The sequence below is a fragment of the Alteromonas sp. ALT199 genome, assembly GCF_018619335.1.
In the GTDB taxonomy this organism is placed as follows: domain Bacteria; phylum Pseudomonadota; class Gammaproteobacteria; order Enterobacterales; family Alteromonadaceae; genus Alteromonas.
On sequence record NZ_JAHHDX010000084.1, the window covers coordinates 1 to 57671 of the forward strand.

Annotated in this window: 52 protein-coding genes (1 of these 52 running past the window's edge); 28 read left to right on the plus strand and 24 right to left on the minus strand. The window is 45.1% G+C overall.

Annotation, left to right across the window (positions count from 1 at the left end):
* Positions 1–531: 531 nt before the first annotated feature.
* Positions 532–1395 carry an alpha/beta hydrolase gene (locus KL866_RS08225; RefSeq protein ID WP_214994551.1) on the minus strand — a complete coding sequence of 288 codons (864 nt, stop codon included), beginning with the start codon at positions 1393–1395 and terminating at the stop codon, positions 532–534.
* Positions 1396–1626: 231 nt separating this feature from the next.
* Here KL866_RS08225 and KL866_RS08230 point away from each other — a divergent pair, with 231 nt between their 5' ends.
* Positions 1627–2235: a hypothetical protein gene (locus KL866_RS08230; RefSeq protein ID WP_251139919.1), complete on the plus strand. Its 609-nt coding sequence runs from the start codon at positions 1627–1629 to the stop codon at positions 2233–2235.
* 86 nt (positions 2236–2321) lie between these two features.
* Here KL866_RS08230 and KL866_RS08235 read toward each other — a convergent pair whose 3' ends face one another.
* Both KL866_RS08235 and KL866_RS08240 read right to left on the minus strand, forming a co-directional pair.
* Positions 2322–2906 carry an HAD family phosphatase gene (locus KL866_RS08235; RefSeq protein ID WP_025256949.1) on the minus strand — a complete coding sequence of 195 codons (585 nt, stop codon included), beginning with the start codon at positions 2904–2906 and terminating at the stop codon, positions 2322–2324.
* A gap of 65 nt (positions 2907–2971) precedes the next feature.
* Complete coding sequence (locus KL866_RS08240; protein ID WP_025256950.1) at positions 2972–4309, minus strand: MFS transporter; 1338 nt, start codon at positions 4307–4309, stop codon at positions 2972–2974.
* A gap of 440 nt (positions 4310–4749) precedes the next feature.
* Here KL866_RS08240 and uvrA point away from each other — a divergent pair, with 440 nt between their 5' ends.
* Positions 4750–7581 (plus strand): excinuclease ABC subunit UvrA, encoded by a 2832-nt coding sequence (uvrA, locus tag KL866_RS08245; RefSeq protein ID WP_025256951.1) that lies wholly within the window; start codon positions 4750–4752, stop codon positions 7579–7581.
* Positions 7582–7784: 203 nt separating this feature from the next.
* Entirely contained in the window at positions 7785–7952 is a 168-nt protein-coding gene (locus tag KL866_RS08250; protein ID WP_025256952.1) for a hypothetical protein, read from the plus strand.
* A gap of 77 nt (positions 7953–8029) precedes the next feature.
* On the opposite strand, the gene KL866_RS08255 is transcribed toward KL866_RS08250, so the two are convergent.
* A complete protein-coding gene (locus KL866_RS08255) occupies positions 8030–9532 on the minus strand; it encodes an Hsp70 family protein (protein WP_214994559.1) in 1503 nt (500 codons plus the stop codon).
* A 186-nt stretch (positions 9533–9718) separates the two neighbouring features.
* Here KL866_RS08255 and KL866_RS08260 point away from each other — a divergent pair, with 186 nt between their 5' ends.
* Positions 9719–10138, plus strand: coding sequence for a thioesterase family protein (locus KL866_RS08260; protein WP_025256954.1), 420 nt, complete (start codon positions 9719–9721; stop codon positions 10136–10138).
* Positions 10139–10160: 22 nt separating this feature from the next.
* The gene (locus tag KL866_RS08265; protein ID WP_025256955.1) at positions 10161–10859 is read left to right on the plus strand and encodes a 2OG-Fe(II) oxygenase; all 699 of its coding nucleotides are present in this window, start codon (positions 10161–10163) and stop codon (positions 10857–10859) included.
* A gap of 6 nt (positions 10860–10865) precedes the next feature.
* Here KL866_RS08265 and KL866_RS08270 read toward each other — a convergent pair whose 3' ends face one another.
* From KL866_RS08270 to KL866_RS08285, 4 genes are all read right to left on the minus strand, one after another.
* Entirely contained in the window at positions 10866–11780 is a 915-nt protein-coding gene (locus tag KL866_RS08270; protein ID WP_214994561.1) for a dihydrodipicolinate synthase family protein, read from the minus strand.
* Positions 11781–11919: 139 nt separating this feature from the next.
* Positions 11920–12429, minus strand: coding sequence for a DUF3299 domain-containing protein (locus KL866_RS08275; RefSeq protein ID WP_214994563.1), 510 nt, complete (start codon positions 12427–12429; stop codon positions 11920–11922).
* 143 nt (positions 12430–12572) lie between these two features.
* On the minus strand, positions 12573–13103 hold the full coding sequence (ppa, locus tag KL866_RS08280) for an inorganic diphosphatase (protein ID WP_025256958.1): 531 nt from the start codon (positions 13101–13103) through the stop codon (positions 12573–12575).
* A gap of 162 nt (positions 13104–13265) precedes the next feature.
* Positions 13266–14243 (minus strand): class 1 fructose-bisphosphatase, encoded by a 978-nt coding sequence (locus KL866_RS08285; RefSeq protein WP_025256959.1) that lies wholly within the window; start codon positions 14241–14243, stop codon positions 13266–13268.
* A 307-nt stretch (positions 14244–14550) separates the two neighbouring features.
* On the opposite strand from KL866_RS08285, the gene mpl reads away from it, so the two are divergent.
* The 3 genes from mpl to KL866_RS08300 all read left to right on the plus strand — a co-directional run bounded on the left by mpl (position 14551) and on the right by KL866_RS08300 (position 17427).
* Positions 14551–15909, plus strand: a complete 1359-nt coding sequence (gene mpl, locus KL866_RS08290; RefSeq protein WP_214994565.1) for a UDP-N-acetylmuramate:L-alanyl-gamma-D-glutamyl-meso-diaminopimelate ligase — start codon at positions 14551–14553, stop codon at positions 15907–15909.
* Positions 15910–15982: 73 nt separating this feature from the next.
* Entirely contained in the window at positions 15983–16615 is a 633-nt protein-coding gene (locus KL866_RS08295; RefSeq protein ID WP_025256961.1) for a flavin prenyltransferase UbiX, read from the plus strand.
* A 2-nt stretch (positions 16616–16617) separates the two neighbouring features.
* Positions 16618–17427 carry a S1/P1 nuclease gene (locus KL866_RS08300; protein ID WP_214994567.1) on the plus strand — a complete coding sequence of 270 codons (810 nt, stop codon included), beginning with the start codon at positions 16618–16620 and terminating at the stop codon, positions 17425–17427.
* Positions 17428–17595: 168 nt separating this feature from the next.
* On the opposite strand, the gene rraA is transcribed toward KL866_RS08300, so the two are convergent.
* Entirely contained in the window at positions 17596–18081 is a 486-nt protein-coding gene (rraA, locus tag KL866_RS08305) for a ribonuclease E activity regulator RraA (RefSeq protein WP_025256963.1), read from the minus strand.
* Between the two features lie 359 nt (positions 18082–18440).
* On the opposite strand from rraA, the gene KL866_RS08310 reads away from it, so the two are divergent.
* From KL866_RS08310 to KL866_RS08345, 8 genes are read left to right on the plus strand one after another with little or no spacing between them, the layout of a single operon-like run.
* Positions 18441–18953, plus strand: a complete 513-nt coding sequence (locus KL866_RS08310; protein WP_025256964.1) for a phosphatase PAP2 family protein — start codon at positions 18441–18443, stop codon at positions 18951–18953.
* A 1-nt stretch (position 18954) separates the two neighbouring features.
* Positions 18955–20022: an MJ1255/VC2487 family glycosyltransferase gene (locus KL866_RS08315; protein ID WP_025256965.1), complete on the plus strand. Its 1068-nt coding sequence runs from the start codon at positions 18955–18957 to the stop codon at positions 20020–20022.
* A gap of 51 nt (positions 20023–20073) precedes the next feature.
* Entirely contained in the window at positions 20074–20271 is a 198-nt protein-coding gene (gene lptM / locus KL866_RS08320; protein ID WP_311236134.1) for an LPS translocon maturation chaperone LptM, read from the plus strand.
* A complete protein-coding gene (gene lysA, locus KL866_RS08325; protein ID WP_025256967.1) occupies positions 20271–21521 on the plus strand; it encodes a diaminopimelate decarboxylase in 1251 nt (416 codons plus the stop codon). The genes lptM and lysA overlap by 1 nt, the downstream gene beginning before the upstream one ends.
* Before the next feature lie 35 nt (positions 21522–21556).
* Entirely contained in the window at positions 21557–22387 is an 831-nt protein-coding gene (gene dapF, locus KL866_RS08330) for a diaminopimelate epimerase (RefSeq protein ID WP_179982008.1), read from the plus strand.
* Positions 22384–23079, plus strand: a complete 696-nt coding sequence (locus tag KL866_RS08335) for a DUF484 family protein (RefSeq protein WP_025256969.1) — start codon at positions 22384–22386, stop codon at positions 23077–23079. The genes dapF and KL866_RS08335 overlap by 4 nt, the downstream gene beginning before the upstream one ends.
* Before the next feature lie 5 nt (positions 23080–23084).
* Positions 23085–24005, plus strand: coding sequence for a tyrosine recombinase XerC (xerC, locus tag KL866_RS08340; RefSeq protein ID WP_214994574.1), 921 nt, complete (start codon positions 23085–23087; stop codon positions 24003–24005).
* Positions 24006–24025: 20 nt separating this feature from the next.
* On the plus strand, positions 24026–24766 hold the full coding sequence (locus KL866_RS08345) for an HAD-IA family hydrolase (RefSeq protein WP_214994576.1): 741 nt from the start codon (positions 24026–24028) through the stop codon (positions 24764–24766).
* A 98-nt stretch (positions 24767–24864) separates the two neighbouring features.
* On the opposite strand, the gene cysE is transcribed toward KL866_RS08345, so the two are convergent.
* Positions 24865–25662 carry a serine O-acetyltransferase gene (gene cysE, locus KL866_RS08350; RefSeq protein ID WP_025256972.1) on the minus strand — a complete coding sequence of 266 codons (798 nt, stop codon included), beginning with the start codon at positions 25660–25662 and terminating at the stop codon, positions 24865–24867.
* Positions 25663–26134: 472 nt separating this feature from the next.
* On the opposite strand from cysE, the gene uvrD reads away from it, so the two are divergent.
* Together uvrD and KL866_RS08360 are read left to right on the plus strand one after the other, a co-directional pair.
* The gene (uvrD, locus tag KL866_RS08355; protein WP_025256973.1) at positions 26135–28306 is read left to right on the plus strand and encodes a DNA helicase II; all 2172 of its coding nucleotides are present in this window, start codon (positions 26135–26137) and stop codon (positions 28304–28306) included.
* 42 nt (positions 28307–28348) lie between these two features.
* Positions 28349–29626 (plus strand): diguanylate cyclase, encoded by a 1278-nt coding sequence (locus tag KL866_RS08360; RefSeq protein ID WP_025256974.1) that lies wholly within the window; start codon positions 28349–28351, stop codon positions 29624–29626.
* 177 nt (positions 29627–29803) lie between these two features.
* On the opposite strand, the gene rarD is transcribed toward KL866_RS08360, so the two are convergent.
* From rarD to KL866_RS08375, 3 genes are all read right to left on the minus strand, one after another.
* Positions 29804–30718, minus strand: coding sequence for an EamA family transporter RarD (gene rarD, locus KL866_RS08365; protein WP_025256975.1), 915 nt, complete (start codon positions 30716–30718; stop codon positions 29804–29806).
* 190 nt (positions 30719–30908) lie between these two features.
* Positions 30909–32246, minus strand: a complete 1338-nt coding sequence (locus tag KL866_RS08370) for a magnesium transporter (RefSeq protein WP_025256976.1) — start codon at positions 32244–32246, stop codon at positions 30909–30911.
* A gap of 85 nt (positions 32247–32331) precedes the next feature.
* The gene (locus KL866_RS08375) at positions 32332–32745 is read right to left on the minus strand and encodes a thioesterase family protein (protein WP_251139928.1); all 414 of its coding nucleotides are present in this window, start codon (positions 32743–32745) and stop codon (positions 32332–32334) included.
* A gap of 356 nt (positions 32746–33101) precedes the next feature.
* Here KL866_RS08375 and recQ point away from each other — a divergent pair, with 356 nt between their 5' ends.
* Complete coding sequence (recQ, locus tag KL866_RS08380; protein ID WP_025256978.1) at positions 33102–34943, plus strand: DNA helicase RecQ; 1842 nt, start codon at positions 33102–33104, stop codon at positions 34941–34943.
* Positions 34944–35014: 71 nt separating this feature from the next.
* On the opposite strand, the gene KL866_RS08385 is transcribed toward recQ, so the two are convergent.
* Positions 35015–35683: a glutathione S-transferase gene (locus KL866_RS08385; RefSeq protein ID WP_025256979.1), complete on the minus strand. Its 669-nt coding sequence runs from the start codon at positions 35681–35683 to the stop codon at positions 35015–35017.
* A 105-nt stretch (positions 35684–35788) separates the two neighbouring features.
* Between KL866_RS08385 and KL866_RS08390 the strand changes: the two genes are divergently transcribed.
* From KL866_RS08390 to KL866_RS08405, 4 genes are all read left to right on the plus strand, one after another.
* Positions 35789–36106 carry a DUF3630 family protein gene (locus KL866_RS08390; RefSeq protein WP_025256980.1) on the plus strand — a complete coding sequence of 106 codons (318 nt, stop codon included), beginning with the start codon at positions 35789–35791 and terminating at the stop codon, positions 36104–36106.
* 151 nt (positions 36107–36257) lie between these two features.
* Positions 36258–39098: an EAL domain-containing protein gene (locus tag KL866_RS08395; RefSeq protein WP_214994578.1), complete on the plus strand. Its 2841-nt coding sequence runs from the start codon at positions 36258–36260 to the stop codon at positions 39096–39098.
* A 132-nt stretch (positions 39099–39230) separates the two neighbouring features.
* The gene (gene ribA, locus KL866_RS08400; protein WP_025256982.1) at positions 39231–39845 is read left to right on the plus strand and encodes a GTP cyclohydrolase II; all 615 of its coding nucleotides are present in this window, start codon (positions 39231–39233) and stop codon (positions 39843–39845) included.
* Positions 39846–40026: 181 nt separating this feature from the next.
* A complete protein-coding gene (locus KL866_RS08405) occupies positions 40027–41475 on the plus strand; it encodes a DUF3300 domain-containing protein (RefSeq protein WP_214994580.1) in 1449 nt (482 codons plus the stop codon).
* 79 nt (positions 41476–41554) lie between these two features.
* Here the strand turns inward: KL866_RS08405 and KL866_RS08410 are convergent, their stop codons facing one another.
* A complete protein-coding gene (locus KL866_RS08410) occupies positions 41555–42427 on the minus strand; it encodes a RimK family alpha-L-glutamate ligase (RefSeq protein ID WP_025256984.1) in 873 nt (290 codons plus the stop codon).
* Positions 42428–42589: 162 nt separating this feature from the next.
* On the opposite strand from KL866_RS08410, the gene KL866_RS08415 reads away from it, so the two are divergent.
* The 3 genes from KL866_RS08415 to KL866_RS08425 all read left to right on the plus strand — a co-directional run bounded on the left by KL866_RS08415 (position 42590) and on the right by KL866_RS08425 (position 45490).
* Positions 42590–44071 carry a methyl-accepting chemotaxis protein gene (locus KL866_RS08415; RefSeq protein WP_214994582.1) on the plus strand — a complete coding sequence of 494 codons (1482 nt, stop codon included), beginning with the start codon at positions 42590–42592 and terminating at the stop codon, positions 44069–44071.
* Between the two features lie 38 nt (positions 44072–44109).
* The gene (locus KL866_RS08420; RefSeq protein ID WP_214994584.1) at positions 44110–44628 is read left to right on the plus strand and encodes a DUF6436 domain-containing protein; all 519 of its coding nucleotides are present in this window, start codon (positions 44110–44112) and stop codon (positions 44626–44628) included.
* A gap of 121 nt (positions 44629–44749) precedes the next feature.
* Complete coding sequence (locus KL866_RS08425; RefSeq protein WP_214994586.1) at positions 44750–45490, plus strand: MauE/DoxX family redox-associated membrane protein; 741 nt, start codon at positions 44750–44752, stop codon at positions 45488–45490.
* 94 nt (positions 45491–45584) lie between these two features.
* Here the strand turns inward: KL866_RS08425 and KL866_RS08430 are convergent, their stop codons facing one another.
* The 6 genes from KL866_RS08430 to KL866_RS08455 form a co-directional block, all read right to left on the minus strand.
* Positions 45585–46565 carry a histone deacetylase family protein gene (locus KL866_RS08430; protein ID WP_214994588.1) on the minus strand — a complete coding sequence of 327 codons (981 nt, stop codon included), beginning with the start codon at positions 46563–46565 and terminating at the stop codon, positions 45585–45587.
* Entirely contained in the window at positions 46562–48403 is a 1842-nt protein-coding gene (locus KL866_RS08435) for a bifunctional acetyl-CoA hydrolase/transferase family protein/GNAT family N-acetyltransferase (protein WP_214994590.1), read from the minus strand. The genes KL866_RS08430 and KL866_RS08435 overlap by 4 nt, the downstream gene beginning before the upstream one ends.
* Positions 48404–48619: 216 nt before the next feature.
* Complete coding sequence (locus KL866_RS08440) at positions 48620–49117, minus strand: alpha/beta hydrolase (RefSeq protein WP_025256990.1); 498 nt, start codon at positions 49115–49117, stop codon at positions 48620–48622.
* A gap of 60 nt (positions 49118–49177) precedes the next feature.
* The gene (locus KL866_RS08445) at positions 49178–52276 is read right to left on the minus strand and encodes an efflux RND transporter permease subunit (RefSeq protein ID WP_025256991.1); all 3099 of its coding nucleotides are present in this window, start codon (positions 52274–52276) and stop codon (positions 49178–49180) included.
* A 21-nt stretch (positions 52277–52297) separates the two neighbouring features.
* Complete coding sequence (locus KL866_RS08450) at positions 52298–53443, minus strand: efflux RND transporter periplasmic adaptor subunit (RefSeq protein ID WP_025256992.1); 1146 nt, start codon at positions 53441–53443, stop codon at positions 52298–52300.
* 311 nt (positions 53444–53754) lie between these two features.
* Positions 53755–54426, minus strand: coding sequence for a DNA-J related domain-containing protein (locus KL866_RS08455; RefSeq protein WP_025256993.1), 672 nt, complete (start codon positions 54424–54426; stop codon positions 53755–53757).
* A 160-nt stretch (positions 54427–54586) separates the two neighbouring features.
* On the opposite strand from KL866_RS08455, the gene KL866_RS08460 reads away from it, so the two are divergent.
* A complete protein-coding gene (locus tag KL866_RS08460) occupies positions 54587–55303 on the plus strand; it encodes a DUF1499 domain-containing protein (RefSeq protein ID WP_025256994.1) in 717 nt (238 codons plus the stop codon).
* A 136-nt stretch (positions 55304–55439) separates the two neighbouring features.
* Here KL866_RS08460 and KL866_RS08465 read toward each other — a convergent pair whose 3' ends face one another.
* Complete coding sequence (locus KL866_RS08465) at positions 55440–55757, minus strand: multidrug efflux SMR transporter (protein WP_214994592.1); 318 nt, start codon at positions 55755–55757, stop codon at positions 55440–55442.
* A 109-nt stretch (positions 55758–55866) separates the two neighbouring features.
* A complete protein-coding gene (locus tag KL866_RS08470) occupies positions 55867–56469 on the minus strand; it encodes a LysE/ArgO family amino acid transporter (RefSeq protein ID WP_025256996.1) in 603 nt (200 codons plus the stop codon).
* 223 nt (positions 56470–56692) lie between these two features.
* Here KL866_RS08470 and KL866_RS08475 point away from each other — a divergent pair, with 223 nt between their 5' ends.
* Positions 56693–57577 carry an ArgP/LysG family DNA-binding transcriptional regulator gene (locus KL866_RS08475; protein WP_214994594.1) on the plus strand — a complete coding sequence of 295 codons (885 nt, stop codon included), beginning with the start codon at positions 56693–56695 and terminating at the stop codon, positions 57575–57577.
* Positions 57578–57584: 7 nt separating this feature from the next.
* Here KL866_RS08475 and KL866_RS08480 read toward each other — a convergent pair whose 3' ends face one another.
* A protein-coding gene (locus KL866_RS08480) for a diguanylate cyclase (protein ID WP_251139920.1) crosses the window boundary here: on the minus strand, positions 57585–57671 show its end. 1497 nt of this gene lie beyond the right edge of the window; 87 of the gene's 1584 nt are visible here — the last part of the coding sequence; its start codon lies off the right edge, out of view — the gene reads right to left on this strand; its stop codon occupies positions 57585–57587.

The window sequence follows — 57671 nt, forward strand, 5'->3', positions numbered from 1 at the left end:
TGGCAGCAAAAGCTGCAGAGTTAGCATTAAAGTACGCGTCGGGAAGTAAACCAGAAGAAGGCCTAACTTTTAAGTATACCCCTACCGTAGTGAAACGAGATTCAGTAGTTAGAGTATAGTCTTCCCATATCTGAAATAGTTAGACAGAACACAAAATGAATACCCGCCATCGGCGGGTATTTTATTTAATCAGTTATAAGTCTGTTTGAAGGGAGATTAATCGCCTTTCGATGTTTTACTATGCAACTGTATTCTAAAAATTTTATGACACGAAACTATTGACAAAAATACTCGCTTGATCATTTTCCTCAAGACTTTTATCCCCAATTCGGAAAATTGCTTGATCCTTCGTACCGTTACGATCAAAAAACATAAAGATCGGCGATGATAGCTCTACAGCACTTGAATTAACTGGTATTTCGTGATCCGACCAGAAAGTGGCAGCAAGATCGTGATCTGTTGTCCTATATGGCTATTAACAGACTTACCAACAAGGTTTTCCACTACTTATCCACAGTGAATAAGTTAAGCTTATTGAGTAAATCTCGCTAGAAATTGATTGTACTGCTCAATAGCATAGTCGCTTTTTAGCGTCGCGTTGTGCGTAGCTCCCGGAATGACTGAAATGTATTTCTCGCTACTTGAGGCATCTTCTAGCAACTGTTGACTGATTGGATAAGGGGTTATCTTGTCTTGCTCACCTACCAACAACCACAGCGGGCCCTCATAGTGACGAAGAATAGGCGCAATCTGCATACTGTGGACCTCGTCGTGAAGCTTCATATTGGTAAATGAATTAGAGAACCCTGGTACCATATTAGCAATCAAATCAGATATGTTGTTAAAAGCTCCGTCTAGGACCAGTGCATCAATGTTTCGATTGGCAGCGACATAACTTGCAAAATAACTGCCTATACCGCGCCCATGCACTATGGTGGGAAGCGAGGCATCAAAAGCATTTTCAACATAATCGAACTGAGTTAACGCGTCTTGTTTTATAGCGTTTATACTCAAATTTTTTGCCTTATCACTTGCCCCTACCCCCTGATAATCGAGCCATAAAATATTAGCGGGCAGTTGCCCTAGCCTGTGAATAATACTGTTATTCTCGCTCACCGGCATACGGTTGTCTGCAAAGAAAACAATATTAACGATAGGGTCAGGGTATGAAACGGCAACACCTCTTAGGGTTAATCCATCTTCACTTTTAACTTCAACACGGGTGATGCCGGCTGAGGTTTTATCTTTTTGAATGGCCGCGTGCAGCTTTGTGGTATCAAGGGGCTTTTGTTGAGAGTCTTGATAAAAGAAGGCCGAAGGAGATACGTTAATCGCACACCCTAATAGTGAAACACTTGCTACTACAGTAATTATAGCGTTTTTAACGATCATCATTTAAGAACTGTCCATGTTGAATGGTTATGGCGAAATTTATATTCAGGTTATTTAAGCTTAATGGTCGTGTCGCTGACCAAAAATCCGTACAGCAAAATAAACAGTCCCTTACCTATGCTAAACAAGCTGTAACAGTTTGCAACAGTTGTTCTATTTCTTAGCAATACAAACTTCCTTATACTTGAGTCTACATTACTTCCATAAACCATCTACACGAACCAAGTTAAAATAATGCAAAGTAGAATATTTTCTTTACCTCGCGTAATGCCACCAGCACGATTATTTATTGCCTGCTGCACTCTACCATTGCTTGTCGCCTGTGAGTCTACCCCACCTGAATTGGACACTTCTTTAATACCCGAGTCACAAAAGGCCGATTATCGACTGAATATGTCTAAGGCGAAGGCTTGCCCGGTAAACTTAGCGGAACTTGTCGATACTCGGTCCAGCAAAGACTTGTTGGTAGGAAATAGTAGTGTAGCTGAAGATACCCTTTATGCGCTGCTACAGCAAAGCTTAGAAAATATGAATGTAAGCCCGAACATTGACGCAAGTAATAGCGTGAAAGTTGTGCTTAACCGCGCTTTCGTGAAAAGCCTAGGGAGCAATATGGTTGCTACTGTCGTACTTGAAGTTAGGTTCAAGCCAGCTTATGCAGAAGCGTATTCACCGGTTACTGTTTTTAAAGGTAGAAGCATGAACGTGAATACTGATGAAGAAGAGAGTAATCAAATTGCCATTGATGCTATGAAAACTGCCATTGATGATGCCACCAAACGCATAAAATCTTCACTCTTGCACAACTGCGGAGATGCGCTAAGTGAACTAGAGGCGGTTTAACTTAATAAAGCACTCACGATGAGTGCTTTAATCTTATTACTGGCGACAGAATGGGTTAAGCTCACTGCTTAATTCACGAAATACCTTTAGTAGATAAGCCGCGTGTTATCGATCATAAAGCAGGCCATACCGCCATCAATGGCCGCTTTTTTGCCCATCTCGGTATCCTCGAATACCACACAATGTTGTGGAGCTACGTCCATTAATTCAGCGGCACGCACAAAGGTTTCAGGATGTGGCTTACCATTGGTCACATCATCTGCTGTTACCAGCGCTGATAATTGCTCTAATAACCCATGCTCATTTAGCACCCATTTCGCATGCTGCCTATCTGAACCCGTGCCTACAGCAATAGGCATACTTCCTCTGTAGTGATTGAACACGTCTAGGGTATCTTGAATAAGCGTTGGTACATGGTCTAGCCCTTCAAAAGCCTGTTTTTTATATAAGGCGACTTCTGCTGGTTCATGGCTTTTACCATACTTGGCATTCATAAGATGAACAGTTTCAAAGGTAGGAACCCCACCTAGACTGTATTGATAATCCCGGTCAAAGGGATAGCTAAAGGCATCGCAGGTCAGCTGCCAGGCATCAATATGCGCGCCCATTGAATCAACCAAAGTGCCATCCATGTCAAAAATAATGGCTTTATAACTGCTTAGGTCAATCATGGTGCTCACTTCCTTTTCAAAATTGTATGGTATTAATCTTTGAGAGTTTTAATGCACCGCTCTTGTTATGCTGACAACACATCTCGCGCTTTTACCGCGTCAAAGTCACGGTCTACTTTAAGATATACCGCATTATTTTGACCGTTTAAAGTCACTTCCAGTACACCTGGTACTAACATTAAATTTGATTTAATAGTAGAAGCTTTTGAACTATCAAACTTTGCGTTCATCATTACGCGCTTAACTCGGCTCACTTCTTTCACACCAAAAATAATGAAAAGCCATAGCAGGGTACTAGCCGCACCAATTCCATAAGCAAACTCTTGCGACCATATGTCAGTCACTAATCCTGAAATCACACCGCCTAAAAACGCACCAAAAAACTGAAAACTGGCGTAAAGCCCCATGGCCGTTCCTTTTTGTCCTGCAGGAGCAATACTTGACACTAAAGCAGGGAAATTCGCTTCTAAATAATTGAAGCCAGTAAAGAAGAGTACGACCGCTGCCGTCACCCACCACCAGCTGTGGTCTTCTAAGCTAAGCGCTAAAAATGCGCCGCCCATTAGCACCACACCGGTTACAAGAAGTGATTTTGGGGTACGGCCTCTTGCAGCTCCCATCATAATGATAAGACCAACAATTGACGCGCCTAGCACCGGCAGATAAATAGTCCAGTGGCTATCTAGTGCCATGTCGAAGTTAAGTAAAGTTACGGGCAATTGCACAAACAGCAGCGTTATTAACATATGAAGAAGCATTACGCTGACGTTTAAACGCCATAACTGAGAAGAAAAAATTAAACGCTTTAGCTGGTCTTTTTGCGGAAGAGTATCGCCGCTACTAAGTTGCACACCGTTTGGCACTACCCATTTAACCAACGGAATACATAGAATGGCCAGAATGCCAGTAACGCCAAACACACCTGCTAGACCATAGCTGTTAGCAATAAGCGGCCCTACAATTACGGCTAAATAGAACGAAAAGCCAATGGCTATGCCTATGATAGCTAACACTTTAGCTCGCTGACTTTCTCGGCTTACATCGGTCGCTAGCGCCATAATTGCACCAGCAATCGCGCCTGCACCTTGAAGAATACGCCCAAAAATCATCATGACCATGCTGTCGGCATTGGCCGCCACAAAGCTGCCTAGTGCAAATACAGCAAGACCCATCAAAATAACGGGTTTACGCCCCCATTTGTCAGACATCATGCCCATGGGAATTTGCAGCGCGGCTTGGGTTAAGCCATATCCACCCACAGCAAGCCCTACAAGTAACGGCGAATAATCTGGATAGTCCATGGCGGCTACGGCCAATACCGGCATAACCATGAACAAACCCATCATGCGTAATACGTAAACGGAGGCGAGTGCAAGCGCGGCGCGTAATTCCAAAGCGTTCAAAGCGTCTGTTTCCCTCAATAAATCAAATCATAAAAACGTAAAAGCGCGCAGAGAACACCTGTTTCTGCAGCATTGAGAATAAGGTCGCGAAGTGTAGCATAATACCAGTCCGCATGGATAATTACCCACTCAGCGAGACTTGAAATGTTCGTAATCGCGGCGTGTTACCGCAGGTATAGTGGTTCTACATTAAGGTGACACAACAAAGAGTACGGACATTTTAAAATCGCCCTTCAGAAGTTGATTTAGCCCTTTTGTTTTCATAGGGGTTTAAAAGTGGGGATAAAATCACCATTTTGCAATGTCGTACCGTTAGATCTAATCGTAAGCTTATGCCCGTAAGGTGATCTGCTTACTCCACTCACAGTATAACTTGAATGTCATATCACTTTACTTGACACCTATGGCATACTGATTCTTTTTCTCTCATTTAGGCTTCAATGGATAAAATCGAAATTCGCGGTGCTCGCACCCACAACTTGAAAAACATCGATTTAACACTGCCACGAGACAAACTGGTGGTGATAACCGGCCTTTCTGGTTCGGGTAAATCGTCTCTTGCATTCGACACGCTTTATGCGGAAGGTCAACGTCGTTACGTTGAGTCTTTGTCTGCCTACGCGCGTCAGTTTCTTTCTATGATGGAAAAACCTGATGTTGATCATATTGAGGGCTTGTCACCTGCAATATCCATTGAACAGAAATCAACGTCGCACAACCCCCGCTCCACCGTGGGTACCATCACTGAAATTTACGACTACCTGCGTCTAATGTTCGCCCGCGTTGGCACGCCACGTTGCCCCGAGCACGATGTGCCGCTAGATGCGCAGACGGTTAGTCAAATGGTAGACAGAGTGTTAGCTATGCCAGAAGGCAGTAAGCTGATGCTACTTGCGCCCATCGTTAAAGAGCGTAAAGGTGAGCACGTTAAGACACTGCAGAACCTGTCAGCACAAGGCTTCATTCGCGCGCGTATTGATGGTGAGGTTTGCGACTTATCCGATCCTCCACCGCTGGACTTACACAAGAAACATACCATTGAAGTCGTGGTCGACCGCTTTAAAGTGCGTGAAGACATGGCACTGCGTTTATCAGAATCATTTGAAACAGCACTAAGCCTTGCTGGTGGTAACGCTGTTGTAGCTGATATGGACGACAAAGACGCGGAAGAAATTGTGTTTTCTGCCAACTTTGCTTGCCCTCACTGTGGTTACAGCATTAGCGAACTAGAACCGCGTTTGTTTTCATTTAATAACCCGGCAGGTGCCTGCCCCACCTGTGACGGGCTAGGTACAAGACAGTTCTTTGATCCGGCACGCGTGGTCGGTAATACCGAATTAAGTCTTTCTGGTGGCGCGATTCGAGGATGGGACAAACGTAGCTACTACTATTTCCAAATGCTGCAAGCGGTAGCAGATCATTACAAATTTAGTCTTACTGCGCCGTTTGAGGAACTTGATAAAAAGCACAAAGACATTGTGCTTTACGGGTCTAAAGGCAAGTCGCTGTCGTTTAAGTACATAAACGAGCGCGGCGACGTGATGGAACGCAAACATCCATTTGAGGGCATAATCCCTAATATGGAGCGTCGTTATCGCGAAACCGAGTCGAATTCAGTACGTGAAGAGCTAGCAAAATATTTAAGCCAACAACACTGTAGCAGTTGTAACGGCGCACGTTTGCGGGTTGAAGCGCGCAATGTATTTATACAAGACACCAACCTGCCTGCTATCGCAGAAATGTCGATTGCAGATGCGTTCAGCTTCTTCGAATCATTGAGTCTGGAAGGCCAGCGAGCGCAAATAGCTGAAAAGATTTTAAAAGAAATTATGGACCGCTTAAGTTTCTTGGTGAATGTGGGCCTTAACTATCTTTCTATGTCGCGTAGCGCCGACACGCTATCAGGTGGTGAAGCCCAGCGAATTCGACTAGCAAGTCAAATTGGCGCAGGTCTTGTTGGCGTAATGTACGTCCTCGATGAACCGTCCATTGGTCTTCATCAACGCGATAACGAACGATTACTCGGCACTCTTACGCGCTTGCGCGACCTAGGTAATACGGTATTAGTGGTTGAGCACGATGAAGATGCGATACGTGAAGCCGATTACATTGTGGATATTGGCCCGGGTGCTGGTGTACACGGTGGTGAAATTATTGCCGAAGGTTCGCTGGAAGACATTAAAAACAGTGAAGACTCACTTACCGGAAAATACCTATCTGGTAGAGAGAAAATAGATATACCTGCTAACCGCACGCCAGTTAAAGAGGATAAGTGGTTAGAGCTTTTAGGCGCTACTGGTAACAATTTGCAATCCGTAGATTTACGTATCCCTACGGGTGTGATGACCTGCGTAACAGGTGTGTCTGGCTCGGGTAAATCAACGCTGATTAACGACACCTTCTACAAAATTGCGCAGCGCGAACTAAACAAAGCGACTACTTCTGAACCTGCACCGCATAAGTCGATGACGGGGTTAGATGAACTCGACAAAGTGGTAGATATTGACCAAAGCCCAATTGGTAGAACACCGCGTTCTAACCCTGCGACTTACGCTGGCATTTTCACTCCTATTCGTGAAATGTTTGCAGGCACACAAGAGTCACGTTCACGGGGTTATAAACCTGGCCGCTTTAGCTTTAACGTGAAGGGCGGGCGCTGTGAAGCGTGTCAGGGCGATGGTGTTATCAAAGTAGAAATGCACTTTTTACCAGACGTTTACGTGCCTTGTGATGTATGTCAGGGCAAACGCTATAACCGTGAAACTTTAGAGATAAAATACAAAGATAAGAACATTCACGAAGTATTAGAAATGACCGTGGAAGACGCCCGTCAGTTCTTTGATGCCATTCCGGCTATTTCACGCAAGTTACAAACACTAATGGATGTGGGTTTGTCTTATATCCGACTGGGGCAAGCGGCCACCACGTTATCTGGTGGTGAAGCGCAGCGGGTTAAGTTGGCGAAAGAGTTATCAAAAAGAGACACTGGGCAAACACTTTATATCTTGGATGAGCCGACTACAGGTTTGCACTTCCACGATATTAAGCAGTTATTAGCCGTACTTCACCGACTACGCGATCACGGTAATACCGTTGTGGTTATTGAGCATAACCTGGATGTGATTAAAACCGCAGACTGGATTGTCGACCTTGGACCTGAAGGCGGATCCGGAGGTGGCCAGATTATTGCAGAAGGAACACCAGAGCATGTGGCAGAACAAGAAGTTTCACATACAGGACGATTCCTGAAACCCATGCTCACGCAAGCTTGAGCCTGTTTAGATGTAAATTCGTAGGCGTTAAGCGCACGACTTCTTCTTGTAAGCTGCTGTGTAATTTACACGGCAGCTTGTAAAAAGTGCGCGTTGACGTTTATTTACACGTTTTTTCATGCTGGTCAGAGCTTGTTTTGGCAAATCATACGTTACGATGATTTATGTGAATTTTGCAGTAAGAATTGCTGGAGCGAAACCCAATGACTCAAACGCCACCACTAGCCTTAGTTAAGACTTGGTACCACTTACTTTCATCGTCTGAAGATAACGATGTAAAAGCGCGCGCACAAGAAATGCTGTTAAATGCTTTCGAGTCGCCAGAGGCTATCGCAGTTTATTTGAAAGAACACAATATTCTTAAGCACTAATTAAAAAAGCCTTAGCGTAGTCTATTTTACTGCGCTAAGGCTTAGTGTTTTTCATACCTGAAACAAAATAGAAAAGGTTAAGCGTGCTTAGCTGCTTGAATCGCTAGCCCTTCGCACACTGAATTAAACGCGTCATTCTCTAACCGTGGTAAACCTGTAAGCAGTTTTTCATACAGCGCATCAACCACGATAGGCGATAAACTCATCCCCCCGGTTATCATCACCACTTCTGGTTTTTCACTGCTGTTTTCCAAACATTCCACCACTAACGCTTTCACTTTATCTAGCCAAGGTTTTAACGCCTTTTTAAGTGAGTCTTGTGAAATCTCTACGTCAAAGTCGTCTTCAATATAGTGAAGTGGCAGCGTAATATTCTGCTTGCTTGAAAGTAGTTCTTTGGCCAATCTCGCTGAGTTTACTACTCGAGCAGACAACTTGTTTTCTTGCACAATAAGCAAGCGTTCTAGCTGAGCAGGCTCTTTAATTACCGACATAGTTTGAGAAATATCTAACCCGTAGTCATCAGAGAAAAAGCGCGTAAGCGCTGGAATGTTGTCAACAGCGCACATATCAGAAAAATAAGTAGGCGGAACGGGTAGCCCGTTAATCATTTTAAGGCCCATACCCATTTCTGGGGCAATGCCTTTAAGAACCAAGCTTTTATCACAGTCCATGCCGCCTAAACGTCTGCCTGTTACCGCTAGCACATCGTCTTTGCGGTCAAGTTGATTAGAGCGCTCCGGCGAAAGCTCTATACAGCAAATATCTGTTGTCCCACCACCAATATCAACAATTAGCGTAGTGGTATCTCTTGGCAAGGTCTGTTCAATTTTATACGCCGCTGCAATAGGTTCATCTAAGAAGTTAACCTTAGAAAAACCAGCTTGGTTCGCAGCTTCAGTCATGATTTGAATGGCTTGGACGTTGCCTTCTTCACCGCGGGTACCGTGAAACTTAACAGGTCTGCCGATAACAGCATTGTTTACCACCTTGCCTAGCTGCTGTTCGGCACACTCTTTAAAGTAAGCAAGCTGCTTGGCGATAATGCCGATGAATGCCTGTTTCTGGTCGCCATCTAGCGAAGCACCTAGAAAGTTCTTGGGTGAATAGATAAGTCGGCCTTTGTCGGGCATTTTAAGAAAGCGTCTAAAACCCTCTTCACCAAATGCAAACTTGCCGTGCTCTACCAAACGCAGCAAAGGAATTTCGTCTAGCGACATAGCGTGCATTAACTGCTGAATCGCTTTGCGTTGAAGAGCTGGCTTGTTATGCAGGTCACCACGCAGCGAGTCGATTCGGCTGCTATACATTGCCTGCTCTTTCGGGTCTTTTGCCGAGTAATAGCCGTCTTTGGCTTTGTCTATCTGTTCGCTGATCACTCGCTGTAACTGCGCAACTTTCGCTTCCACCATAGCATCAGGAGGCGGCGGCAGTTCATCTTCAAAGTAGATGAACACCGAAGAACGAATTTTATTGCCCTTCTTATCTAGCGGGTCAAGTTTGATGTGCTGATGGGCCGTTCCATCAAAATACACAACCTCAGAATTTGATGTACCGTAGTCAATCCCAATCGCAGTCATAGTATGTTCGCTCAAAAAGTTAGAAGCGGATTGTAATGCAAAAGAACCTAACGGCACACCCCCTGTAAGCTAATCAAAACACAACGATTTGCCTTAAACACAATCGCTTACACAAGGGCTTACTGAAAACTCCTGCCCATAATGCTAGAGTAGGATTTAAACTTATAACAATGCCTACAAATAATTATGAGTAATACAGCACCACTTATCACTTCTTTTGACGTGCGTTTTTGCGAAACCGATGCCTTACAACATGTTAGTAATACGGCACTAGTTGCGTGGTTTGAAGCAGCCAGAGAGCCCATTTTCAGAATGTTTACGCCTGAGCTAGACTTACAAAACTGGCCGCTAATTTTAGCCAGCTACAAGGTCGACTTTTTAGCGCAAATTTTCTATGGCAAACCTGTGACGGTTAAAACCTACATTAGCCGGCTAGGCAACAGTGCATTCGACGTGTTTCAAGAGTTATGGCAAGACGACAAGCTATGCTCAACTGGCGTTACCACCATGGTGCATTTTGACTACAAAACACAGCGCTCTGCGCCTATTCCAGATAATGTGAAGTCGGAACTACAGTCACATTTTAAAGAGCTACCCACTAAGTAATAAAGCGCAGCACGAGGTATCCATGAGCGATTTAATTGAAGTTATTGATGATGTTTTACCACCTGAGCTGTGCTCGCAGCTTATGGCGCGCTTTGAAAGCAGCCCTAATTTGAGCCAAGGTCGCACCGGTGGTGGCGTTGACCTAGATAAAAAACGCAGCATGGATGTGTCGATAAGCCGAAGCCCGGAATTCAAAGACTTATTCCAGCAAGTAATGCAGTACACTGGAAAACAGCTGGTTGCCTATATCGAAAAATACTATTTTGCGCTTGTTGGGCCTATTGGCTTAACCGTGCGTCACCCCAAAACCGGCGAGCCGGTAAAAGTAACTGGGGAGAATTTTGAAGAAGTGGGTAAGCCAAATTTAGCCAACCTGGTTAACTACCTATTCCGTGTAGGCGATGTTAATGCACAGCGATACACTGCGGGCAACGGTGGCTACCCCTACTGGCACTCAGAAGTGTACCCGCAGCTTCAACATAACGATGCGCTGCACCGCGTATTGCTGTTTATGTACTACTTAAACGATGTGGAAGAAGGCGGCGAGACAGAATTTTACTACCAAAACCGTGCGGTTAAACCCAAAGCAGGCAGAATGGTAATTGCCCCCGCTTATTTTACTCATACACACCGCGGCCAAATTCCAAAAAGTAACGACAAGTACATTTTAACGTCGTGGCTTTTGTTTAACCGCGCTGAACAAATTTATACGCAAGGCTAGTTGCCACTAACTCAACGATAACAGCCCAATAATCTGTTCTAGCTCGCCGTACTCGTTCTTGTCGATAGGTAAGAAGGGTGCAGGCAAGCTAGGCGTTTCACAATAGCCCAAAATTTCTGCCGCGGCTGCAACCACACGTAAGCCGCCGCCATTTCGTGCAAACATATTCCATATTCCGCTTAAGGCTTGTGACTGTGCTTGTGCATCAACAGCATTACCAGACCGAGCGGCGTCGATTATGCGCATTACAGTTCGCGGGAATATTCCCCCAATAACAGAAAGCCAAAGGTCGCAACCTTCAATCATTCCAGCTGCGCCAAAGCTATCTCCGCTAACGCCTATGGCAACGTCTGCAGGCATTATCTCTCGTAATGATGCTAATCGGCGCACACCGTCACTAACACTACCATCATCTGCGCTTTTGCCAAATGGCGTACCGGGTATTTTAATCGCCCCAATATTCGGTAGTTGCCCTATGCGGCGATATAATTCATCGCTAAAGGTAAAATTAGTGACTCGTGGGTTTTCGTATACGCAGATAGGGACAGATACTTCACGGCTAACGGCTTCATAAAGACCATACACTTCTTCTTCGTTAAGCACTTGATAGGAAACTGGCGCTAACAGCACAGCATTAACACCTGCTTGCTGAACAGCTTCAACGTTTTTTAGCACGTCATAGGTACGAAGTGCCCCAACGCCTGCCATAACGGGAATGCCTTGTGCGTGGTTAACGGCGTGCTTTACGACGTTGTACTTTTCTTCTCGCGTTAGGTAAGGATACAGCCCGGTAGAGCCAATAGCGCAAATTGAATCTACGTTAGCTGAGGCTAAATTATCAACAAGCCCTTGAAACGCTTTGTAGTCGATAGCCTCTTGCTTAAATGGGGTAATGGGAAACGCTGATAGCCCTGTAAACACCTGATGTCCTTTTTTTTAAAACGCTAAATGTTCCCTAACGTTAACCCATCACCTATGCGATGTCTCTATTCAGCTCGCCGCGACACTTGAGATAGTAGAGGTAACCTTCTTTAGCGTGATTGTACATTCAAGGCTACCACTAGAACCCCTCGACCGCCTCACCTTTCAAACGGTAACCTACAGATGCGATATCGCCTTTCCAGCCGTCAGTCGACAGTTCGCCGGTTACCCATATCGCGTCGTAGATATTATCTATTCGCACACCTTCCTCAAATTTCACGTACACAATTTGATTAGACGGTGGCGGTGGTACGTGAATACAGGCGCCAAAATAAGGAACAAGTAAGAACTCGGTGGTAAGCTCAGCGGTACCTTCTAGCGGCACAACAAACCCCGGAATTTTCACGCGCTTCCCGTCAAAGGTATCGACTACTGGGGCGTCAGGTTGAAGCTGGCTCATCTCACCATTGTGTTGAACAGAAGGAGGTGCAAGCTCATTAAATCCCTCGGGCACAAGGTCTTCCCAATAAACTTCTACAGGATCGTTGACAGGTGTTTTAACCGACGCCTCATCTGCAATAGCGTTGAAAGTTACAACCATCATAAGTACTGCAAATAATGAGGTCACGGATAATTTCAGGTAAGTCATACTGCTCTCTATCGTTGAGTATTTTGTTCGCTTTTTTTTGTATCGGCTTTTGCTTTTTGTTTTCAATCTTCACTTTTTAGCCACATACAAAAAGGGCTGGTATTACACCAGCCCTTTGTATCATCAATTTAAAGCAGCGTGAATTATTCTGCTTCGAAACGCGCGATGCTTGCGGTAATTTCTTCTTTTGCAGCAGCAGTGTCTGCCCAACCGTCAATCTTCACCCACTTGCCTTCTTCAAGATCTTTATAGTGCTCGAAGAAGTGCTCAATTTGCTTAAGAAGAAGTGGAGGTACGTCTGCAATTTCTTTAACATCGCGATAGATAGTAGAAAGCTTGTCTACTGGTACCGCTAGTACTTTTGCATCTTTACCAGACTCGTCAGTCATGTTTAGCACGCCAACTGGACGACACTTAATGACAGAACCCGCAAGTAGTGGGAACGGTGTCATTACTAGTACGTCAACTGGGTCACCGTCTTCAGACAAGGTGTTGTTCACGTAACCGTAATTAGTTGGGTAGTGCATGCAAGTTGCCATGAAACGGTCAACAAATAGCGCACCTGTGTCTTTGTCTACTTCGTACTTCACCGGGTCAGCGTGTGCTGGAATTTCGATGATCACATTTACTTCGTCTGGTACATTTTTACCAGCAGAAATAGCACTTAAGCTCATTCTTTGGTCCTTTCAATGATATATAAGAAATTTTGGGTTAAGTATACGGTGACAGCAGCAAAATAAAAACGCTTTACGACCCATGTCGTACTAATCTCTTTATTTTTCGTTAAATTTTGCTGCTTTTTAAACAACAAATGGCCTTAAAAGGCCATTTGTTAGCTATTCCGCGTTATCGTTATAGCTTAAACACATATCAACTTCGTCTTTAGAGCCAATAATGCAAGGTACACGCTGATGAATTTCTTCAGGCATAACTTCTAAAATTCGGCCTGCACCGGTTTCTGCTTTACCACCCGCCTGCTCCATTAAAAAAGCCATTGGATTGGCTTCATAAAGCAAACGCAATTTACCTGGTTTTGACGGGTCTCTTTTATCAAACGGATACATAAAGATGCCGCCACGACAAAGTAAACGGTGAATATCACCCACCATTGCCGCCACCCAGCGCATGTTGAAGTCTTTTCCACGAGGGCCTTCTTTACCCGCTAATAAGTCGGCGATATATGCTTGCATTGCAGGTTCCCAATGACGCTGGTTAGACGCGTTAATTGAGAATTCAGACGTTTGTTCTGGTACTTGAATATTCGGGTGAGTAAGTAGGAAGCCACCGTGAGTTTTATCAAGAGTATAAATATGCGTGCCGCGACCTGTGGTCAGTGCCAACATCGTAGACGGGCCGTACAGCACATAACCTGCTGCAACCATTTGTGTACCTGGCTGCAAGAAAGCAGATGGGTCGTCTGGCTTCATCCACTGCGGGGCATGGGTAATAGAGAAAATAGTACCAATTAGGCTATTAATCTCGGTGTTTGACGAGCCATCTAGCGGGTCAAAGCTTACTAAGTAATTCCCTTCTGCATTGCACGGAACAACATCGTCTTCTTCTTCAGACGAAATGGCTTTAACGTAACCCGATTCCCTTAGCGTGTCTTTTAGGATGTGGTTAGAGATAACGTCGAGCTTTTTCTGTGTTTCGCCCTGTACGTTTTCCGAAAGGGTAGAACCGAGCACGCCAGCAAGTGCGCCTTGACTCACGCGGAAAGATATTTCTTTACAACCCGCTAGCAGTGTACGAATAAGCAAGATTAACTCAAGCGGTGCACCGTCTTGTTGCAATTGAGAGTTTAAACGTTTCATTGAATGTAAGCCTTTTTTTATGTGTAGGGTGTTGTGCTACCAGTCGCTCAGCTTTCCTTACTGGCTTTGTTCTGGAGCACCCAGGTTTTAAACCTGTGGTTAGATTGTAACCGTGTTCTTGGTTAAGTGGAACACACCATCAAAAAGTCATTCACACACCATACCAGTTTGAAAGCTGCGAATATTCAAATGTTTGCTCTAAACAAAGGCTGGCGGCCACTATTATTCGATGAAAATTGAATTATCTATCAGTCGTAGGGTTCTGATACAGTACCCCAATAATATGATAAATCACCGAGAATGCGCTATGCATGTACATATTTTAGGCATTTGTGGAAGTTTTATGGGTGGCATCGCCGCCATTGTCAAATCACTAGGCCACAAGGTTACAGGCTCAGATAAAAACGTTTATCCTCCTATGAGCTCCCAGCTTGAAGCGCTAGGCATCGAGCTTACGGAAGGCTATTGCGAAAGCCAATTTGATCCCGCACCAGATATGGTAGTAATTGGTAACGCCATGTCGCGCGGTAACCCGGCGGTAGAGTACGTGCTAAACCGTAATTTACCTTACACCAGCGGCCCACAATGGCTGTTAGATAATTTGCTGAAAGATCGTTGGGTTATTGGTTTATCTGGTACCCACGGTAAAACGACAACCAGCAGCATGGTGGCGTGGATTCTAGAACACGCTGGTCTAAACCCTGGTTATTTGATTGGCGGTGTTCCAGAAAACTTTGGCGTATCGGCTCGCGTGGGCGAAAGCCCCTTTTTTGTAATTGAAGCCGACGAATACGACAGCGCATTTTTTGATAAACGCTCTAAGTTTGTTCATTACCGTCCAAAAACCCTGGTTATCAACAACCTTGAATTTGACCATGCAGATATTTTTGCTGACCTTGCAGCTATACAAACCCAGTTCCATCATCTGGTCCGTATGGTGCCTGAAAACGGCCTTATTCTTACGCCAAACAGTACGCCTGCCATTGAAGATATGCTAAAGAGAGGCTGTTGGTCTTCTCGACAATCACTGGGCAAAGAATGGCATGCTGAGCTGCTAAAAAAAGACGGTAGTGAATTCAGCGTCTTACATAACGGCGTTATAGCCGGTACCGTAACCTGGTCGCTGGTAGGTCAACACAATGTAGACAACGCCTTAATGGCCATTGCCGCAGCCCATCATGCAGGGGTTACTTTACCCGACGCCATAGCAGCTTTATCTTTTTTTAAGAATGTTAAGCGCCGCATGGAAGTAAAAGGTGAAGTAAACAACATTACCCTTTATGACGATTTTGCACATCACCCTACTGCAATAGCAACTACGCTAGACGGGTTGCGCAAAAAAGTAGGCAATGCACGTATTTTGGCCGTACTTGAGCCACGCTCGAATACAATGAAAATGGGCGTACACAAAGATACGCTGGCAAATTCATGGCAGAAAGCCGATGAGGTTTACCTTTATGAGCCTGAAGGCATGGATTGGTCGCTAGTCGATTCTGTAGCACACAGCAATGCACCTACTCACTGCTTCAGAGATGTAGAGAAGATCGTTCAAGACGTTTGTAACGTAGCACAACCGGGCGATCATATTCTTGTAATGAGTAACGGCGGCTTTGAAGGTATTCACAGCCGCATTCTCGACGCTTTGAAAATGAAGTCCAAACTTTAAAAATAGATAAAATAAAAACGACGTTATATTCGATAGGCAAGCCGCAAGGCTGGTTATCTACAGAGGCTATAAAATGAAACACGACAAGCAAGTCACGCTTGCTATTACAGGTGCATCTGGCGCACCTTACGCCCTAACACTACTGCAATCGCTGGTTAATGCAGACTATCAAGTTTACGTACTTATCTCTTCAGCGGCCAAGGTGGTATTTGCCACTGAAGAGAACGTAAAAATTCCAGGTCGCCCCGAAGACGCAGCCGCGTTTTTTACCGAGCACTGCAATGCTAAACCCGACCAAATAAAAGTGTTTGGTAAAGAAGAATGGTTTTCACCGGTAGCTTCAGGCTCGGCCGCGCCGGCTAAAATGGTGGTGTGCCCGTGCTCAACAGGCACTCTGTCTGCCATTAGTATTGGCGCTAGCGATAACCTTATTGAGCGCGCGGCAGATGTAGTGCTAAAAGAACGAGGCCAACTTATTTTAGTGCCACGTGAAATGCCGCTTTCGTCTATTCATTTAGAAAATATGCTTAAGCTTTCACAAATGGGCGCTACCATAATGCCCGCAGCGCCTGGTTTTTATCACAACCCCAAGACTATCGACGATTTGGTAGATTTTGTGGTAGCGCGCATACTAGACCACCTAGGTATTGAGCAGTCTCTTGTCGCAAGATGGGGCTATCAGTCATCCAAACATTCTGAGGATTAATCATGTTCGCGTTTGCAAACAAGATTTGCGCAGTAGCGCTGAGCACACTATTTACATTGTGTATTTCGTCACCCGCTTTCGGCTGGGGACAAACAGGTCATAGAGTAACGGGTGCTATTGCCCAGCAGTATCTAAGCCCCCTTTCACATGCAGCACTTATGGAATTGCTGCCACATGGCTCATTAGCTGAGGCCTCGACCCATGCTGACGAAATGCGTTCTAACCCGAGCGAATTTTGGCAAAAAGCCGCTAGTCCTTGGCACTATGTATCTGTACCCAAGGGTAAAACTTATGAGGAAGTTGGCGCACCAAAGCAAGGTGATGCGGTAACCGCTTTGAAGCAGTTTACTGAAACCTTAAAAAGCGACACAGCCAGCATTGAAGAAAAGCGCTTAGCCCTTCAGTTTATCGTGCATATTATTGGCGACTTGCATCAGCCACTTCACGCAGGTAACGGTACTGACCGTGGAGGCAACGATGTAAAAGTGCGCTTCTTCTGGCAAGATTCTAATTTACACCGTGTGTGGGATTCTCAAATGTTAGACCAGCGCGACTTGTCGTACTCTGAGTGGACTGAATGGCTTACACAAACCATTAGCTCGAAAGACATTCGCAGTTGGGCTACTACCGACCCTATGGTATGGATTGAGGAAAGTACCGCTATTCGCGATACCATTTACCCAAATGACGCAAACAATATGAGCTATGACTATTTGTATAACCACCTGCCTACCGCGAAAAAGCGTTTGCAGATGGCTGGTATTCGCATCGCTATGTATTTAAACCAGGTGTTTGACGAAGCGAACAAGTAGTTTTCAAGCAATACTAGCGTCTTTTCTGAATATGTCAGGGCTGATTAACTAGCTCTGATTGTGACTTCACAAACGTTACTAGTGACAAAAACGCAAACGGAGGCCTTACGCCTCCGTTTTTTATTGTCTATTTTTTAAAAGCCGACAGTGTCTACACACCGTTGAACTTTAATCTAAATCTAGCGGTTCAGGAGAAAGGATAACGCCCGTGCTATCGGCATATAAATGGTCTTCAGGTAGAAACGTGACGCCACCAAAGTTAACCGGCACGTCAACTTCGCCAATGCTTTCACACTCTGCATTTACTGGAATTGCTGCTACAGCCAAAACGCCAATATCCAGTTCGGCAAGGCTATCAACTTCACGTACGCTGCCGTAAATCACAACCCCTTCCCAATCGTTATCAATAGCGACTTGAGCAGATGAAGAATCAAACAAAGCACGGCGGCTAGAGCCCCCACCATCTATTAGCAGCACTTTACCCGCGCCAGGCTGAGCAAGTACACGGTCAATCAAACCTCGGTCTTCAAAGCATTTAACAGTGGTAATTTCACCACCAAAAGAATAACGGCCACCAAAGCTTGCGAAAATCGGATCTACTACGTCTACGCTATCAGCAAACAAGTCGCATAATTCAGATGTGTTGTATTCCATTATTTTGCCTTACTAAAATTGAGAAGCGTTGAAGCTCTATGCTCGTTAAACCTAGCATAGCATTTATTCTGGTGATTCAAACGGTTGATTTAGCGCGTTTCATCAAATTTTTAAGTTTTGTCAAAAATGCAGGAATTACCCTTAAACATGCCCTAAATGAGCACGTATTTTGCTTCTTATATTTACTTAAAACCCTTTGCTAGAAAACTCGGCTTTATAAGCCACTTTCACCGTCTGTCCGAAAGGGGGGTACGGAAACCCGTAAGTTGTCAAAAAAGTTTCTTTTTTCCGTCACCCACTGGTCACAGACGCACTTTAGCCTGTGCAGTAATTAACCGATAGGGGACAAGGCGATGTTGATGAAATCCTTGACCAAATACGACACTGACTTATTTTATCGCCTCTACAAACTGACGCAAAAAAGAGACTGCAGAAGTATTGTATGGCTGTCGAAAACAGGTGACGGCTACTTATACTTTTTTATCGGTATGCTGCTTTGGGCTTTTGAGCCAGAGCACGGTGAGCTTTTCCTTTACACAGCGCTGATGGCATATGCGCTGGAATTACCCATCTATGTGCTGCTTAAGAAAATGTTCAAGCGCCCTCGCCCTTGCGATTTTCTAATGAATTTAACAGCACATGTTACGCCGTCTGATAAGTTTTCCCTTCCCTCGGGTCATACTGCTGCTGCTACACTAATGGCCTGTATAGTCGCGCACTATTATCCACCTTTTGCCTTACTTGCCTACAGCTGGGCAGCACTTATTGGGCTATCGCGTGTGCTTCTAGGCGTGCATTACCCATCTGACGTGGTCGCAGGCTCTCTGCTAGGCGTAACTATTGCAACACTAAGCATTTCTATTTTGGGGTAGCATGAAATTATTGTATGGTGTGCAAGGCACCGGTAACGGACATATTGCCCGAGCCCGAATTATGGCGGCTGCATTAGCCGAACGAGACGATGTTAACGTAGACTTTGTTTTTACCGGTCGTGCCCCCGAAAAATATTTTGATATGGAAGTGTTCAAAGATTACCGAACATACAAAGGGCTAAGCTTTATTACTAAAAGCGGGCGCGTAGACAAATGGTCTACCGTTAAAGACGCCAACCTTCGTCAGCTTAATAAAGATATAAAAGCATTCGATACCAGCGGTTACGATTTGCTGGTTAACGACTTCGAACCCGTAACGGCCTGGGCTGCGAAAAAACAGGGGCTACCTTCTATTTCTATCAGCCACCAAGCGGCGTTCACGTACAACGTGCCCAAAAGTGGCAATACTATTTTTGATAGTTTGTTAATGAAGCTGTTTGCGCCTACCGATCTTCAGTTAGGTGTACACTGGTATCATTTTAATCAACCTATCATTCCGCCTTTCGTTGCAGAAAAGCCTTTGATATCGTCGGGTAACGGCCACGTTTTAGTTTATTTACCGTTTGAAGATGTAGAAGATATCCAACAAATGCTTGAGCCACTAAGCGATCAAGTATTCGAATGCTTCCATCCAAACATCGACGAAGCGAAAGAAATGGGTCATATCCATTGGCACCCAACCTCTAAAAAGCACTTTCAAAAAGCGCTACAACATGCCAGTGGCGTAATTGCTAATGGCGGCTTTGAGCTATCGAGCGAAGCACTTCAACTAGGCAAAAAGCTACTCATTAAGCCGTTACACGGGCAGTTTGAGCAGCTATCCAATGTGTTAACCCTCAACAAATTGGATTTATGCCAGACCCTGTTTCAACTTGATACCGATATAGTGGAAGAATGGCTTGAGGCGCCTGAAAACGAAGCTATTGCCTTCCCAGATAACCCAAACATCCTTATTGACTGGCTTAAAAATAAAGACTTTTCTGATACCAAAAGCCTGTGCGATACGCTTTGGAAAAACGTTCAATACGGCGATAAAACACAAGAACGATTATTGGCTCTTGCAATTTAACACCGCAATGCGATGATAGCGGCATTTGTCGTATTCTTTGCGGGATTTTTCGTGCTTAAAAAGTCAGTTGTTTTCTTGTTAACGTTCACAGCATTATGTGGCTGTGGTTATAAAGGGGCGCTCTATATTCCTGACGCGCCTGCACAAAACACCTCTACTGAACCAACGTCTTCTGAAAATGCAGAAGTCGATGCTTCGACAAGTGCCAATACCCCATTCCCCGCAACTACTTCTGGAGAGCTGAACTAGTGGATTTTTTCGCCTACAGCCAAGGTCAGCTGCACGCTGAACAAGTGGCTGTTTCTGATATTGCAGCCCAGCACGGAACGCCGGTTTATATTTACTCACGCGCTACGTTAGAGCGTCATTGGCATGCATTTAATGACGCAATTGGCGAACACCCTCACCTTGTGTGTTATGCAGTAAAAGCTAACTCAAACATTGGTGTGTTAAGTGTTTTAGCGAAGTTAGGCTCAGGCTTTGACATCGTTTCAGCGGGAGAACTCGCCCGTGTAATCGAAGCCGGTGGTGACGCCAGCAAAGTAGTATTTTCAGGCGTAGGCAAAAAACACGACGAGATTCGCTATGCGCTAGAACAAGGCATAATGTGTTTTAACGTAGAATCAGAGCCAGAGCTTCACCGCATCAATCAAGTTGCTGGTGAAATGGGCGTGAAAGCGCCTATATCACTGCGTATAAACCCTGATGTGGACGCCAAAACTCACCCATATATTTCTACGGGTTTGAAGGCCAACAAATTTGGGATTGCTCGTGAACGCGCGCTTGCTACCTATGAGTTAGCTGCATCTCTCCCTCATTTAAATGTGGTTGGCATGGACTGTCACATCGGCTCACAGCTTACCGAAATTGGACCTTTTGTTGATGCATTAGAGCGCCTACTTCTGCTAATTGATGAACTGGCTGAGCGCAACATTATTATTGAGCACTTAGATGTAGGTGGTGGTCTTGGTGTAACTTATAACGACGAGCAACCGCCTCATCCTAAAGCCTACGCGCAAGCCATGGCTGAAAAAATGGTAGGTCGTGAAAACCTTAAGCTTATCCTTGAACCAGGTCGTGCTATTGCAGCTAACGCGGGTATTCTGGTCACTGAAGTTGAATTTATCAAAGAAGGTGAAGAGAAGAGCTTTGCCATTGTCGATGCCGCAATGAACGATTTATTACGCCCTGCCCTTTACTCTGCATGGCAAAATATTATTCCTGTGAAAGAAGGAAGCACGGCAACGGCTAGCACCTATGACGTTGTAGGGCCTGTATGCGAAACCGGTGATTTTATAGGAAAAGATCGTGAATTAGCTATTGAGCCAACCGACTTACTTGCGGTTCGAAGCGCTGGTGCCTATGGTTTTGTAATGGCGTCAAACTACAATAGCCGCTGTCGCCCAGCGGAAATTATGGTAGACGGCGATAAGGCAATTGTGGTTCGCGAAAGAGAAAAACAAAAAGATCTCTGGCAAGGTGAGTACAAACTTCCGTAAACTAGAGACAAACTAACAAGATAGATGCGCGTTTAATGCAGGTTCAATTTTCTAAAATGCACGGCTTGGGTAACGATTTCATGGTTATTGATAACGTTACTCAAAACGTCTTTTTCTCTAAAGAGAAAATTCAGCAATTAGCTAACCGAAACTTCGGTATTGGCTTCGACCAGCTGTTGATGGTAGAACCGCCATACGACCCTGAACAAGATTTCCACTATCGCATCTTCAATGCAGACGGCTCAGAGGTAGAACAATGCGGCAATGGCGCGCGCTGTTTCGCACGCTTTGTTAAGCAAAAAGGCCTTATTAACCGCAACAAGATAGTGGTAAGCACCAAAGCAGGAAAAATGGTGCTTTACCTAGAAAAAGACGGGCAAGTAACCGTTAACATGGGCAAGCCTGAATTCGAACCTGCGAATATTCCGCTTACAGCCAACAAGCAAGAGAATACATATATTTTGCGTGTGGGCGAACGCACCTTATTTATTGGGTCAGCATCTATGGGCAACCCCCATTGCGTAATGGAAGTTGACGACGTAAATACGGCCAATGTAGCCGAAATTGGTCCGCTTGTTGAAAAGCACGAGCGCTTTCCCGAAGGTGTAAACGTGGGCTTTATGCAGATAATTAACGAGTCGCATATCAAACTTCGGGTATTTGAGCGTGGTTCAGGTGAAACCCTGGCCTGCGGCAGTGGTGCATGTGCAGCAGTTGCAATTGGTCAAATACAGGGTAAATTAAGCAAAGACGTACGGGTAGATTTGCCTGGAGGCAGTTTACGTATACGCTGGCCAGGCCCAGATAACGTGTTAAAAATGACAGGGCCTGCCGAACATGTATATGACGGACATATAAATTTATGAGCGAAGTATCAGGGCAATCTAACGCCACGCAATTAATTGAGCCATTTAACGACACAACGGAATTGTCGAGTGCTGATGTGCGCGCGTTCTTATTACAAAACCCTGAGTTCTTTGCCGAGCATGCCGACCTTCTCGAAAAAATCAAGCTTCCCCATGACCACAAAGGCAGTGTTTCACTTGTAGAAATTCAAAGTGATCAGCTAAGACAAAAAGTCAGGCAGCTTAATTACAAGCTCAATCAGCTAGTCACTATCGCAAAGCAAAACGAGAAAATTTATCGCGTTTATACCGACTTAAACGTACAGCTACTGCGCTGTGAAAGCGTAGCCGAAGTGCAGTTTACGCTAGAAGATGTGCTGCAAGAGCGTTTGCAGTTGTCTGCCGCGGTGATCAAAAGCTTTAAAGGCCCCCACGCCATTCCTGAATTGCAACAACGATTGTTCACGGAAAAGCGCTTTAAAAATACCAACTTCTTCTTTGGGCGTTTGTCACAGCACGAACGTCAACTTCTTTTCGGAGAAAGCCCGGCAGAGTCTGTAGCGTTAATGCTGCTTGGTGATAACCGTGAATTAGGTATTTTGGGTATTAGCAGCAGCGATGCTAGTCATTTTACGCCAGATATGGATACGCTTTTGCTACAACAGCTTCAGCAAGTTCTAAATATTATCTTGCCTGAAATGATGGGATATTAAGTGCTGTGTCTACGGACGCCTTAGTCAGCGAACCTTGCCAGCAATGGCTCGATAAATTTCTACTTCATTTGCAGGTAGAGCGCGGTTTATCCCTACACACCATCAAAAATTACCAGCGCCAGCTAACCGAAGTGGCAAAGCTACTTGGGCTTTACGAATGGTCTGGGCTCACGCCAAGCGATATTAAGCGCGTTATGGCCGACGACAAGATGTCTGGGCACAGCCCACGCAGTATTGCGCTTAGGCTATCGGCACTAAGAACCTTCTGCCAATACCTTATTGACCACCAGCAGCTATTCAGCAACCCTGTTGAGGGCATCCAAGCCCCGAAACAGGGAAAGCCATTACCTAAGCAGCTTAGCGTGGATGAGATGCAGCAGTTGCTTAATGCCTCGCCTCGAAGCAGTGACGATGATGAAGGCATGCAGTTAAGAGATGTGGCCATGTTTGAGCTACTTTATGGCTGTGGTCTGCGCTTAAGCGAACTTACCGGTCTTAATTTGGCCGACTGTTTAAAAGACGGCACAGTAAAGGTAATGGGTAAAGGGAGTAAGCAACGTATACTGCCACTAGGGCGGCACGCGCAAAAAGCACTTAACGCCTGGTTAAAAGTACGCCCCGCCTATGCATCGCCCTATGAAAGTGCAGTATTTGTCAGTAAGCGTAAAACCCGTATCTCGAATAGGCAAGTCGCAAATCGTTTGAACAAAATGGCGCAAGAACAGTCTCTATCGCAAAAAGTAAGCCCTCACAAACTGCGCCATTCTTTCGCTACCCACGTATTAGAATCCAGTGGCGATTTACGTGCGGTTCAAGAGTTGTTAGGTCACGCTAACTTATCGACAACACAAGTTTATACTCATCTCGACTTCCAGCATCTCGCCAACGTATATGATGCCGCTCATCCGCGGGCGCACAAGAAATAAAGCTAACCTAAGGTTTCTCCATGCAGTTTTTCAGGTCTATTAACAAAGTTGAGGCAATGACCTTCGACCTTGACGACACCCTTTACAATAACGAACCTATTATTCGACGGGCCGAAGAAGCCCTTCAAGCGCACATTGCTAAGCACCATAAGTCAGCCGCCGCGTTGTCGGCAAACGACTGGCTTGCACTTAAGCGAGCTGCCATAAAAAAGGATCTGCGCTTAGCCTCTGACATGGGACAGCTTAGACGTGTAGTGCTTACCGCAGCACTGTCTAATACGGCTCCCGAAAAGTTAAAAACTGACCTGACTAACAGCGGTGAGCTTAGTGGTGCGGTAGAGGCTTGCTTTAACTGCTTTTACAATGCAAGAAGTAACTTCGAGCTCGCTGACGATGTGCACGAAGCGTTGAAAGCTGTGAGCAGTAAGCTACCGCTTATTGGTATTACTAATGGTAACGTAAACGCACAAAAGGTAGGTATTGATGGCTACTTTGAAACCATTTATCACGCCAGCACATCACGCCCTATGAAGCCGGCCCGCGACATGTTTGATGAAGCCGCAGCACGTTTACAAATTGCACCGAAACACATTCTTCATGTAGGCGATAACATCATTAAAGATGTTCAAGGGGCAATTAACGCTGGCTACCAGGCAGCATGGTTTGCCTGTAACAGACCTATGAAACTAGCCAACGAGCCTGTAAGCGTGCTTCCCCACATCGCACTAGACAACCTCAACGAATTAACCCACTTCCTATGAATAAAGGGGTCAGAGTACTTTAATAGCTTAAATGTGGGGTCAGAGTACTTTTAACTTTTACGAAGTATAAAAAGGGGAAGGTACTCTGACCCCATATCTTAGTTGTCTTCTAGGACGTTTTGGCGCATGGATTCGCAGGGGCTTTGACAAACTGGTCTCCCAACCACTTTGGCTGGAACGCCCACCACGGTCACGTGGGCTGGAACACTGTTAAGTACTACGCTGCCAGCGCCAACTTTTGAGCCTTCACCTATCTCGATATTTCCTAAAATCTTAGCGCCTGCGCCAATTAACACACCTTGGCGTATTTTAGGGTGGCGATCGCCCGACTCATTACCCGTACCGCCAAGGGTAACACTTTGCAAAATAGACACGTTATCTTCCACAACTGCTGTCTCACCCACCACAATACCGGTAGCATGGTCAAACATAACGCCCTTACCAATGCGCGCTGCTGGGTGGATGTCTACACCAAAGCTCGAAGAATTGCGACTTTGCAAAAACAGAGCTAACTGATGACGACCGTGAACCCATAGGTAATGCGCCATACGGTGAACTTGTACTGCGTGGAAGCCTTTAAAATGAAGTAAAGGAGTAAGGTAATCATTTACTGCGGCATCGCGTGAATTAATCGCCATGATATCTGCAATGGCCGCTTCACTGATGCCTGGCTCTAACAGATAGGCTTCATCAAACACTTCACGAATAGCCAATGCTGGCATGACATCGTCAGCCATTTTATTTGACAAAATAAAGCTTAACGACGATTCGAAATTGTGATGCGCCAGTACACTGGCATGCACGTAGCTAGACAGTAAGGGCTCGTTTTTAGCAACAACTTGCGCTTCTTGTTTTAGCGTCGACCAAAAATCGATAGGCGTAGATAGTGCGGTCATGAGCATGTCCCGTTGGTGTAAAAGTCTCGTGTACTGGAAATTAGTTATACAGGCAATAACGCCAAGTATTCACTGTACAAGGTTGGAATACCAGTAAGCGTGGCAACCTTGAAAAATTAGATACAAGTGAAAGTTTACCCGAGTTTAATGCGATTCAATACCGATGTGTTACCCCTCGAGCGCACAATTCGATCATTTTATCGAATTAATTCGTTATAGCTAATAACAGTTGTGAGTAACTTCAAAAAAGGTTGTCTCTTTTTTATAGGCACACACTTTCGATCGCATTCGCAAAGCCATTATATAGAGTCGCCAAAGAATATTGCTAATAGATACCGTTAAACCTTGATACACAATCAGCAATAGCGTCTTAGGTCGAGCATCCGTAAAACTGGACTGTATAAATTAACAGGCTGATGGCATAATAGCGTGCTGCTGAATGTGTAACAATATCAACTTACAGGTGCTAACTATGGATGTATCTCGACTGCTAGACGAGCTTAACGACAAACAGCGTGAAGCAGTAGCAGCCCCATTATCTAATGCTCTAGTATTAGCTGGTGCAGGTAGTGGTAAAACCCGTGTATTAGTGCATCGCATTGCGTGGTTGATGGAAGTCGAAAACATCGCACCTTTTTCTATTCTAGCGGTTACCTTTACCAATAAAGCAGCCAAAGAGATGCGCGGCCGTATAGAATCTTTAATGGGTCGCAGCCTACACAATATGTGGATTGGTACCTTCCACGGGCTTGCACATCGCCTATTGCGTGCGCACCACGCTGAAGCTAATTTGCCTGAAAACTTTCAGATAATCGATTCTGACGATCAGTATCGTCTGATTCGCCGCATTTTAAAAGCTATGAATTTAGATGAAAAACATTGGGCCCCTCGACAAATCCAGTGGTATATAAATGGTAATAAAGACGAAGGTCTGCGCCCTCAGCACATCGAGACCCACGGCGATCATATCCAAAAGACCATGCGTGAGGTCTATGCTGCATATCAAGACGCCTGCGATCGTTCAGGCTTGGTAGATTTTGCTGAGCTATTGCTGCGCGCTCATGAATTGTGGGCAAAGAACCCAGAAGTGTTAGCCCATTATCAACGCCGCTTCCGTGCTGTGTTAGTTGACGAGTTCCAAGATACCAACAACATCCAATATGCATGGCTTCGTATGCTATGCAGCGGCGACAATAATAACATTATGATTGTTGGCGACGACGACCAGTCTATTTACGGTTGGCGTGGCGCGAACGTAGATAATATTCAGCATTTCCTAAAGGACTTTAACGATCCTACCACCATTCGCCTTGAGCAGAATTACCGCTCTACTGGGAATATTCTGAAAGCAGCGAACACGGTTATCGACAACAACACAGGCCGTTTAGGAAAAGAGCTTTGGACGGAAGATGCCCAGGGCGAGCTCATTTCTGTCTATGCAGGTTTTAACGAACTCGACGAAGCGCGCTTTATTGTTTCAAAAATTAAAGACTGGCTCAATCAAGGTAATGCTCTTAGCGATACCGCTATTCTCTACAGAAATAATGCCCAGTCACGCGTATTGGAAGAAGCTTTATTACACGAAGGGTTGGCCTATCGCATTTACGGCGGTTTGCGCTTCTTCGAGCGTCAAGAAATTAAAGATGCCCTTGGCTACATGCGCATGGTAAGCCACCCTCATGATGACGCAGCCTTCGAGCGTGTGGTAAACACCCCAAGCCGCGGTATTGGTGAGAAAACCCTCTCGCAAGTACGAGACACTGCGCGCATGCATAACTGTTCGATGTGGCAGGCTAGCCAGCTGCTTATAAACGAAGGCGGCTTTAAAGGTCGTGCGTTGAACGCCATGCAAAGCTTCGTATTACTTATCACCGAGCTTGAGCAAGCCACATTAGACGAACCTCTTGACCAGCAAGCCGATAAAGCCATTCGCCAGTCTGGGCTTTACGCCATGTACCAAGCTGAGCGTGGAGAAAAGGCCCAAGCAAGATTAGAAAACTTAGAAGAACTGGTCAGTGCATGTAAAACCTTTATCGTACCGGAAGAAGCTGAAGAAATGACGCCTCTGGCCGCCTTTTTGGCCCACGCCTCTCTTGAAGCGGGCGAAACCCAAGCAGACAAAGATCAAGATGCTGTACAGATGATGACTATCCATACAGCCAAAGGCCTTGAGTTTCCATTGGTATTCTTAGCCGGCGTAGAAGAAGGTATGTTCCCAAGCCAAATGACCAACGACGAACCAGGACGAATGGAAGAAGAGCGTAGGCTCTGCTATGTTGGAATGACACGCGCTATGCAAAAGTTGTATATCACTTATGCAGAAAGTCGTCGATTATACGGTCAAGATAAGTATCATACGGCTTCGCGGTTTATTCGAGAGATGCCAGCAGATTGTGTGGAAGAAGTCAGGCTTAAGTCCACCATTTCGCGACCTATACATAATCGCTTTAGCCAAGCTACCTCTCACGCCAGTTTTGAAGAAACTGGTTTTAGTTTGGGTGAGCGCGTGGTGCATCGTAAGTTCGGCGAAGGCATTGTTCTTAACTACGAAGGCAGTGGTGAGCATGGTCGAGTACAAGTAAACTTCGACGAATTTGGCAGCAAATGGCTGGTACTTGCTTACGCAAAGCTGGAGAAAGCGTAACATCATTAATTGGCAAGGTAGCCTTAAACTAAGTTGAAATGTATGCAGCAACACGTGCTGATCATCGAAAATGGTGTAGGTAACCTTGAACTTATAGCGAAATTAGTGCGCCGCTCCAGCCTTACCCCCATTGGCGCAACCTCGCTCACCGAAGGAAAGGTTCGTTTCGCACAAGAAGTCCCTGAAACCTTTTTGTGCGCCATTGTCGCCTACTCATTACCCGATGCGCCAAAAGGGGAAGCCATCGACTTCGCCGTCGAATCTTTCATTCCTACCATTGCGACAACGGAAAACCTAGATAATGCTATTCGTGACAAGGTCCTAGAGAGAGATGTTGTCGATTATATTCCCAAAGAAAACTCACAAAACTACGACTACCTTAACCGCCTTATCAGCCGCTTAGAAAAAAATAAATCCACGGGTGTTGTGGTAGTGAGTACGAATCGAGTGCTACGTTCAAAAACCGTTTCGTTACTTCAGCGCCACAACTTCATCGCGTTTGAATGTTTGACCGCTACCGATGCAATGCAATGTCTCTCTGATCATAAAAATGTACGCCTTGTGATTACTGACAACACGCTACCCGACATGACAGGAACACATTTTGTCGCTAGCTTAAGAAAGGCATTTTCTAAAGAACAGCTAGCCATAATGGGTGTTGCTGGAGGCAAAGGCATGCTGATGTCTGCACACTTTATCAAAAGCGGTGCTAATGACTTTTTACGCGTACCCTACTGCCATGAGGAATTTTTATGTCGGGTAATGCAAAACGTTGAATATATTGAAAGCGTAGAAGAAATTCGCCGTGTGGCTAACACGGACTACCTGACGGGTTTACCCAACAGGCGGCACTTCTTTTATATGGTCACCGTGCAGCATCAAAAACTATCTGAAGATCATGCCCTTGCACTTATCGATCTCGACTTCTTTAAGTCGATTAACGATACCCATGGCCATGACGCAGGTGACATTGTGCTAAAGGCCATCGCGGCGCTTATTGAGTTTTATTTTTCTGATGAAATAATTTCGCGCTTTGGCGGTGAAGAATTTTGTATTTATATGCCTTCAACGCCGCTAGAAGAAGCCTGCGAACGCTTGGAAGATTTCAGAAAAGTGGTGGAAGCTGAAGTTATCCAGCTGCCTAAAACCGATATAAAAGTTACTTGCAGTATTGGAGCAAGCGGCGCCCATACCCAACAGGTGGATAAGCTGTTGAGCCTAGCTGATAAACAGCTGTACGCCGCCAAAAATAGCGGCCGAAATCAGGTTAAATGCGAACCTCCCGATGCAGCTTACCAAGAGCAAGGCTCGTTGTTGTAGCCTTGTTGCCCTAGCACCATGACTCTAGCGTAGCGGCGCTAGCTTTACCGGTAGATCGAGTTTTTTACCACAAGCGTCTGTTCCTCAAAAAAACCAACAGTTTTCGCTTAATAAGCTTTTTTTACTGTGCCTTTAACAGGCTTGCAGAATCTGCGTGTTTTTCTGTGGGCTTGTTTCTTACTCTACTACTAACTTTTGTGCTTTACGCTGATTGCGGAAATGTACTAACGAGTCGGCACTAAACAAGATAAGTGCAAGCCACACAAAGCCGAAGGTAACCAAACGCGACTCTTCAAGTGGTTCGCCATAAAGATAGACGGCCAGTATGAACATGAGTGTTGGTCCAATGTACTGAAAAAAGCCTAGGGTTGAATACATAATGCGTCGCGCAGCAGCGGTAAAACAAAGCAGCGGCGCTGTAGTAACAATACCTGCCGCAAGAATAAGGGTGTTTAACGTGGCGTTGTTATTAAATAAGTTACTGTATTCAGAGCCAAAGAATATCCAGTAGGCGATAGCTAACGGTGAAAGCATTAAGGTTTCAATGAAAAGACCCGGTAGCGAATCTACTGCCACCTGCTTACGCAACAAGCCGTACACGCTGAAGCTTCCTGCAAGTACTAAGGCAATCCACGGCACGTGACCGTAAGAGAAGATAAGAATGGCAACGCCAATCACAGCAAGCCCAACCGCTACGCGTTGAAGATTGCGTAGTCTTTCGCCTAAGAATAGCCGACCCAAGAAAACGTTGATAAGAGGGTTAATGTAATAGCCAAGGCTAGCATCAAGAATATGGTCGTTATTAATCGCCCAAATGAACAAGAGCCAGTTGGCTCCAAGTAACAGACCGGCGACGAACAAAATCTGCATAACACGCTTATTGCGAAGGGCAGCGCCCACTTTTGGCCATTGCTTTAGCGCAGCGATAAGCCCAACTAAAAGCACGACAGCCCAGATTACCCTGTGCATGAGTATTTCAGCCGCGGGCAAAACCATCAACTGTTTAAAGTATACTGGTGCAACACCCCACATACTGTATGCGGCAATTGCGCAAATAACACCGACTTGTGCGGCACTGGCTTGCTTAGACAAGACTGGCTCCAACGAAATTCAGGGTAATAAAGGCGCGTATTGTTCATCAGCTTAAATGAATACACAACCCTTAACGCTTTCCAATGGGGCAAAGCACGTAAAGTTCGTAAATATTCAATGAAAAGGCCACGCTGAATGTTATGATTCAGTGTGACCTTAAACGCAATAGCATGTTTACAGCGGGAAGAGGTTATAAGAGGAAAAGCGTACCCAAACCTAAGAACGCCACAAAGCCTACAATATCGGTAACAGTAGTCAGGATAACTGAGCCCGATAATGCAGGGTCTATTTTTAGCTTGTCCAATATGACGGGCACAAATACTCCAGCCAAGGCTGCGGCCACAATATTGAACAGTATGGCTAAACAAATTACCAAACCAAGCATAGCGTCGGTGAACCAGAAATAAGCCACTACGCCTATCACCAACGCCCAAATAACGCCATTCACCCCACCTACTTTCAGCTCTTTTACCATAAGCGCCCGTAAGTTGGCAGGCGTCACCTGCCCCAACGCCAGGCCTCGTACAATCAGGGTGAGCGTTTGACTACCCGCGATACCGCCCATGCTTGCCACCACCGGCATTAACACCGCAAGGGCAACAACCTGTTGCAACGTGCCTTCAAAAAGCCCAATAAACCAAGACGCCATAAACGCGGTAAGCAGGTTAATACCAAGCCATAGGGCACGGTTTTTGGCACTTTTTGCCACAGGCGAGAATAAATCCTCGTCCTCATCCATACCGGCCGAAGCCATCACTTGGCGTTCATAAAACTCATTTACTAGCTCACTTGCCGAGGTTACATCCAATCGACCAAGCAGTTTGTTATTCTCGTCAACCACTGGTAGCGACGCCAGCCCCGAGCGCTGTACAAGAAGCGACGCATTCATGGTGTCATCCGCTCCCTGAATGGTAGTCACATTTTCTTCCGACAAGTCAAATAGCGACACGTGATCTTGTGCATTAAACAGGTGGCTAATTTTAACCAATGCTGAAAACTGACCTGAGCGATTTACCAAGAAAATGCTGTCGCAGTGTTGAGGTACGTCACGTCTTAACAAACGCAAGCCTTCGCGCACTTTGGCGTTCGATGGCAATACTAACTGCTCGTGGTTTACCCAGTGACCTATTTGATTATCGGGAAACTGCGTAGCTTCTCTGAAGTACTTTCGCTCTTTTGAATCGAGGGATTCATAGGCCATATCAACTAAACGCTTTGGCAATGAATCAAGTAGCTCTAGCAAATCTTCGGCATCAATATCAGCAAAGATAGACGCCCATTCATTGTGAGGCGTATTATCGATGAGGATTTCACGAGGGTCGCTACGCATCTCGACGAGCACATCGAGCTTACGGTCGCGAGAGATGCCATCCCACACTGCTAGGCGCTCTTCAACAGGCAGTGACTCTAACAGCGATGCGATATAAACCTCATCTTGCCCGCTTAAAGCAGCGAGTAAGGTGGCGGGGTCGTCAGCCATACTTTCAGTGACAATCTCTTCAATTAAATCTGGTAGTGGCTCTGCCATGCTATACCTCCCATTGTATCGCTAACTTCCTATACACAACGCAGCACAGCCATTTAAGGATGATGAAACCCCATTATCGAGAATACTATCCCAGCATGTATGTACCCGTGCCAAAGGCTATATGATCGCCTTTTTCGTTGTGCAATTCCATTCTACACACCACTAATTTACTGCCCTTGCGTATAATCGCTGCTGTTGCAATAAAGCGCTCGCCTCTTCCCGGCCTTAAGTAATCAACGCGCATATCGACCGTGCCCATGGTAGGCAATCTGACTTGAAGGTCCACAAGGTGTTCAATTGAGGTTTGTTTGATGGTTTCTATAATTGAGACTAAACCACCGATGGTGTCTAGCATAGTCGCTGTTACACCGCCGTGTAGAATTTTTTGCATTGGGTTGCCGGTAAGCGAGGGTTGCCAATTAAGATGCAAAGAAATCTGCGTTTCTAAACCTGAACCTTGTGTAACAAATTCTAACCCTAAAAGCTGGTTGAACGGCATATTATCACGAAAAACGCTATGACATGACTGATCATAACTTGATGATTTATTTTCTTGTTGGTTGTAGTATTTTCGCTGATAGGCATTTTGTAATCCATTCGCTTCAACAGTATTGGTAACATTACTACTGAATACAAAGGGTAAGGAAATTCTTCCAACCAATGATGAATAATCAAGGTTGCTTATAGGCCAAATCACTATTAGTTAGGCCTAACGTTTTCACATTCATACTTTGCTCAAAAAGTACCCCACTTACTTTTCTAACTATTGATAAAGAACGCTATCGCTGAATTTTAGTCTAGTTTTTTAAATTGCCCCGTGAAGACATGACCAAAAACGCGTAAAATCCCGCACCTATGACAACTGCAATAGATTCATCAGAGCTAGCGTCTGAACTCCAACGTGCAAAAACGCCAGAATCCGTCTTAAAAGATGTATTTGGCTACGATGCTTTTCGCGACGGTCAAGGCGAGGTCATTCACCATGTATGTGAAGGTAAAGACGCGCTTGTTTTGCTACCTACAGGTGGCGGTAAGTCGCTGTGCTATCAAATTCCTGCTCTAGTGCGAAGCGGCACCGCTATTGTCGTGTCACCGCTTATCTCATTGATGCAAGATCAGGTAGAACAATTAAAGGCGCTAGGCGTAAAAGCCGCTTATCTTAATTCAACGCTGGAAGTTGACGAACAAGCGCGTATAAACGATGCGCTACAAGCAGGTAAACTCGATTTACTGTACGTGTCACCTGAGCGTTTAATGCAGTACTATTTTCAACAGTCGCTAGCACATGCAGACATTGCCTTATTTGCAATTGATGAGGCCCATTGCGTTTCCCATTGGGGCCATGATTTCAGGCAGGATTATCGCGCCTTAGGGCAGATAAAGTCTCGCTTTCCCTCTATTCCTGTAATTGGCTTAACGGCCACAGCAGATTCAGCGACTCAAACAGACATACTAACGCAGCTCAATCTTAGCGACCCATTGGTTTACAAAGGCAGCTTCGATAGACCCAACATCCGCTACCGCGTAATGAGTAAGTATAAGGCTTTCGATCAAGTTGTTGCTTACGTAAAACAGCAAGAAGGTAGCGGCATTATTTACTGCAACAGTCGCGCTAAAGTCGACGACCTTCACGCCAAGTTGTTCAGACTAGGCTTTCGCTGTGCGGCGTATCACGCGGGTATGGATAACGACGAGCGCGAGCTGGTACAGCGCCAGTTCTTGAACGACAAAATCGATATTGTGGTTGCTACCGTTGCCTTTGGAATGGGTATTAATAAATCGAACGTGCGTTATGTGGTTCATCACGACGTACCGCGTAGTGTTGAAAGCTATTACCAAGAGACCGGCCGAGCCGGGCGAGATGGTCTTGAATCTGAAGCTTTACTCTTGTTCGACGAAAAAGACGCAGCCCGTGTAAAACAATGGATAGAGCAAGGCGAAATAGCCGAGCGCAATCAAATAGAGTTACAAAAATTTGCTGCTATGGAAGCCTTTTCCGAAGCACAAACCTGTCGTAGACAAGTACTGCTGAACTATTTTTCGCAATTCAGCGACAGCGCTTGTGGTAACTGTGATATCTGCCTTGACCCACCTAAAATGATAGACGGTTTGGTGATTGCGCAAAAAGTACTATCTTGTGTACTAAGGCTTTCACAGCAAGCATCTAGTCAATATGTTATTGACGTATTGCGAGGCAAGCAGTTAAGGCGCCTTCAGGAAGCAGGTCATCATCAGCTTTCTACGTACGGCATAGGTAAAGACAAATCAGATAGCTACTGGCACAACATTATTAACCAGCTTGTTCACAAAGGGCTTATTCGCGTTGACATTACTGCTCACGCCGCGTTGAGGTTGACCGAAGCAGCACGACCTGTACTGAAAAACGAAGTAGCGGTTCAACTTGCCGTACCGCGACTTGAATTTAAGCCCGATAAGAAAAAGGCTAAGCAAGCGCCCGCTAACTACGACAGAACTTTGTTTACGCGCCTTAAGCACCTGCGCAAAGTGTTAGCGGAAGAAAATGAAGTGCCGCCGTATGTAGTGTTTAGCGACGCCACTTTAGTTGATATGGCGTGTAAGCTTCCCACTACGCGCAACACTTTATTAGAGGTAAGCGGTGTAGGCCAAACCAAACTCGAACGCTATGGCGAAGCCTTTATTCAATTAATTGGCGACTATATACATCGAGACCACTAAAGGCGTATTGGCCAGCTAGGTTTATCTTTAAGCTGGCCACTGGGCATGACAACTGAATAACGGTTCAAAGGCTAGGCATAAGCGTACTCACCGCCTTTTTCTAACGCGGCTTTGTAAGCTTCTCTGGCATGAACACGCTTAACGTAACCTTGAATAGCGGTGAAATCTTTAGCGCGCCCACTGGCCACCAACGACTCTAACGGAAATATCATTTGAACATCTGCGCCGCTAGGTGCATTACCTGCAAACCAGGTGTTTTTCGCTAAGTAAGATTCTACATATCGCAAACTCTGCGCTAAATTAGGGCCATAGTATGCGTTCAAAATCCCGTCTATCAACTTATTGGTGACAGGTTTGATAAAAAAGGGTTTCGAGCCCTTTTGACGGGCTTTTTCTAATACCAAATTGGCAACCAATGGTGGCATTAGCGAGCCTTCGGCGAAGTGAAGCCAAAACCAATATTGTTGAAGTGCTTCTGGGTCTTGGGGCGCAGAAAACGCATCTGTAGCGTGATGGCGAACAAGGTATTCCACAATAGCACCAGATTCTGCAATCGCACCGTGAGGCGTAGTAAGCACCGGAGAGCGCCCCAACGGGTGAACCGCACGAAGTGAGTCCGGCGCCAAGTTCGTGTTACTATCTCTTTGATAGAATTCTATTTTATACTCTACGCCTAGCTCTTCTAAAAGCCATAAAATTCGCTGTGAGCGAGAGTTGTTCAAATGGTGAAGTGTTAGCATACCCCGTCCTTAATACGCTTGAATAAACGCTATTGTTTTTGTGTTGTACTATATACAACTTTTAGAGCAAGCGGGTTTACAATAGCCTACAAATTGATAAATTCTATGCAAAATTTCACAAAAGAAGATATTAAAAAGAACGCCGTCGTTAACGAATTAAGTGTAGAAATTCGCCTTACGTTACCTACTACGCCACTTAAAACCCAACAATGGGCAGAACAATTTTGCACTATGTTTAACTTCAAGCTTTCAGAGACTGATTGGGGGGCCGATCGTTTTCAGGCGGTTATTACTACAGAAACAAGCGATGCAGATTTACAGTGTATGCTATGTATAGAGTGGCTTTGCGAAGCGATATGGCTAGAACCTATAGGTACACAACAGTCACCATCCACTCTTTTTAATTACCTTATGCAAGCATAGTTTTTCGAGCCCCCCTTTCTCGTTGGGTTTGGCTTTTCGTAAAGAGTAGTATTATTCTAATGAAAACTCCCGAAGGATAAGAGGGCTTAAAGGTATACAATTTTACCTGTAAAAAAACATTCTCTTATCATGTGGCTCAAGGAATTAACGAGTGGTTACAGCCCGGCTATTTAATTGCGTATCAGCGTTGCTCATCAGTTGGGTTTTGCTGAGTGTAAACGTTTCGGCTAGCAGTCAGCTTACCGTTAATGAATCATTCCAACGGGAAGTAATTAATCACTATGCTCATTTATCTATCGCTCCAACCAGCGCCACGTACTTTGATGTTTTAAACGGGAACATTGCAAATAACTCAACGCTAGCTTCTTCATCCAACGAGCGTGTTTGGTATTCCACTGAACTCGTACATACCGGTTACAGCCCCGTTCCTTTGGTGCTAAATATTGACCGATTAAACGTTGACGACCTACAAATATTTCTTCTTGATAGCAGCCAGCGAATCATTAAATCCTATCGTTATCAGGCAGGTAAAGGAGACTTTTCGCTAAGGCAACCTCTTCCCAATATCAGGCTCGCTTTTACCCTTCAACCATACCAAGACGCGCGCTTATTAATAGCGGTAAAAGATGAAGGGCTAAAGTATTTTCCCATTACCCTGTGGGAAAGAGACCTTTTAGCGCAGTACGACACCAATATGCTTATTTTACTTGGTACGGTTACGGGTGTTTTGGCGCTGATTACTCTCTATTTCTTGTTTTCTTATCTGCACGAGCGCATTCCCTCTCGATTTTGGCTCACCATGTCATCGCTTGTTCTTATCGCATTAGTGTTTATTACTGCGGGGGGGGTAGCTATTTGGCCGAGCTTAACTAACAACATTGAGCAGTTTTATGCCGTTTGTTTTTGCATGCTATTACTGTGCTTTGGCAAAGTGACACATCACCTATTTGCGCCTATTCCTCTTATCTTGAGGTCTATAAACTACCTTATCCCTCTGTTCGCTACCGTCTATTGCCTAGCCGTAAACGCCTACGCTGCAACTATTACGCTTCTGTTACTAACAGCAGGCATGGGGCTTTATCACCTTTCGCTGGCATTATTGTTTAAAGACAAAAGTGAGCACACGATCAGTACTACTTACATTACTGCATGGCTTTCTCTTTTTGTATTTTATGCATTGGTCACGCAGAACTTGTTCGGCAACTTGGTTTACACCGTTAGCGTTGCCATAGGTATGCTTCTTTTCGTGACTTTAGGCTTCTTGTGTTTCGGCTTTACCGTTATCACTAAAGAAGAGGTATTGAATCAACGACAGCTGTCAACACAAGCAGAAACAATTTCAAGCTTGAATCACTTCTACGATTTGTTCAGACATTCGGCAGAGGGACACTACACGTCAACATGGGATGGACAGCTTATTTCAGTCAACCCCGCCATGTACAAAGTTTTCGGTTATGACAACGAAGAGGAGATGATCAACGAAGCCAAGAACACGGAAGCTTTCTACGCCAATGCTGAAGACAGGCAGATTTTGCTTGGCGAAATATCCCAGAAGGGCCACGTAACGGGAAAGGAAATTCGAGGCAAGCGCCGTGACGGTAACGAATTTTGGTTTTCGCTATCATGCCAACTTCGAGAAAGTGGTAAAGGCAGCTTTCTTTACGGCTCTATCTCTGATATCACCGACAAGAAACAGTCAGATTTAAGCCTCCAGTATTTAACCACCCATGACTCATTAACTGGTGTCTACAATCGAAGGCAGTTCGAATCGTTATTCAAAGAGAAAGTACTTAGCGCTAAACACACGCAGTTGTGTTTGCTGTTTTTAGATCTCGACAGGTTCAAGATAGTTAACGATACTTGCGGTCACAAAGCCGGAGATGTACTCATTAAAGACATTTGCCGCTTAATAGAAAACACAATGCTTTGTGAAGCTCAATTAGGGCGCCTGGGTGGCGATGAATTCGGTATTATATTCTCGGATATTGATACCGACTCGGTTTATTTGAACGCAGTGAAAATACTCAATGCTGTACAAGCTTATCGCTTTATGTGGGATAACCGTATTTTCAACTTGGGGGTGAGCATAGGAATGGTGGTATGCGACGACACCGATGTTAACCCCGGCCAGTATCTAAGCATGGCCGATGCAGCGTGTTATTTTGCTAAAGAGCAAGGCAGGAATCAGGTTCATAGATACAATAAAAATGATGAGAGTATTCAGCGCTACCAGCGCGAACTTGATTGGGTATCTTCTATTAACACTGCATTAGAAGAAGGCCGCTTCGAGCTTTTTTATCAATCGCTAAGGCCATTAAATAAAACCAGTGATGGGCACTACTACGAAGTGTTACTGCGTCTTCGAGAGGAAGACGGAAAGCTTGTAGAACCTGCCAACTTTTTGCCCACCGCTGAACGATTTGAAATGAACGTGAGTGTAGACAAATGGGTGGTCACTAATACGTTCAAATGGCTATCTGAAAATCCGAATCATCTTGAAGAGCTTAAGCGGTGTAGCATTAACTTAAACTGTCACTCTTTGGCAGATAGAGACTTTACATTATTTATATTAAACGCTTTCGAAACATACAGCATTCCTTACAATAAAATTTGCTTTGAAGTTATCGAGTCAGTCGCCATAATTAAAATGGAAGATACCCTTGCCTTCATGCGCACCTTTAATCGTCTTGGTTGCTCTTTTGCGCTCGACGACTTCGGCAGTGGCTTTTCTTCCTACAGTTACCTCAAAAGCCTGCCTGTTAATCAAGTTAAAATTGACGGCATGTTTATTAAAGACATGCTGAACGACAGTGTAGATACAGCTATGGTCGCTTCAATCAACGATGTTGCGAAAGCCATGGGAATGCAAACTGTAGGGGAGTTTGTTGAAAATGAAGGTACTATGGCGCAGCTAGGCAAAATGGGCGTTGATTTCGCTCAAGGCTACGGCGTGGCCAAGCCAGCCCCTTTACATGAATTTAAACCTCTGTAATAACCATGCTTAATTCGTGCATTGCGAAAAAAGTGATAGCACAAGCGTCATCTCGCGTATAAAAAAGTGGTAGACTTGCAAAAATAGAAGTCATCCCCACTTATTGCCTACTGTCCAAAGTGTAGAAGTAACATGAGTAGCAAACAGCCTAAATACGAATATGTCAGTACTGCAAAATTGCCCACTAGAATGGGTGAATTTAAAATTCACGGTTTTGTTGAAGCCAGCGGCCAAGAGCACGTTGCCCTTTCCTACGGAGAGTGGAAAGCTGATGATGTAGTGCCTATTCGTATTCATTCAGAATGCCTGACCGGCGATTCTTTATTTAGCACCCGCTGTGACTGTGGTTTTCAGTTAGAAAAGGCCATGCAAAACATTGTAGATAACGGTTACGGCGTTTTGCTGTACTTGCGACAAGAAGGCCGTGGTATTGGTCTTTTAAACAAAATTCGCGCCTACAATCTTCAAGATAGCGGCATGGACACTGTTGAAGCTAATGAACACCTTGGTTTTGACGCTGACCTTAGAAGCTACGACATCTGCAAACTAATGCTAGACACGCTTAATGTGAAGCATGTTGAGCTTATGACGAACAACCCTAAAAAGCTTGCTGCATTAAAGGCACTTGGCATAGACGTGGTGGCAAGAAAGCCTATTGATCACGGCATCACGAAAGACAACAAGCATTATCTTAAAACGAAGACAGAGAAGCTTGGTCACGCCTTCGACCCGCATGTTTTCAAATAGCTAGAGACATTGTCAAAGCCCAATACACGCTAGCATTAATTATCTTCTTAAAGCGCCCACAGTAACGTGGGCGTTTTCTATTCAGCTTGGGTTAATTATCTGTTGACTATATTGTATACAGACTTACCACATTGCGCGCGAAAAGCAGCTGCTTTGCAGCATAGCAATGTAAGGAGAATGTATGAAAAACATAACTTTATCTGTGATTATTGCTCTTTCAAGTGTATCTGCGCTGCCTGTCTTTGCTCAATCAAACTCAAGCGTCGCAGAGGCTTCTTCTGCGACTCAGCAATATTCTGACGCAGATTTAGACAGTGCACTTGCGCCCATCGCGCTTTATCCCGATACGCTTCTTACGCACATTTTAATTGCCTCTACCTACCCTCTAGATGTTGTAGCAGCCGACCGCTGGCGTCAAAGTAATAGCCATTTAACGCCGGAACAAGTAGAAGGAGTATTAGATGGCGTAAGTTGGGACCCGAGCGTAAAAGCGCTCACCCCTTTTACCGAACTACTTAACACAATGGCCAGTGATCTTGAGTGGTTGCAGCAGCTTGGTGACAATGTACTTATCGACCAAAGCCGTGTGCTAGACCGTGTTCAAGTTCTTCGGCAGCATGCACATAACACCGGCAACCTAACAACTAACGACTACATTGAAGTTGAAAGAGAGCGTGATAGCAGTCGTGAAATTATTTATATAGAGCCGCGTCAGAGGGAGGTGGTGTATGTACCATATTACGACCCGAACATTGTCTATGGCCATTGGTGGCATGCGACTTCCCCTGTACGCTGGCGTCACCACGTAAGCTATCATCACTATAGCAATGTATATTGGTCTCCAAGTGTGCACCTTTCTACTTTCTTTTTCTTCGGCAGCGTGCACTGGCATAACCGTAATGTTGTTATTCACCGCGAGCCCGTACGTAGGTATTACCACGGTAGCCCACGAAAACGAGTTGTAAGCCGCGATTATCGCCGCTGGGAGCACAGTGCTGTGCATCGTCGTGCACGTTACTCTAATCGCGTAGTTCAAAGCGCGCCGTCACGCTATGAACATGCAGGTGTTACGCGGGCCAAACACGTATCTAATAGACATACCAAAACGGTAAACACTTCAACACGTCATAGCAATAAGCACTCTAATGAGTCAGTAGCGCATACTAAGAATGCTAAGCCTATTAAACGAACTATAGAGCCCAAGCGGGTAACGCCGCTTCGAGAAGCTCGTGTGCAGAACAAACAGGGCTCTGTGAAACGCAAGCAGTCGATAGAGCATGCACTAAAGCGCAACCAAGCGGTGGCCAGAAGTGAAAAGCCGTCACGCGATAACACATTAAGAGCGTTAAAGCGTGACAAGCCGACTCGGATGACGCCTTCACCACAGCCTAAAAAGGCTGCAAACAGAAATGGTACGGTCCAACGTTCAGTGAAGCAAAACGTCAATCGCCAGCGCGTTGAAAGGACGAGCCCACAGAATCGCTCTATTGCCCGCGAAAGCGGCAAACCAAGACGTATTGAACGAGCAAGTAATAATAGGTCGGTAAAACATACTCAACGTGAGAGACCACAAAGACAAATATCTCGAGTGGAACGCAGCAGCGACAAGCGTAACAGCTATAAGCACTGAAATTTAACAGCGGTTTGCGATAAAGGTTGTACTTAGAAAGGGTTAGCAGCAACGTTTGCTAGTCCTTTCTATTATGCACTCAGCGTGCTGCTTCATGAAATTTCAACAAAGCCTCCACAAAGCGAATTGGAGACTGGTCATCAAGGTTGAAGTACAGTGAAGGCTCAATAAGCTCTAGTTCCATTATTGCCCAGTCATTATTCTGCCTAACCAAATCAACTCGCGCATATAGCGCATCGCAAGGCATGGCAGACAAGGCGTTTTGGGCAATATCCAATTGCGCACTGTCTACAGCAACAAGGTGTAAACTGCCTCCATGTTCTTCTTGTACGCGGAAATCGCCTTTTTTCGGTACCTTCTTAATAGCATGGCTGAATTCTCCACCGAAATAAAACAGTGAATACTCACCTTCATCTACGACACTACTCAAAAACCGCTGCACCATGAAGTCCCGTTGATTGAAGGTATCGAAAAGCACTTGTTGTTTAGTAGACCAGTCTGCTTTTGACAGCTTGAACGTGTCATCAGCGTTAGCACTGAGCGTGGGTTTAATGACTAGGGTATCGCAATGTAAACTTAAGAATGCCTCTTCAATTATGCTGTTATTAAACGTGCTTCCCCACATCGTTTCAACAATAGGCACCCCTTTATCTTCCAAGTCTTTTAGATAGTGCTTTTCGATATTCCATTGCATCAATGGCAATGGATTTAGCAGAGTAGCGCTAGAGGCCTCTATGCTTTGAAGGCAAGCTAGAAAAGCTTCAGCATGTTGCTGATAGTCCCACGTACTTCGCACGATTACGTAGTCAAATGCATCCCAACCCACAGACTTCATGTGCCAAGATATGGTGTTCACACTCCAGTCTTTTTGCTCAAAAAAAGGGATGAGCAATTCGTCGTAGACAAAAAAATCTTCAAGGTTATCCGTAGAGAGAAAGGCGACAGAAGGCATTGAAATTCCTTGCACTAAAGGCATTAAGATTTTTTAAGAATAGACACTATTAGACCAAAGTTAAATGTCTAAAAATCTGTTAGTTACGTAAAATTTGCTGAAATTTAGCACGCCTGTAATTTTTAACCTACACTTTATTACAAATACGTTTCGGAGATTGATATGCGTTACCCTTGGCTGCTGGAAGGTCATAAGATTTTTCGCGTAGTGATCATTGTACAACTTGTTATCGCCGTTGCTATTGGGCTTTTTACTGGTGAAATATTGCCAGCATTTATTTTTGGTGTACCGATTGCCGTTGTACCTTTGATATTGAGCTCGCAAAACCCGTATTCTGCAATTAGCCGCCACGCTATGGCGATTGGCGTGCAGCTACTTACCGCACTGCATATTCACCAATCTTTTGGGTTAATTGAAGTTCACTTTGAAATTTTTGTAATACTTGCGTTTCTTTCTTGTTTTAGAGATTGGAAGGTAATACTAACGGGCACAATAGTGGTCGCTGTTCACCATGTCTCGTTTTTCTTCTTACAGGTAAATGGTTTACCGCTTATTATCTTTGAAGAGGGTCATGTTACTTTTCCAGTTCTGCTTTTGCACGCCGGATTTGCGTTAGCCGAAGGTGGTGTTTTGATTTACATGGCCAAGCAAGCCCACCAAGAAGGTGCAGGCGCCGCCGAACTACGCCTAGCCATTGAAACCATGCAGCAAACTGATGGCAAACTCGATTTGTCTGTTGAACTAAATCGCGATAATAAAATAGTAAGGCCTTTCGCTGAACTTATTGATCAAGTGAAATCGCTCATTGAGCTTGCTTCTAATTTGACTGATGAAGTGGTTAAAGGGGCTACAAATATGGAGCTAGCGGCAAATAATATGTTTGAAATCAGTAAGAATACTGACCAAGAGCTTGCCATGGTTTCCGCATCGTCAGAAGAAATCGCACAAACCATGCAGCTTTCAACAGAGCAAACTACACTTGCTAGCGATAAAGCGTCAGCTGCGCAAAACGCGTCTCAGTCTACGCGGGATTCTATTTCTAAATCCAGCAATACTATAGACTCGTTGCGCAACACGTTAAATGCAGCAGCACAAACTAACACAGCACTAAATGAACAATGCTCACATATTTCAGATTCCATGCGCTCAATTACTGCCGTGGCTGAACAAACCAACTTGCTTGCACTCAATGCCGCTATTGAGTCAGCCCGTGCTGGCGAACATGGTCGCGGCTTCGCCGTGGTAGCCGACGAAGTGCGCACACTAGCCATTCGCTCAAAAGAAAGTGCAGACCAAATTACCAGTATTACCGAACAACTCGTTGCGCAAACGGCAAGCTCGGTTGATCAAATGCAAACCTGTATACAACTGGTCGATGAAGCTGTTGTTTCAAGTGATAGCGCTACCTCGGCTATGACAGAAATTATGCAGCAAATTCGCGAAGCCAGCGAAAGTATGACCGAAATTGCTACGTCTGCAGTTGAGCAGGAAAGCGCGTCGACTTCGATAGCACAAAGCACCGCGCGTTTGAGTGAACTTACTTCTGAAGAACTTGCTACCGCTGAGTCGCTTGCAGGTGAAGTTGAAGTGTTGTCACAAATATCTCAGCGCATGCGCAGCGCTATTGAACGCTTTAAGCTTTAAGCACAGAACTTAAAGCACGGTCGAAGGCGTTTTGCTTCATGCATAAAAAAGCGAGCTGGCTGCTACTTGTATTATGGGCGATAGGGCTGCTTTGTGCCCTATTGGCGTATGGTCAACGTCAGCTATCAGACTTCGACCCTAACGGCGAATTGCTTCACCGCACCACCGCACCAGACTTTGACGCATCCCTCGTTGCAATTTTAGAAAAACAAGGTATCCAACCAGGTTCTGTGATTCATGTGGGAACACAATACCGCTGCTATTGCGACACCCTTACTACACCACATCAAACTCAGCTTACGGCCAAGCTTGGTAGCAACTTTCGTCAGGTCAGACTGATTGTAGAAGATGTACCTGAGCTAGCAGCTATGCTTGAGGCTGTGCCGGCACTTATCGTGTTAGATAAACAAAACCAACTTCGCTATCTAGGCCCTTATGCCACAGGCTACGGTTGCTTCACTGGCAAAAACCTTGTCGAACAGGTGGTTAGCTACACCACGCAACTTCCCTATGCAGGCGCCGTTATTAATACTGATGCTACCGGTTGCTTCTGCTAAAACGCTGGCACAAATTATGTAACCCTCTTTGTATCTCGCAATATCACTTTAGATAGAGCAATAAACGGGCAAATCTTGCACGCACATTGCTCTTTAGTGAAAGCTTTACAAGGAGTTCACAATGTCTAAGCGCGCAATACTTTATCGCATGGTTACCCCAGAGCATATTTGCCCTTTTGGACTCAAATCAAAAGACTTGCTCGAGAGGAACGGTTATGAGGTTGATGATCATCATTTAACTAACCGAAGTGAAACCGATGCATTTAAAGAGAAGCATGGTGTGAAAACAACTCCGCAGACGTTCATAGACGATAAGCGTATTGGCGGCTATGACGATTTAAGAGATTACTTCAATTTAAAGCAAGAAAGTGAATTTGGGTCGCGCTACACCTCTATCATCGTAATTTTTTCTCTAGCGGCACTTATGGTGTTCGCGCTTATGCTCAAAGGAGGGCTACCAACAGGCCTTGAGCCTTTTGTATTGAATTTTATTGGTGTGGCTATGGTGATACTCGCCCTGCAAAAGCTACAAGACTTAGTGGCTTTCTCAAACCAGTTTATCACCTATGACTTACTGGCAATGAAGCAGGTACGATACGCTTATGTGTACCCTTTTGCAGAGGCGTTTGCCGGGCTCGGCATGCTTGCTGGTCTTCCTGCGCTATTGGTTTCACCAGTTTCCATTTTTATCGGCGCTATTGGTGCGGTTTCTGTTATTAAGGCGGTATACGTCGATAAGCGTGAACTTAAATGCGCCTGTGTGGGTGGTAATTCAGATTTACCCCTTGGCTTTATCTCATTAACTGAAAACCTAGCCATGTTAGGGGCAGGACTTTACATGTTGTCTGCATGGCTAGCCTAAGTAAAGTGAAGGCTGATAGAGCCGTGGGGCTGCTCGTTACCAACTCGTAAATCAGATGCATATAGCGTTATTTTAAATGACTTAGTGCGGTGCCCTATTGAGCATCTTCAATAGGGCGGCTCATCCCCTTTATATGCGCCACTACGCTTCGGCCCAACGCACTTAAATCATAACCGCCTTCTAGCATACTTACGATACGACCTTCGCAACATGTATCTGCAACCGCGCGAAGCTGTTGGCTTACCCAAAAATAATCATCTTCTACTAGGCGTAGGTGAGCCATTGGGTCTTCAGCGTGAGCATCAAAACCTGCAGAGATAAAAATAAGTTCAGGTTGAAAGTTACGTAATGCTTCGAACCAATGCTGCACTTTTTCCCTGAAAACTTCTCCCGTAGCCCCCGCTTCAAGCGGCACTGAAAGAATATTACTTGCTGAAACCGGCGAGCCACTATGGGGATAGAAGGGGTGCTGGAAACTACTGCACAGCATGATGCGCTGGTCGCCAGCTACAATTTGCTCGGTACCGTTACCGTGGTGCACGTCGAAGTCGACAATGGCAACTCGTTTTAGCTCATAGTTTTGAAGCGCGTAGCGAGCCGCTATAACAATGTTATTGAAAATACAAAACCCCATAGCACTATCGTATGTCGCATGGTGTCCAGGTGGCCTAGTAGCACAAAAGGCCTGCCTGTCATTACCTTCCATTACCCAATCGACAGCATTACACCCTGCACCGGCCGACTCTAGCGCAGCGTTTAAGCTGTGGCGCATTAAACCTGTGTCTTCATCTAACCAAGCCACATTGTCTTTCTTTTCTGAATAGAGTGTTTTTTCGTGGTCACTAAATATAGATTGGGCCGCGCGCTCAAATACATTTTTCACATAATATGGGTCATGCGCGAGTTTAAGGTAGGCTTCGGCAATGGGAGTAGCATCGGCATGCTCACACACCATTTCTAATCCAGAAGATAGCAACTGGTCGTCTATAGCAAATAAGCGGTCAGGAGATTCAGGATGGTCTTTTCCTAAATCGTGCTTGGTGCCGTGTTTGCCGCGAAATATTTTTATCGTCATGTCAAAGATGCCACATCTAGTACTAACTCTACATCACTGGGGTCGCCAGTAAACTTCCGTTTAAATTTCGCTTGCTCGAAGATGGTGATCATAGGGCTATTATCGCCACGTACATAAGCCATCATTTTCGCAATACCTCTTACTTTTGCTACGGTGATAAGCTCATTTAAAAGCCGGCTAGCCATACCTTTCCCCTGCTGGGTTTCACGGGTAACAAACGCGGCTTCACAAGTATTGTCGCTTGGGTTGTAGTAAAACCTGCCCACCGCATGAATGGTAATACGAGAACCTTCTTGTCTTACAATACACAAAGCCGCATCAGAGCTTTGGTCAACCGACACCAGGTTACATGATTTCTCACGAGACATTTGTTTAGGGTCGTAGTTGTAGCGCAGCCTCAGCGTCTCTTTGGTGTGGGAGTAAAAGAATTCTTGCAGGCGCCTTTCATCTGCCGGGTTTAACGGGCGCATGTAAAAGGTTTCACCTTGTATATTTAGCTTCTTTAACTGTATGGCACCTAGCTCAGGTATATCAGTTGGAAATTTAGCTTGATAATGGGGAACCCAATAATGCTGTCGAACCTCTTCTAACAGTGCTGAACGAAATTTAGGGTGTGCCACACGAATAAGCTCTAATGCGCGCTCTCGAATACTCTTTCCTTTAAGAGACGCAATGCCGTACTCAGTCACTACATATTGAACATTTCCCCGCGAAGTCACCACGCCAGCACCTTCGCTTATGCGCGGCGTAATACGAGAAACGGTCTCATTTTTTGCGGTCGATGGTAGTGCAATAATCGCTTTACCACCTTTACTGATAGATGCACCAGTAACAAAGTCTACCTGACCACCTATTCCACTATAGAAGTCGTAACCAATCGAATCAGCGACCACTTGCCCGGTTAAATCTACTTCCAGCGCACTGTTTATCGCTACCATATTGTCGTTTTTGGCAATATTAGTAGGCTTGTTGACATAACTACTCGGGTAAAATTCAATATGCGGATTATTGTTAATTAGGTCGTAGAGCTTGCGCGTACCGATCGCAAAACTGGTTACGATTTTTCCAGGGTGAAAGGTCTTTTTCTTGTTGCTAATAGCACCAGACTCTAACAGTTCAATGATACTGTCGGTAAGCATTTCGCTGTGAATACCTAAGTCCTTGTGATTACATAAATATTGAAGCGTTGCACTTGGAATTTTACCAATACCAAACTGCAGCGTGGCGCCATCGTCCACCAGCATAGATACGTATTGACCAATTCGTTCAGCCACTGAATCAATAGGCGGCGGTGTTACCTCAACCAGTGGCTCTTCGGCCTCTATACAGGCTGTGATTTCGCTGATATGAATATAAGAATGTCCTGCGGTCCGTGGCACCTGAGGGTTTATTTGCGCAATAACTTTCTTACTCTGCCTAATGGCCGACATAGCAATATCCACTGCAGGGCCTAACGAGCAGTAGCCGAATTCATCTGGAGGGCTAACGTTGACTAGAGCCGCATCGAGCGCCAGCGTGCCATCGCTAAACAAGCTTGAGATTTCAGACAGAAAAACGGGGGTATAGTCTGCACGCCCTTCATCGACTGCTTTTCGCATCGCCTCACCGCCAATGAAGAAGGTATTCGCCTTAAATAGGTTTTTGTATTCTTCTTTAACCCAGCGTGTATCGCCGAGTGCCAGCATGTGAACAAGCTCTATATCGCTAAAACCTTCGCTGTTATCAATAAGGTGCTGCACGAGTGCGTGAGGTACTGACGCGTTTCCGCCTACAAAAACACGGCAACCCGACTTTATTAAAGACGACCACTGTGGTGCTTGAGGTAAACTAAATGCCATTTCCATCTGCCCTTTTTATCGCAATATCTCATGATGCCATAAAAACAGGGCCATTCCTGCTTTTGAATACTAGAGCGCTATAAGCGATTGGTCGTAGATCAAGTTAGAAAAGTGTCAACGCTATTTAGGTCGGGTTATAAGTAATAAAAAAGCCCACAAAAGTGGGCTTTAAACACGTAAGTGCGTGGCGCACTTACGTCAGTAATATTTAGAACGTCAGTAGCGAAATTTTTCTAACCAATTTCTAAAAAATGGTGATATGACCGACTTACTATTTGCTAGACGATGGCCATCATTCAACAATAGAAGCTGGGCTTTCTGATGGCGGGCATACTTAAGACTGTTTTCAATGGGAACAACATCGTCGTTCCAACCGTGTACCAGACTTACGTAACCGTCATAGGGAAAGCGCTGAACTTTATAATTCGGTAAATACAGTGCGGGAGCCATAAGGAACACGCCCCGCGCCGATATCTGACTCGCTGCTGCCAGCGACACATAACCACCCATGCTAGAACCTACAAGTACAACGTCATTGCACTTTTCAGCAATAGTCTCTTTCAAACGTTCTAGCCGGGCCTCGGGGCAGTCAAGATCTTGATAATCAATACTCTCAACACCAAAGCCCATATCATTTGCAACATTAGAAAGCGTGGTTATTTTACTGCCCCAAGGGCCACTCTCTTTACCGTGAGAAAAAACAACAGTGGTCATAACCAATATCCCTATTTAAAAAAGTGAAACGTTTTTTTCCCACTCTAGCGCAATTAATTGTTACTTGTCTTCCCTATGGAATAGTTTTTCTACCATCACATAGAACATAGGCACGAAGAATATAGCCAAGAAGGTCGCAGCAAACATGCCACCCATTACCGCAATACCAATAGCATTTTGGCTTGCAGCGCCCGCGCCACTGGCTAGTGCTAGCGGCGTTACCCCTAAGATAAACGCCATTGACGTCATCAAAATTGGGCGGAAACGCTGGGCCGCAGCGTTAGAAACAGCCGTCATTAGGTCTTCACCATTTTCGTACTGCTCTTTAGCGAATTCAACAATCAGGATAGCGTTTTTCGCTGCTAGACCTACCGTCGTTAGGAACGCTACCTGCAAATAAACATCATTAGGTAAATTAAAGATAAAGGCAGCGGTAACTGAACCCAATATCCCTAACGGCACCACCAGCATAACAGCAAATGGAACCGACCAGCTCTCATAAAGTGCGGCTAGACATAGGAATACCACTAAGATTGAAAGCGCGTAGAGCATAGGCGCTTGTGAGCCTGCTTCTTGCTCTTCATAAGATAAGCCTGACCATTCAATAGCAAAGCCTGAAGGTAGTTGCTCAACCAACTTCTTCATTTCATCCATCGCTTCGCCTGAAGAAACTCCTGGAGCTGCACTACCTTGGATGTTTACCGACGATATACCGTTAAAACGTTCTAACTTAGGCGAACCATATACCCACTCGGTTGTTGAGAAGGTGCTGAAAGCCACCATTTCCCCATCGCTATTGCGTACAAACCACTTGTCGAGGTCTTCTGGCGTCATACGATGCGGTAAATCTGCCTGCATATACACCCGCTTAATACGACCCTTATCAATAAAGTCGTTAACGTAGCTGGAGCCCCATGCAATTTGCAGTGCGTTGTTAATGTCGCTTAAGTTCAAGCCAAGCGCCGACGCTTTCTCGCTGTCGATATTAATTTTAAACTGAGGCACATCGCTAAGCCCGTTAGGACGAACTCCCGAAAGCTTAGAGTTTTGAGCAGCCATGCCTAGCAGTTGATTTCGCGCATTCATAAGGGCCTCATGGCCATTACCACCACGGTCTACCAACTGCATATCGAAGCCCGTAGCATTGCCTAATTCCATAATAGGAGGCGGCACAATTGGAAACGCTGACGCATCTTGAATCTGACTAAATGCGCCGAAAGATCGCTTCATTACGGCGAAGGCTGAGTTATTTTCGTCTCTCACACTCCAATCGTTGAAGTTTATGAACGCCATACCTGCATTTTGCGCCTGACCTGCAAAGCTAAAGCCCACTACAGCAAACATACCGTTTACCGCTTCGTTCTCTTGCTCAAGAATGTAGTCTTCAACCTGTTTAATAGACTCAAGAGTACGTCCCGCGGTCGCACCAGGTGGCGTGCTAACTAGCACCATCATCCGTCCTTGGTCTTCATCTGGAAGGAAGGCTCCAGGGAGTTGGCTGAAAATAAACACCATGCCACCAACAAGTAAACCATACACTACGAAGTAGCGCTTAAAACGCTTTGCCATGTGGTTGGTTGTTTTTTGATAGCGGTCACGGCCTTTATTAAATGTGCGGTTAAACCAGCCGAAGAAACCTTTATTCTTGTCGTGATCTTCCGAGTGCTGTTTCAATAAGGTGGCACATAAAGAAGGCGAAAGTACGATGGCCACAAGCACTGAAAATGCCATGGCAGAAACAATAGTTACTGAGAACTGGCGATAGATTGCACCTGCTGAACCGCTGAAAAACGCCATTGGGATAAACACAGTTGATAGCACAGCGGCAATGCCCACAAGTGCGCCTGTGATCTGCGACATAGACTTCTTCGTCGCTTCGGCTGGCGGTAAGCCTTCTTCTTCCATGATGCGTTCAACATTTTCTACAACGACGATAGCATCATCAACAAGAAGACCGATAGCCAGTACCATGGCAAACATGGTCAATACGTTGATACTAAAACCAAAAGCCAGTAGCACTGAAAAAGTGCCAAGTAGTACAACAGGGACAGCAATGGTAGGAATTAGCGTTGCGCGCCAATTTTGAAGGAACAGCAACATTACCAAAAATACTAATACTACCGCCTCAATCAGTGTATGTACCACTGACTCTATAGAAAGCTCGATGAAAGGGGAGCTATCTACCGGGTAAACCACTTTTACTGTATCGGGCAAGTTTGAACGCAGTTCTTCAACGCGAGCTTTCACTGCTTTGATGGTATCAAGCGCGTTTGCGCCAGAAGCGAGGCTTATTGCCATACCAGAAGCTGGTTTGCGGTCATAACGAACAATAACGTCATAACTTTGTGCACCAAGTTCAACGCGGGCTACATCACGCACGCGTACCTGTGAACCGTCGGTGTTCACACGAAGCACAATGTTTTCAAAATCTTTAACCGTTTGAAGGCGGCTTTGCGCTTGAATAGTTGCGTTTATTTGCTGATTTTCAATTGCTGGCATGCCACCTAGTTGCCCTGCCGAGACATCAGTATTTTGCACCTGCACAGCTGCCTGTACGTCAGTAGGCGTTAGGTTGTAGCTATACAGTTTGTCAGGGTCTAACCAAATACGCATAGAGCGCTGCGCCCCGAAAACTCGTACATTACCTACACCATTGACACGAGAGATAGGGTCCTGAAAGCTCGATACTAGCATGTCGCTTAAGTCGAACTGCGTCATGGAATCGTCTTCAGAGTAGAAACCTACAGCCAACGCAAATGCGCTGTTTGCTTTGTTTACCGTAACCCCTTGTTGCTGCACTTGGGTAGGTAGCAACGGCAGTGCACCTTGCACTTTGTTTTGCGTCTGAACTTGCGCAATGTCGGGGTCGGTACCGGGTTCAAACGTGAGCGTAAGTGATACGCTACTATTTGAACTGCTTGCCGAGAAATAACGTAAATTATCAATACCCGTAAGGCTTTGCTCAATAACTTGGGTAACCGAGTTTTCTACTGTTTCAGCCGACGCCCCCGGATAGGTAGCAGAAATCGTTACAGAAGGTGGAGCCACCTTCGGATACTGCTCAATTGGCAGTGAGGTAATGGCTAGTACACCAGCCATCATAGTGATAATTGCCAGCACCCATGCAAACACGGGCCTGTCTATAAAAAAACGAGCCATATTACTTAAATCCCTTGTTTGCTATCGTGAGCCGCGCGAAGACGGTTGCCATTCAGACGGGTTGACTTTTGCGCCAGGTTTTACCTTTTGGTAGCCTGTCACAATTACCTTTTCTCCCTCGCTCACACCACTTATCACTACATATTTGTCACGATATATCTTGCCAATTTCTAATGTCCGACCTTCAACCTCATTGTTCTGATTCACTACATATACAGAAAGCGAACCGTCGGGCTGACGAGTGGTAGCACGCTGTGGAACCAACAGCGCATTCTCACGACCGGTAATAACATGACCTTTTACGAATAAACCAGGTAGCAACACGCCATCAGGATTAGGCATTTCGGCGCGAAGCGTCACCGAACCGGTACTTTCATCTACTGTAACTTCTGAAAATTTCACACTTCCGGTTTTGTCATAACGCTCGCCGGTAACTTCGTCTACCGTAAGCTCAACATCCATTGAACCTTGCTTACGCATAGACTGACGTAGTGTAATAATGGACGACCCCGATTCCTGCATATCAATATAAACAGGGTCTAATTGAGTAATGGTAGCTAACTGTTGCGCTTGGTTGGTTGTAACCAGCGTGCCTTCAGTAACATATGAACGGCTAATTCGACCGCTTATGGGCGCGTACACCTTGGTATAACCCATGTTCACTTTTGCTACATCAACCGCGGCTTCCGCCACGCTAATAGCAGCTTGAGCCTGATCTTTTTGAGCAATTACGTCGTCATACTCCTGCTTACTTACCGCATTCTGTGCCACAAGGTCATCGTAACGTCGCGCTTTTGCTTCCAATGTTTTAAGGTTTGCCTGAACGCTTTTAAGGTCAGCTTTGGCACTATTTAGCTGAGCTAAATAACGAGCCTCATCTATTTGATAAAGCTGCTGGCCTTTTTCCACATGCGCACCTTCTTCAAATAAACGTTCAGTGATAACACCATCCACCTGAGGGCGTACTTGCGACTGGCGCGACGGGCTTACTCGCCCCGGAAGCACCATTTCATGTACTACAGGTTGCTGATTCAGCGTAACTACCGACACTGAGGGTGCAGGCATACCTTGCTGAGCACTTTGCTGTACTTGTTCGCCTTCATTCGAACAACTAATAACACCTAACAGAGTTATAAATGCTGCAGTAACATAAAAAATGCGACTCATAAATTTTCTTTTTCCCAATAACTTTTATACAAAACACTGTCTTGGTTCTGTAACTATCAATTAAACGTTAATTTTTGCTTCCAATGCGCCGAACCATCCCAACCCTTAAAAACTGGATACATAGAATAATCGGAGAAGGTGTGACGTAGCTAAGCAATCATTTATACGGAACTACGCTCAAGTAGGTCATATTGTGCGCATTTGGTGATGATAATGGAAGTCAATGAAGTTGAAGTTACAGTTGTTGTCGGTCAATCACCGCCCCCGTATACATTATCCGAATAATTCAAAACTTAAAGGTTGAATGTGTTCTATTTAAACGAATAGTAACGAATTAGGATTTGATACGCTTGAATGACTGATTGAGCCTCTTGCTGCGTTCCGCCCTTATCAGGATGCGCTGATTGAAGGGTGCGTTTGTATATGCGTTTTAACTGCTGAAGGGTGACAGGCGAGTCTTTCGGAACGCCAAGTACAAGGTGGGCTTTTTCAATATCGCTTTGCTCGTAGCCACTTCCATCATCTTGCTCCATCTTTTTCCAAAACGCATCTAAAAGGGTATCGACAGCATCACGATCGGTCTTCTCAAAATTGCCCCAGTCTAAGTAATACTCTGCAAGTAAGTCTGGTTTATCTAATACGGTAGTACTTTCATCGGCAGAACTTTGCATTAGGACACTGGCATTAAATAGGTTTAGCTTTATGCTGAGCGCGTGAATATCTAAAAAGCCTTCTCTTTGTTCTATCCAGTGTGTCTTTAGCTGATACAGTGCATGAAAAAGAACAAAGTGCGTTTTAAAAAGCATGAATGGGTCTCGTAATGCGTCTTCATCAAACAAGCGGAAAGGTGCTTTTTTTAAAATATTAATGAGCTCATACTCAGTAATTCCGGCGACAAAAAGCGACTTTTGTGTCGATAAAATATCAACAAGAAGTTCGGCTTGTAGCTCATGCGCTTCATTGGTGCTCGACTGTGAATGCAAACCTAGTCCCTTTCATTTAGCTTAGTTAATACATATTAAACCCAGTGTACAAAGATGTTTTACGTCGTCCTAATTGAATTTTTCGACGAAAGTAAACCAAATTCCCCCATTCACTGTTAAAGTAAACTGGTCAAATTAAAATAATAGCCTTGGAGTTCACTTGAAAGCACTCATTGCCCTTACCAGTATTGTTGGTTTTTTAATGGTGGTATTACCTGGTCCACTATATCAGTACGCAGGTGTTAGCTTAGGTACCGCATTTACGTCACTTCGTTTCGGTGTATACGTGGGCGGCGCAGCGTTAATACTTATTGTTCTACAAGTACTAATCAATCGTAAAAACGTGAGCTGGGGAAGCACATTTGTTTGCGCCGTTCTTGCTCTGGTCGCTGTAGGTATGCCTGTTAGTATGATGAGCAAAGCCAGCGCAGTTCCACCAATTCACGACATTAGCACTGATGTAACCAACCCACCTGAATTTGTTGCCATTGCACCACTTAGAGAAGGCGCGCCAAACTCAGTTGCTTATGAAGGCGGTGATGTTACTAAACAGCAGCTAGAAGCATACCCTGAAATTAAAACTCAACTACTACCTCAACCAATTAATGAAGTTTATATGGCCGCAGAAAAAGCAATAGAAGCACTCGGTTGGGAACGAGTAAGTGAGGGGGCATTGCCGAATACGCTAGAAGCCACCGACACAACGGCGTGGTTCGGCTTTAAGGATGACGTAGTCATTCGTTTAACAGCAAAAAGCGATGACACCCTTGTTGATGTACGCAGTAAGTCGCGAGTAGGTAAAAGTGACTTGGGTAAAAATGCTGAGCGTATAGAAACCGTTATGGCCGAGCTAAGAAACCAGCTTGGTTATCAGTAATTTCGCCCAGAAATTTACGCTCAAACTAAAAAGCCCGACAGTGAATGACTGACGGGCTTTTAGATAACTGGAGCGGCTTATTTCTAGTTAAGCTGAGTTTAAACAGTAACCATTCAAACTCAGAGCCGACTTTTTGTTAGTGAGCTAGCTTTAATACCACCACGCCTGCCACAATAAGAGCAACACCGAAGTAACGTGCTAGCGACGACGGGTCACCATAAATTATAACGCCTACCAAAAACGTGCCTGCAGCACCTATCCCAGTCCACACGGCATACGCGGTACCAATAGGAATTTGCTTTTGCGCCGTCCACAGGCAAAAGCCACTAGCCGCCATAAACCCTATCGCAAGCAGAATTCCCATTACTCGAGTTTCCGCCTCTTGCGACATTTTAAGTCCTACGGGCCATCCAATCTCCAGTAAGCCCGCAATAATCAAATAAATCCAACTCACTTATGCATCCTTAAAATCAGAAGTTTTGGTTTATCGGTACTAGTATATCTGTTCAGAGAAAGCGAAAAATTCAGCGCATCTTAGTATTTAGCTATTCAGCGCTTTCTAACTAAAGGCTTGCCAATTGGATACTCACCATTCCAAGTACCGCTGCATTCAAGCGATTAAACCAGCGCCAAAACTTAGGGCGCTGCATGTGGTGGGCAAAGCGTGATGTCAACGTACTTAACCCTATAAACCACACAATAGATGCACCGATCGCGCCGCCTACAAACCACCATTTGTTCTCTTGCCACTGGCTCGCTAAATTACCCATTAGCAGCAGAGTGTCTAAATAAAAATGCGGATTAAGCCAGGTTACCGCTAACGCAATAAGTAACGCTTTCTTGAAAGACAGCTGCTTTTTTGCCATCTCTAGAACAAGCGCGTCATTAGCTAAAGAAGACTTTATTTTGTTAAACGCTATCCACAACAAAAAGGCTACGCCAGCCCACTTGGTAACGGTTACCAGCATTGGATACTCTTGCAGCAATAAGCCAAAGCCCATAGCGCCCAAGCTAATGGAAATGGCATCGCTTAAGATAAAAAGTAAAACAAATAGCGAGGTCCATTGTCGTTTCATAGACTGCTCTATTAGAAAGCTGTTTTGAGCGCCTACTGCGATAATAAGAGTACCGCCCATCACGAAACCACTGGTTGCTGCCGCCAACATGATAAATGCCTTTTCGAATAAAAAATTGAATAAATAATTTGTACGCTCTTTGCTTGTGCTTTTGTTTCGTGGCCTTTGCCGCTTAACATTGAGTGTGGGTATCCAAGCAACATTTCGAACTGGCGCCATTTTATACATCTTGCACTACTTAATTAAATTAATGATACTTGTTTTAAATAAGCAAAATTAATAATTTTAACTTTCCCTTCACAGGCTTTGAAAAATGCTAGATTACGATGCGCTTCGGTGCTTTCACGAAGTTTTGCGCTATGGTGGTTTTGAAAAAGGCGCTCAGGCATTAAACCTTACGCAATCAGCGGTTTCGCAAAAAATCAAACGTCTTGAACACAGCGTTGGCGGGCCTGTTATGGTACGAACTAAACCCCTTCGTGCAACACCGCTGGGAAAAGAGCTACTTGCCCATATACAAAAAGTTAGTGTGCTGGAAGAAGCGTTGAATATTAAAAGTGGTTTAGAAGCCTCGGCGGTGCCTATCAGCGTGGCAGTGAATAACGATGTACTTGCTACTTGGTTTTCGCAAGTTATGGCAGTATTTAGCGATAAGCGCGCCAACCCTGTTCACATTGTTAATGCGGATCAAACTCAAACCCGAGACATTCTTCAGCAAGGCCGCGTTATGGCGTGTATTAGTCAAACAGGTACACCGGTCAGTGGCGGTCAATCGGTGAGACTGGGCACCATGCGCTATCAGCTTTATGCGTCACCGCGGTTTATTGAGCGATATCTTCACAAAGGCATCACGCCTGAAAGCGTGATGAATACGCCAGGCCTTTTGTATGATGAGTACGATGTTACTTTACTTACTGACTATCAAAGAGAGTGTTTAAATATTGCACCAACGTTCACCACGTGTCACTGGTATCCATCGTCTCACGGTTTTGTGAAAATGGCGCTAGATGGTGTAGTTTGGGCTTTGCTTCCCACACTTCAGGTTGTGCAAGAAGTAAACGAGGGCGACCTTATTGCGCTTTTTCCAGACAAAGAGCTTGGCGTGCCTCTTTTTTGGCATTACGCAACACTAGAGTCGGCTGCCCTTGCCGACCTTACTAAAGCTGTTAAACAGGTCGCAAAGGCACAATTAAAATAACGCCACATTAAGAGCTAGCGGCATATTCCGCGTTTTTACGCTTTTCTTTCACGCTATACATCAATTTATCGGCGTGATTTAACAAGCTCGACAA

Excerpts from the sequence above, each read along its gene's own strand:
- KL866_RS08410 (WP_025256984.1), bottom strand. The coding sequence starts at position 42,427 with ATGCCTTCTGTCGCCTTTCTCTCTACGGATAACCTTGAAGATTTTTTT.
- KL866_RS08390 (WP_025256980.1), top strand. The coding sequence starts at position 35,789 with ATGCAAAATTTCACAAAAGAAGATATTAAAAAGAACGCCGTCGTTAAC.
- KL866_RS08275 (WP_214994563.1), bottom strand. The coding sequence starts at position 12,429 with ATGACTTACCTGAAATTATCCGTGACCTCATTATTTGCAGTACTTATG.
- KL866_RS08260 (WP_025256954.1), top strand. The coding sequence starts at position 9,719 with ATGAGTAATACAGCACCACTTATCACTTCTTTTGACGTGCGTTTTTGC.
- KL866_RS08300 (WP_214994567.1), top strand. The coding sequence starts at position 16,618 with ATGTTCGCGTTTGCAAACAAGATTTGCGCAGTAGCGCTGAGCACACTA.
- KL866_RS08230 (WP_251139919.1), top strand. The coding sequence starts at position 1,627 with ATGCAAAGTAGAATATTTTCTTTACCTCGCGTAATGCCACCAGCACGA.
- KL866_RS08255 (WP_214994559.1), bottom strand. The coding sequence starts at position 9,532 with ATGACTGCGATTGGGATTGACTACGGTACATCAAATTCTGAGGTTGTG.
- KL866_RS08370 (WP_025256976.1), bottom strand. The coding sequence starts at position 32,246 with ATGGCAGAGCCACTACCAGATTTAATTGAAGAGATTGTCACTGAAAGT.
- KL866_RS08450 (WP_025256992.1), bottom strand. The coding sequence starts at position 53,443 with ATGAGTCGCATTTTTTATGTTACTGCAGCATTTATAACTCTGTTAGGT.
- rraA (WP_025256963.1), bottom strand. The coding sequence starts at position 18,081 with ATGGAATACAACACATCTGAATTATGCGACTTGTTTGCTGATAGCGTA.
- KL866_RS08235 (WP_025256949.1), bottom strand. The coding sequence starts at position 2,906 with ATGATTGACCTAAGCAGTTATAAAGCCATTATTTTTGACATGGATGGC.
- KL866_RS08225 (WP_214994551.1), bottom strand. The coding sequence starts at position 1,395 with ATGATGATCGTTAAAAACGCTATAATTACTGTAGTAGCAAGTGTTTCA.
- KL866_RS08415 (WP_214994582.1), top strand. The coding sequence starts at position 42,590 with ATGCGTTACCCTTGGCTGCTGGAAGGTCATAAGATTTTTCGCGTAGTG.
- KL866_RS08250 (WP_025256952.1), top strand. The coding sequence starts at position 7,785 with ATGACTCAAACGCCACCACTAGCCTTAGTTAAGACTTGGTACCACTTA.
- ribA (WP_025256982.1), top strand. The coding sequence starts at position 39,231 with ATGAGTAGCAAACAGCCTAAATACGAATATGTCAGTACTGCAAAATTG.
- ppa (WP_025256958.1), bottom strand. The coding sequence starts at position 13,103 with ATGAGCTTAAGTGCTATTTCTGCTGGTAAAAATGTACCAGACGAAGTA.
- KL866_RS08470 (WP_025256996.1), bottom strand. The coding sequence starts at position 56,469 with ATGTTGGCGGCAGCAACCAGTGGTTTCGTGATGGGCGGTACTCTTATT.
- KL866_RS08345 (WP_214994576.1), top strand. The coding sequence starts at position 24,026 with ATGCAGTTTTTCAGGTCTATTAACAAAGTTGAGGCAATGACCTTCGAC.
- recQ (WP_025256978.1), top strand. The coding sequence starts at position 33,102 with ATGACAACTGCAATAGATTCATCAGAGCTAGCGTCTGAACTCCAACGT.
- KL866_RS08420 (WP_214994584.1), top strand. The coding sequence starts at position 44,110 with ATGCATAAAAAAGCGAGCTGGCTGCTACTTGTATTATGGGCGATAGGG.
- KL866_RS08435 (WP_214994590.1), bottom strand. The coding sequence starts at position 48,403 with ATGGCATTTAGTTTACCTCAAGCACCACAGTGGTCGTCTTTAATAAAG.
- KL866_RS08430 (WP_214994588.1), bottom strand. The coding sequence starts at position 46,565 with ATGACGATAAAAATATTTCGCGGCAAACACGGCACCAAGCACGATTTA.
- KL866_RS08285 (WP_025256959.1), bottom strand. The coding sequence starts at position 14,243 with ATGAAACGTTTAAACTCTCAATTGCAACAAGACGGTGCACCGCTTGAG.
- KL866_RS08425 (WP_214994586.1), top strand. The coding sequence starts at position 44,750 with ATGTCTAAGCGCGCAATACTTTATCGCATGGTTACCCCAGAGCATATT.
- KL866_RS08310 (WP_025256964.1), top strand. The coding sequence starts at position 18,441 with ATGAAATCCTTGACCAAATACGACACTGACTTATTTTATCGCCTCTAC.
- KL866_RS08360 (WP_025256974.1), top strand. The coding sequence starts at position 28,349 with ATGCAGCAACACGTGCTGATCATCGAAAATGGTGTAGGTAACCTTGAA.
- uvrD (WP_025256973.1), top strand. The coding sequence starts at position 26,135 with ATGGATGTATCTCGACTGCTAGACGAGCTTAACGACAAACAGCGTGAA.
- KL866_RS08265 (WP_025256955.1), top strand. The coding sequence starts at position 10,161 with ATGAGCGATTTAATTGAAGTTATTGATGATGTTTTACCACCTGAGCTG.
- KL866_RS08335 (WP_025256969.1), top strand. The coding sequence starts at position 22,384 with ATGAGCGAAGTATCAGGGCAATCTAACGCCACGCAATTAATTGAGCCA.
- dapF (WP_179982008.1), top strand. The coding sequence starts at position 21,557 with ATGCAGGTTCAATTTTCTAAAATGCACGGCTTGGGTAACGATTTCATG.
- KL866_RS08375 (WP_251139928.1), bottom strand. The coding sequence starts at position 32,745 with ATGCCGTTCAACCAGCTTTTAGGGTTAGAATTTGTTACACAAGGTTCA.
- KL866_RS08440 (WP_025256990.1), bottom strand. The coding sequence starts at position 49,117 with ATGACCACTGTTGTTTTTTCTCACGGTAAAGAGAGTGGCCCTTGGGGC.
- mpl (WP_214994565.1), top strand. The coding sequence starts at position 14,551 with ATGCATGTACATATTTTAGGCATTTGTGGAAGTTTTATGGGTGGCATC.
- KL866_RS08475 (WP_214994594.1), top strand. The coding sequence starts at position 56,693 with ATGCTAGATTACGATGCGCTTCGGTGCTTTCACGAAGTTTTGCGCTAT.
- cysE (WP_025256972.1), bottom strand. The coding sequence starts at position 25,662 with ATGACCGCACTATCTACGCCTATCGATTTTTGGTCGACGCTAAAACAA.
- KL866_RS08385 (WP_025256979.1), bottom strand. The coding sequence starts at position 35,683 with ATGCTAACACTTCACCATTTGAACAACTCTCGCTCACAGCGAATTTTA.
- KL866_RS08405 (WP_214994580.1), top strand. The coding sequence starts at position 40,027 with ATGAAAAACATAACTTTATCTGTGATTATTGCTCTTTCAAGTGTATCT.
- uvrA (WP_025256951.1), top strand. The coding sequence starts at position 4,750 with ATGGATAAAATCGAAATTCGCGGTGCTCGCACCCACAACTTGAAAAAC.
- KL866_RS08315 (WP_025256965.1), top strand. The coding sequence starts at position 18,955 with ATGAAATTATTGTATGGTGTGCAAGGCACCGGTAACGGACATATTGCC.
- KL866_RS08445 (WP_025256991.1), bottom strand. The coding sequence starts at position 52,276 with ATGGCTCGTTTTTTTATAGACAGGCCCGTGTTTGCATGGGTGCTGGCA.
- KL866_RS08295 (WP_025256961.1), top strand. The coding sequence starts at position 15,983 with ATGAAACACGACAAGCAAGTCACGCTTGCTATTACAGGTGCATCTGGC.